Annotated in this window: 74 protein-coding genes; 62 read left to right on the top strand and 12 right to left on the bottom strand. The window is 69.2% G+C overall.

From position 1 onward, the window contains the following. Positions 1-64 precede the first annotated feature (64 nt). The 23 genes from VF536_RS02910 to VF536_RS02800 all read left to right on the top strand — a co-directional run bounded on the left by VF536_RS02910 (position 65) and on the right by VF536_RS02800 (position 18,261). Complete coding sequence (locus VF536_RS02910; protein ID WP_331613289.1) at positions 65-490, top strand: hypothetical protein; 426 nt, start codon at positions 65-67, stop codon at positions 488-490. Further along, the gene (locus VF536_RS02905) at positions 468-2,288 is read left to right on the top strand and encodes a hypothetical protein (RefSeq protein ID WP_331613288.1); all 1,821 of its coding nucleotides are present in this window, start codon (positions 468-470) and stop codon (positions 2,286-2,288) included. The genes VF536_RS02910 and VF536_RS02905 overlap by 23 nt, the downstream gene beginning before the upstream one ends. Before the next feature lie 15 nt (positions 2,289-2,303). Continuing rightward, positions 2,304-3,695: a phage portal protein gene (locus VF536_RS02900; protein WP_331613287.1), complete on the top strand. Its 1,392-nt coding sequence runs from the start codon at positions 2,304-2,306 to the stop codon at positions 3,693-3,695. Beyond that, on the top strand, positions 3,643-5,013 hold the full coding sequence (locus VF536_RS02895; protein WP_331613286.1) for an ADP-ribosyltransferase: 1,371 nt from the start codon (positions 3,643-3,645) through the stop codon (positions 5,011-5,013). The genes VF536_RS02900 and VF536_RS02895 overlap by 53 nt, the downstream gene beginning before the upstream one ends. Positions 5,014-5,189: 176 nt before the next feature. After that, positions 5,190-5,690, top strand: a complete 501-nt coding sequence (locus VF536_RS02890; RefSeq protein ID WP_331613285.1) for a capsid assembly scaffolding protein Gp46 family protein — start codon at positions 5,190-5,192, stop codon at positions 5,688-5,690. 57 nt (positions 5,691-5,747) lie between these two features. Further along, positions 5,748-6,713 carry a phage major capsid protein gene (locus VF536_RS02885; RefSeq protein ID WP_331613284.1) on the top strand — a complete coding sequence of 322 codons (966 nt, stop codon included), beginning with the start codon at positions 5,748-5,750 and terminating at the stop codon, positions 6,711-6,713. Positions 6,714-6,727: 14 nt separating this feature from the next. After that, on the top strand, positions 6,728-7,243 hold the full coding sequence (locus tag VF536_RS02880; RefSeq protein ID WP_331613283.1) for a hypothetical protein: 516 nt from the start codon (positions 6,728-6,730) through the stop codon (positions 7,241-7,243). A gap of 2 nt (positions 7,244-7,245) precedes the next feature. Beyond that, positions 7,246-8,268, top strand: coding sequence for a glycosyltransferase family 4 protein (locus VF536_RS02875; protein WP_331613282.1), 1,023 nt, complete (start codon positions 7,246-7,248; stop codon positions 8,266-8,268). Then, positions 8,265-8,804 carry a methyltransferase domain-containing protein gene (locus VF536_RS02870; RefSeq protein WP_331613281.1) on the top strand — a complete coding sequence of 180 codons (540 nt, stop codon included), beginning with the start codon at positions 8,265-8,267 and terminating at the stop codon, positions 8,802-8,804. The genes VF536_RS02875 and VF536_RS02870 overlap by 4 nt, the downstream gene beginning before the upstream one ends. 4 nt (positions 8,805-8,808) lie before the next feature. Then, on the top strand, positions 8,809-9,450 hold the full coding sequence (locus VF536_RS02865) for a hypothetical protein (protein ID WP_331613280.1): 642 nt from the start codon (positions 8,809-8,811) through the stop codon (positions 9,448-9,450). Continuing rightward, positions 9,450-9,794, top strand: coding sequence for a hypothetical protein (locus tag VF536_RS02860; protein ID WP_331613279.1), 345 nt, complete (start codon positions 9,450-9,452; stop codon positions 9,792-9,794). The genes VF536_RS02865 and VF536_RS02860 overlap by 1 nt, the downstream gene beginning before the upstream one ends. Further along, positions 9,791-10,084 carry a hypothetical protein gene (locus VF536_RS02855; RefSeq protein WP_331613278.1) on the top strand — a complete coding sequence of 98 codons (294 nt, stop codon included), beginning with the start codon at positions 9,791-9,793 and terminating at the stop codon, positions 10,082-10,084. Before VF536_RS02860 ends, VF536_RS02855 begins: the two co-directional genes overlap by 4 nt. Further along, on the top strand, positions 10,081-10,470 hold the full coding sequence (locus tag VF536_RS02850; RefSeq protein WP_331613277.1) for a hypothetical protein: 390 nt from the start codon (positions 10,081-10,083) through the stop codon (positions 10,468-10,470). The genes VF536_RS02855 and VF536_RS02850 overlap by 4 nt, the downstream gene beginning before the upstream one ends. A 65-nt stretch (positions 10,471-10,535) precedes the next feature. Next, positions 10,536-11,093, top strand: coding sequence for a hypothetical protein (locus tag VF536_RS02845; protein WP_331613276.1), 558 nt, complete (start codon positions 10,536-10,538; stop codon positions 11,091-11,093). 85 nt (positions 11,094-11,178) lie between these two features. Then, the gene (locus VF536_RS02840; protein ID WP_331613275.1) at positions 11,179-11,538 is read left to right on the top strand and encodes a hypothetical protein; all 360 of its coding nucleotides are present in this window, start codon (positions 11,179-11,181) and stop codon (positions 11,536-11,538) included. 17 nt (positions 11,539-11,555) lie between these two features. Then, positions 11,556-11,831: a hypothetical protein gene (locus VF536_RS02835; RefSeq protein ID WP_331613274.1), complete on the top strand. Its 276-nt coding sequence runs from the start codon at positions 11,556-11,558 to the stop codon at positions 11,829-11,831. 6 nt (positions 11,832-11,837) lie between these two features. Continuing rightward, entirely contained in the window at positions 11,838-13,547 is a 1,710-nt protein-coding gene (locus VF536_RS02830) for a hypothetical protein (protein WP_331613273.1), read from the top strand. Positions 13,548-13,558: 11 nt separating this feature from the next. Further along, entirely contained in the window at positions 13,559-16,294 is a 2,736-nt protein-coding gene (locus VF536_RS02825; protein ID WP_331613272.1) for a hypothetical protein, read from the top strand. Positions 16,295-16,300: 6 nt separating this feature from the next. Continuing rightward, positions 16,301-16,816 carry a hypothetical protein gene (locus VF536_RS02820; protein ID WP_331613271.1) on the top strand — a complete coding sequence of 172 codons (516 nt, stop codon included), beginning with the start codon at positions 16,301-16,303 and terminating at the stop codon, positions 16,814-16,816. 23 nt (positions 16,817-16,839) lie between these two features. Beyond that, entirely contained in the window at positions 16,840-17,619 is a 780-nt protein-coding gene (locus VF536_RS02815; protein WP_331613270.1) for a hypothetical protein, read from the top strand. 96 nt (positions 17,620-17,715) lie between these two features. Further along, positions 17,716-17,928 (top strand): hypothetical protein, encoded by a 213-nt coding sequence (locus VF536_RS02810; protein WP_331613269.1) that lies wholly within the window; start codon positions 17,716-17,718, stop codon positions 17,926-17,928. After that, positions 17,925-18,062 (top strand): hypothetical protein, encoded by a 138-nt coding sequence (locus VF536_RS02805; RefSeq protein ID WP_331613268.1) that lies wholly within the window; start codon positions 17,925-17,927, stop codon positions 18,060-18,062. Before VF536_RS02810 ends, VF536_RS02805 begins: the two co-directional genes overlap by 4 nt. Before the next feature lie 10 nt (positions 18,063-18,072). Beyond that, positions 18,073-18,261, top strand: coding sequence for a hypothetical protein (locus VF536_RS02800; RefSeq protein WP_331613266.1), 189 nt, complete (start codon positions 18,073-18,075; stop codon positions 18,259-18,261). Here VF536_RS02800 and VF536_RS02795 read toward each other — a convergent pair. The 7 genes from VF536_RS02795 to VF536_RS02765 form a co-directional block, all read right to left on the bottom strand. Next, positions 18,258-18,614, bottom strand: a complete 357-nt coding sequence (locus VF536_RS02795) for a hypothetical protein (RefSeq protein ID WP_331613264.1) — start codon at positions 18,612-18,614, stop codon at positions 18,258-18,260. The two genes, VF536_RS02800 and VF536_RS02795, sit on opposite strands and share 4 nt — an antisense overlap. Before the next feature lie 220 nt (positions 18,615-18,834). Next, positions 18,835-19,218 carry a DUF6221 family protein gene (locus VF536_RS02790; protein WP_331613263.1) on the bottom strand — a complete coding sequence of 128 codons (384 nt, stop codon included), beginning with the start codon at positions 19,216-19,218 and terminating at the stop codon, positions 18,835-18,837. Then, complete coding sequence (locus VF536_RS02785) at positions 19,211-19,357, bottom strand: hypothetical protein (RefSeq protein WP_331613262.1); 147 nt, start codon at positions 19,355-19,357, stop codon at positions 19,211-19,213. Before VF536_RS02785 ends, VF536_RS02790 begins: the two co-directional genes overlap by 8 nt. A gap of 96 nt (positions 19,358-19,453) precedes the next feature. Beyond that, positions 19,454-19,774 (bottom strand): hypothetical protein, encoded by a 321-nt coding sequence (locus VF536_RS02780; RefSeq protein ID WP_331613261.1) that lies wholly within the window; start codon positions 19,772-19,774, stop codon positions 19,454-19,456. Further along, the gene (locus tag VF536_RS02775) at positions 19,771-19,950 is read right to left on the bottom strand and encodes a hypothetical protein (RefSeq protein WP_331613260.1); all 180 of its coding nucleotides are present in this window, start codon (positions 19,948-19,950) and stop codon (positions 19,771-19,773) included. The genes VF536_RS02780 and VF536_RS02775 overlap by 4 nt, the downstream gene beginning before the upstream one ends. A 23-nt stretch (positions 19,951-19,973) precedes the next feature. Further along, positions 19,974-20,336 carry a hypothetical protein gene (locus VF536_RS02770; RefSeq protein ID WP_331613259.1) on the bottom strand — a complete coding sequence of 121 codons (363 nt, stop codon included), beginning with the start codon at positions 20,334-20,336 and terminating at the stop codon, positions 19,974-19,976. A 23-nt stretch (positions 20,337-20,359) separates the two neighbouring features. Further along, positions 20,360-20,806 carry a hypothetical protein gene (locus tag VF536_RS02765; protein ID WP_331613258.1) on the bottom strand — a complete coding sequence of 149 codons (447 nt, stop codon included), beginning with the start codon at positions 20,804-20,806 and terminating at the stop codon, positions 20,360-20,362. Between the two features lie 73 nt (positions 20,807-20,879). Between VF536_RS02765 and VF536_RS02760 the strand changes: the two genes are divergently transcribed. Continuing rightward, positions 20,880-21,083 (top strand): hypothetical protein, encoded by a 204-nt coding sequence (locus tag VF536_RS02760; RefSeq protein WP_331613257.1) that lies wholly within the window; start codon positions 20,880-20,882, stop codon positions 21,081-21,083. On the opposite strand, the gene VF536_RS02755 is transcribed toward VF536_RS02760, so the two are convergent. Beyond that, a complete protein-coding gene (locus VF536_RS02755; RefSeq protein ID WP_331613256.1) occupies positions 21,055-21,264 on the bottom strand; it encodes a hypothetical protein in 210 nt (69 codons plus the stop codon). The two genes, VF536_RS02760 and VF536_RS02755, sit on opposite strands and share 29 nt — an antisense overlap. Then, entirely contained in the window at positions 21,261-21,425 is a 165-nt protein-coding gene (locus VF536_RS02750; RefSeq protein WP_331613255.1) for a hypothetical protein, read from the bottom strand. Before VF536_RS02750 ends, VF536_RS02755 begins: the two co-directional genes overlap by 4 nt. A gap of 240 nt (positions 21,426-21,665) precedes the next feature. Between VF536_RS02750 and VF536_RS02745 the strand changes: the two genes are divergently transcribed. The 3 genes from VF536_RS02745 to VF536_RS02735 all read left to right on the top strand — a co-directional run bounded on the left by VF536_RS02745 (position 21,666) and on the right by VF536_RS02735 (position 24,223). Beyond that, positions 21,666-21,890 carry a winged helix-turn-helix domain-containing protein gene (locus tag VF536_RS02745; RefSeq protein ID WP_331613254.1) on the top strand — a complete coding sequence of 75 codons (225 nt, stop codon included), beginning with the start codon at positions 21,666-21,668 and terminating at the stop codon, positions 21,888-21,890. A 245-nt stretch (positions 21,891-22,135) separates the two neighbouring features. Continuing rightward, positions 22,136-22,678 (top strand): hypothetical protein, encoded by a 543-nt coding sequence (locus VF536_RS02740; RefSeq protein ID WP_331613253.1) that lies wholly within the window; start codon positions 22,136-22,138, stop codon positions 22,676-22,678. Positions 22,679-22,804: 126 nt separating this feature from the next. Beyond that, positions 22,805-24,223, top strand: coding sequence for a recombinase family protein (locus VF536_RS02735; RefSeq protein ID WP_331613252.1), 1,419 nt, complete (start codon positions 22,805-22,807; stop codon positions 24,221-24,223). Here the strand turns inward: VF536_RS02735 and VF536_RS02730 are convergent, their stop codons facing one another. Next, the gene (locus tag VF536_RS02730) at positions 24,224-24,694 is read right to left on the bottom strand and encodes a helix-turn-helix transcriptional regulator (protein WP_331613251.1); all 471 of its coding nucleotides are present in this window, start codon (positions 24,692-24,694) and stop codon (positions 24,224-24,226) included. 255 nt (positions 24,695-24,949) lie between these two features. Here VF536_RS02730 and VF536_RS02725 point away from each other — a divergent pair, with 255 nt between their 5' ends. The 26 genes from VF536_RS02725 to VF536_RS02600 all read left to right on the top strand — a co-directional run bounded on the left by VF536_RS02725 (position 24,950) and on the right by VF536_RS02600 (position 35,573). Further along, positions 24,950-25,153: a helix-turn-helix transcriptional regulator gene (locus tag VF536_RS02725; protein WP_331613291.1), complete on the top strand. Its 204-nt coding sequence runs from the start codon at positions 24,950-24,952 to the stop codon at positions 25,151-25,153. Beyond that, on the top strand, positions 25,150-25,341 hold the full coding sequence (locus VF536_RS02720) for a hypothetical protein (protein WP_331613250.1): 192 nt from the start codon (positions 25,150-25,152) through the stop codon (positions 25,339-25,341). Before VF536_RS02725 ends, VF536_RS02720 begins: the two co-directional genes overlap by 4 nt. Then, entirely contained in the window at positions 25,338-26,099 is a 762-nt protein-coding gene (locus VF536_RS02715) for a hypothetical protein (protein WP_331613249.1), read from the top strand. The genes VF536_RS02720 and VF536_RS02715 overlap by 4 nt, the downstream gene beginning before the upstream one ends. Further along, positions 26,096-26,566, top strand: a complete 471-nt coding sequence (locus VF536_RS02710) for a hypothetical protein (protein ID WP_331613248.1) — start codon at positions 26,096-26,098, stop codon at positions 26,564-26,566. The genes VF536_RS02715 and VF536_RS02710 overlap by 4 nt, the downstream gene beginning before the upstream one ends. Beyond that, positions 26,556-26,768 (top strand): HNH endonuclease, encoded by a 213-nt coding sequence (locus VF536_RS02705; protein ID WP_331613247.1) that lies wholly within the window; start codon positions 26,556-26,558, stop codon positions 26,766-26,768. Before VF536_RS02710 ends, VF536_RS02705 begins: the two co-directional genes overlap by 11 nt. Beyond that, positions 26,765-27,088 (top strand): hypothetical protein, encoded by a 324-nt coding sequence (locus tag VF536_RS02700; protein WP_331613246.1) that lies wholly within the window; start codon positions 26,765-26,767, stop codon positions 27,086-27,088. The genes VF536_RS02705 and VF536_RS02700 overlap by 4 nt, the downstream gene beginning before the upstream one ends. 297 nt (positions 27,089-27,385) lie before the next feature. Then, on the top strand, positions 27,386-27,682 hold the full coding sequence (locus tag VF536_RS02695; protein ID WP_331613245.1) for a hypothetical protein: 297 nt from the start codon (positions 27,386-27,388) through the stop codon (positions 27,680-27,682). Then, the gene (locus VF536_RS02690) at positions 27,679-27,903 is read left to right on the top strand and encodes a hypothetical protein (RefSeq protein ID WP_331613244.1); all 225 of its coding nucleotides are present in this window, start codon (positions 27,679-27,681) and stop codon (positions 27,901-27,903) included. The genes VF536_RS02695 and VF536_RS02690 overlap by 4 nt, the downstream gene beginning before the upstream one ends. Further along, positions 27,900-28,202, top strand: coding sequence for a hypothetical protein (locus tag VF536_RS02685; protein ID WP_331613243.1), 303 nt, complete (start codon positions 27,900-27,902; stop codon positions 28,200-28,202). Before VF536_RS02690 ends, VF536_RS02685 begins: the two co-directional genes overlap by 4 nt. After that, complete coding sequence (locus VF536_RS02680; RefSeq protein WP_331613242.1) at positions 28,199-28,747, top strand: hypothetical protein; 549 nt, start codon at positions 28,199-28,201, stop codon at positions 28,745-28,747. The genes VF536_RS02685 and VF536_RS02680 overlap by 4 nt, the downstream gene beginning before the upstream one ends. Positions 28,748-28,752: 5 nt before the next feature. Beyond that, positions 28,753-29,064: a WhiB family transcriptional regulator gene (locus VF536_RS02675; RefSeq protein ID WP_331613290.1), complete on the top strand. Its 312-nt coding sequence runs from the start codon at positions 28,753-28,755 to the stop codon at positions 29,062-29,064. Beyond that, on the top strand, positions 29,048-29,191 hold the full coding sequence (locus VF536_RS02670; RefSeq protein ID WP_331613241.1) for a hypothetical protein: 144 nt from the start codon (positions 29,048-29,050) through the stop codon (positions 29,189-29,191). The genes VF536_RS02675 and VF536_RS02670 overlap by 17 nt, the downstream gene beginning before the upstream one ends. 94 nt (positions 29,192-29,285) lie before the next feature. Beyond that, positions 29,286-29,549: a hypothetical protein gene (locus VF536_RS02665; protein WP_331613240.1), complete on the top strand. Its 264-nt coding sequence runs from the start codon at positions 29,286-29,288 to the stop codon at positions 29,547-29,549. Beyond that, positions 29,546-30,304: a hypothetical protein gene (locus tag VF536_RS02660; RefSeq protein WP_331613239.1), complete on the top strand. Its 759-nt coding sequence runs from the start codon at positions 29,546-29,548 to the stop codon at positions 30,302-30,304. Before VF536_RS02665 ends, VF536_RS02660 begins: the two co-directional genes overlap by 4 nt. Further along, entirely contained in the window at positions 30,301-30,588 is a 288-nt protein-coding gene (locus VF536_RS02655) for a hypothetical protein (protein WP_331613238.1), read from the top strand. Before VF536_RS02660 ends, VF536_RS02655 begins: the two co-directional genes overlap by 4 nt. 91 nt (positions 30,589-30,679) lie before the next feature. Further along, a complete protein-coding gene (locus tag VF536_RS02650; RefSeq protein WP_331613237.1) occupies positions 30,680-30,844 on the top strand; it encodes a hypothetical protein in 165 nt (54 codons plus the stop codon). Between the two features lie 11 nt (positions 30,845-30,855). After that, positions 30,856-31,695, top strand: coding sequence for a PD-(D/E)XK nuclease-like domain-containing protein (locus VF536_RS02645; RefSeq protein ID WP_331613236.1), 840 nt, complete (start codon positions 30,856-30,858; stop codon positions 31,693-31,695). After that, positions 31,692-32,498 carry a hypothetical protein gene (locus VF536_RS02640; RefSeq protein ID WP_331613235.1) on the top strand — a complete coding sequence of 269 codons (807 nt, stop codon included), beginning with the start codon at positions 31,692-31,694 and terminating at the stop codon, positions 32,496-32,498. The genes VF536_RS02645 and VF536_RS02640 overlap by 4 nt, the downstream gene beginning before the upstream one ends. Next, positions 32,495-32,716: a hypothetical protein gene (locus VF536_RS02635; protein WP_331613234.1), complete on the top strand. Its 222-nt coding sequence runs from the start codon at positions 32,495-32,497 to the stop codon at positions 32,714-32,716. The genes VF536_RS02640 and VF536_RS02635 overlap by 4 nt, the downstream gene beginning before the upstream one ends. Further along, on the top strand, positions 32,713-33,141 hold the full coding sequence (locus tag VF536_RS02630; protein WP_331613233.1) for a hypothetical protein: 429 nt from the start codon (positions 32,713-32,715) through the stop codon (positions 33,139-33,141). The genes VF536_RS02635 and VF536_RS02630 overlap by 4 nt, the downstream gene beginning before the upstream one ends. Continuing rightward, a complete protein-coding gene (dcd, locus tag VF536_RS02625; protein WP_331613232.1) occupies positions 33,138-33,650 on the top strand; it encodes a dCTP deaminase in 513 nt (170 codons plus the stop codon). Before VF536_RS02630 ends, dcd begins: the two co-directional genes overlap by 4 nt. After that, positions 33,640-33,900: a helix-turn-helix transcriptional regulator gene (locus VF536_RS02620; protein WP_331613230.1), complete on the top strand. Its 261-nt coding sequence runs from the start codon at positions 33,640-33,642 to the stop codon at positions 33,898-33,900. The genes dcd and VF536_RS02620 overlap by 11 nt, the downstream gene beginning before the upstream one ends. Before the next feature lie 95 nt (positions 33,901-33,995). After that, on the top strand, positions 33,996-34,211 hold the full coding sequence (locus VF536_RS02615) for a hypothetical protein (protein ID WP_331613229.1): 216 nt from the start codon (positions 33,996-33,998) through the stop codon (positions 34,209-34,211). Continuing rightward, a complete protein-coding gene (locus tag VF536_RS02610; RefSeq protein ID WP_331613228.1) occupies positions 34,208-34,666 on the top strand; it encodes a hypothetical protein in 459 nt (152 codons plus the stop codon). The genes VF536_RS02615 and VF536_RS02610 overlap by 4 nt, the downstream gene beginning before the upstream one ends. Continuing rightward, complete coding sequence (locus tag VF536_RS02605; protein ID WP_331613227.1) at positions 34,663-35,325, top strand: hypothetical protein; 663 nt, start codon at positions 34,663-34,665, stop codon at positions 35,323-35,325. Before VF536_RS02610 ends, VF536_RS02605 begins: the two co-directional genes overlap by 4 nt. Then, entirely contained in the window at positions 35,322-35,573 is a 252-nt protein-coding gene (locus VF536_RS02600; protein WP_331613226.1) for a hypothetical protein, read from the top strand. The genes VF536_RS02605 and VF536_RS02600 overlap by 4 nt, the downstream gene beginning before the upstream one ends. 59 nt (positions 35,574-35,632) lie before the next feature. On the opposite strand, the gene VF536_RS02595 is transcribed toward VF536_RS02600, so the two are convergent. Continuing rightward, a complete protein-coding gene (locus VF536_RS02595; protein ID WP_331613225.1) occupies positions 35,633-35,857 on the bottom strand; it encodes a hypothetical protein in 225 nt (74 codons plus the stop codon). Positions 35,858-35,988: 131 nt separating this feature from the next. Between VF536_RS02595 and VF536_RS02590 the strand changes: the two genes are divergently transcribed. The 9 genes from VF536_RS02590 to VF536_RS02550 all read left to right on the top strand — a co-directional run bounded on the left by VF536_RS02590 (position 35,989) and on the right by VF536_RS02550 (position 39,962). Continuing rightward, positions 35,989-36,465: a hypothetical protein gene (locus VF536_RS02590; protein WP_331613224.1), complete on the top strand. Its 477-nt coding sequence runs from the start codon at positions 35,989-35,991 to the stop codon at positions 36,463-36,465. A gap of 1 nt (position 36,466) precedes the next feature. After that, positions 36,467-37,258 (top strand): hypothetical protein, encoded by a 792-nt coding sequence (locus VF536_RS02585; RefSeq protein ID WP_331613223.1) that lies wholly within the window; start codon positions 36,467-36,469, stop codon positions 37,256-37,258. Further along, positions 37,258-37,848 carry an ATP-binding protein gene (locus VF536_RS02580; RefSeq protein WP_331613222.1) on the top strand — a complete coding sequence of 197 codons (591 nt, stop codon included), beginning with the start codon at positions 37,258-37,260 and terminating at the stop codon, positions 37,846-37,848. The genes VF536_RS02585 and VF536_RS02580 overlap by 1 nt, the downstream gene beginning before the upstream one ends. Then, positions 37,848-38,075 carry a hypothetical protein gene (locus VF536_RS02575; RefSeq protein ID WP_331613221.1) on the top strand — a complete coding sequence of 76 codons (228 nt, stop codon included), beginning with the start codon at positions 37,848-37,850 and terminating at the stop codon, positions 38,073-38,075. The genes VF536_RS02580 and VF536_RS02575 overlap by 1 nt, the downstream gene beginning before the upstream one ends. 118 nt (positions 38,076-38,193) lie before the next feature. Next, complete coding sequence (locus VF536_RS02570; protein ID WP_331613220.1) at positions 38,194-38,391, top strand: hypothetical protein; 198 nt, start codon at positions 38,194-38,196, stop codon at positions 38,389-38,391. A 62-nt stretch (positions 38,392-38,453) separates the two neighbouring features. Next, on the top strand, positions 38,454-38,696 hold the full coding sequence (locus tag VF536_RS02565) for a hypothetical protein (RefSeq protein WP_331613219.1): 243 nt from the start codon (positions 38,454-38,456) through the stop codon (positions 38,694-38,696). Then, complete coding sequence (locus tag VF536_RS02560) at positions 38,693-39,025, top strand: hypothetical protein (RefSeq protein WP_331613218.1); 333 nt, start codon at positions 38,693-38,695, stop codon at positions 39,023-39,025. Before VF536_RS02565 ends, VF536_RS02560 begins: the two co-directional genes overlap by 4 nt. Beyond that, positions 39,022-39,171, top strand: a complete 150-nt coding sequence (locus VF536_RS02555) for a hypothetical protein (protein ID WP_331613217.1) — start codon at positions 39,022-39,024, stop codon at positions 39,169-39,171. The genes VF536_RS02560 and VF536_RS02555 overlap by 4 nt, the downstream gene beginning before the upstream one ends. A 2-nt stretch (positions 39,172-39,173) precedes the next feature. Beyond that, positions 39,174-39,962, top strand: coding sequence for a hypothetical protein (locus VF536_RS02550; RefSeq protein ID WP_331613216.1), 789 nt, complete (start codon positions 39,174-39,176; stop codon positions 39,960-39,962). An 87-nt stretch (positions 39,963-40,049) separates the two neighbouring features. Here the strand turns inward: VF536_RS02550 and VF536_RS02545 are convergent, their stop codons facing one another. After that, positions 40,050-40,202 carry a hypothetical protein gene (locus VF536_RS02545; RefSeq protein ID WP_331613215.1) on the bottom strand — a complete coding sequence of 51 codons (153 nt, stop codon included), beginning with the start codon at positions 40,200-40,202 and terminating at the stop codon, positions 40,050-40,052. Positions 40,203-40,690: the final 488 nt, after the last annotated feature.

Below are 40,690 nucleotides of genomic sequence, written 5' to 3'. Positions count from 1 at the left end.
AGGGCCTGCCATTCAGCCCGGGTTTCCAAGCCCCGAGATCCACTAGCGACTACTGGGGGTGACCATGGGCACGAGAGGTCCTGTCCCGAAGCGCATCGAGGAGCGCCTGGGCCACCTGAGCAGCGCCGACAAGGAGGCCGTCGAGCGCGTGCCGGTCGTCGGCGACGTCGCGGTGCCGGACGCCGACGAGGCGTGGCACCCGATCGCGAAGCGCTGGTTCGCCTCGCTGGCCGACTCGGGCCAGTCGCAGTTCTACGAGCCGTCCGACTGGGCGACCGCCTGCTATCTGGCCGAGGCGATGTCGCGGAATCTGCATGCCGGCCAGCGGTTCTCGGCGCAGCTGTTCGCGGCGGTCATGTCGGGGATGTCGAACCTGCTGGTCACCGAGGGCGACCGGCGGCGGGTCCGGATGGAGCTGGAACGCCAGCCGGCCGACGAGACGCCGCACCTGGCGTCGGTGACACCCATTGACCGCTACGGCGATCTCTGAGCACGACCTCGCCGAGATCCCCGCGGGTTACCGCGTAGACCCGTGGTTCGGCACGACGGCCTGGTGCTCGCTGCCGTGGCCGGATGATCCGGGCGAGAAGGCCCACCTGATCGCGAACTCGCTGGGCCCGCAGATCATCGACTGGGCCGAGTGGCGCACGTTCGACGAATCCAAGGGCAAGGGCGCGCCGGGTCTGCTGCACCACCTGACCGGCGCCCGGTGGAAGTTCACCGATGGGCAGAAGCGCTTCCTGATCCTCTGGTACGCCTACGACCCGGACACGGGCCGGTGGCTGTACCGGTCCGGGGTGAAGCGCGGCGCCAAGGGCACCGGCAAGGACCCGTTCGGCGCGGCGCTGTGCCTGATCGAGCTGCTCGGCCCGTCGCGGCTGGTCCGCAAGAACGGCCGCTGGACCGGCGAGCAGCGGCGCATGGCGCTGGTGCAGATCGCGAGCAACTCCGAGGCGCAGTCCAAGGACGTACTGCGGGTCGCAAACGGGATGCTCGGCGCGCTGACCCGCAAGTTCTTCAAGCTCGACTGCGGCCTGACGCGCACGATCGCGGGCAAGTCCGGCGGCCTGCTGGAGATCCTGACCGCGTCGGAGAAGTCCTCCGAGGGTGACCCGGCCAGCTTCATTCTGCTGAACGAGTCGCACCACATGACCCACAGCAGCGGCGGCCACCTGGTCGCCGCGGTGGCGCGGCGCAACGTCGGCAAGTCGCCGTTCGACGTCCAGGCGCGCGTGGTCGAGATGACCAACGCGCACTCGCCGGGCAACGACTCGGTGGCCGAGCAGTCGTACAACGCCTGGCAGGCGCAGGTGTCCGGGCTGACGAAGCTCGCCGACATCCTGTACGACTCGATCGAGGCGCCGCCGGACACCGACATCTACGACGACGAGTCGCGGGCGGCTGGCCTGCGGGCGGCCTATGCGGACGCGCCGTGGTCGGACCTGGTCCGCCTGTCCGGCGAGATGCTCGACATCCGCACCACGATCGCCGACTCGATCCGCTACTACCTGAACGGCCTGGCGATGGCCGAGGACGCCTGGATCGACCCGCGGGCGTTCGACGCTCTCGCTCGGGCGGACATCGTCGTCGACGACGGCGAGCGGATCACGATGTTCCTCGACTGCAGCAAGAGCTCCGACGCGACCGCCCTGGTCGCGAGCCGGGTTTCGGACGGGCACGTGTTCACCCTCGGGGTGTGGTCGCGCCCGCACGGCGACCGCGGCAAGGGCTGGCTCGCACCGCGCGAGAAGGTCGACGCCGCGGCCCGGGCCGCGGTCGAGCGCTACTCGGTGATGTGGTTCGGCATCGACCCGTCGCCGGCGACCGACGACGAGACCGAGGCGCTGTACTGGCGCGACATGATCGACGGCCTGCACCGGGACCTGCGCGAGCAGCTGCCGATCTGGGCGACGCCCGGCGCGCAGGGCAACAGCGTGCTGTTCGACATGCGGCTGTCCCAGCTCGGCGGCGAGCAGCGCAACAGGCAGTTCACCGAGGCCGCGATGGCGACCCGCCGCGACATCAACGGCGACGACGACCAGCCGGGCACGGGAACCCTCACCCACGACGGTGACCCGCGGCTGCGGCTGCACACCCACCAGGCGCACCGGCGCACGAACAAGTGGGGCACGTCGCTGGGCAAGGCGTCGCGCGACAGCAAGAAGCACTGCGACGCCGCGGTGTGCATGGTCGGCGCCCGGATGGGCCGACGGATCGTCCTGAACAGCGGCGTGCTGACCGCACCGCCGAAGGGTAAGCAGGCAGGCCGCGTGGTCGCCTGGGGATGACCTGGGGGTGATCACGTGGCCCTCAGCGAAGACGACGCGGTCGAGACGGCGCGGGAGCTGCTGGCGGTGCGCCGCACCGAGGCGAAGCGCCTGGACCTGATCCGCGCGTACATGCGCAATCTGGTGTGCCGGATCTACGTGCCGCGCTCGGCGTCGGCGGAGTACAAGGATCTGGTCGACCAGTCGCGGATCAACATCATGCCGCTGGTCGTCACCACGGTGGCGCAGAACCTGTTCTCCGACGGCTACCGGGCGCACCTGGAGTCGGTGAACGCGCCGGCGTGGCAGGTGTGGCAGGACAACCGGATGGACGCCCGCCAGTCGGGGATCTACCGGTCGGCGCTGACCTACGGCGCGTCGTATGCCACTGCGCTGCCGGGCAAGGTCAACGGCCGGGCGTCGGCGGTCATCACGCCGTACTCGCCGCGGGCGCTCACCGCGGTGTACGAGGACCCGATCAACGACGAGTGGCCGGTCTACGCCCTGATCTCCGACACGACGCTGGAGAAGGGCAAGCGGATCCGGCGGCTGCGGCTGCTCGACGAGACGCACTCCTACCAGCTGCGCGGCTCCGAGGACGAGAAGACCGTCACCTTCGTCGACGCGAAGGACCACGGACTGGGCGTGACGCCGGTGGTGCGCTGGCTCAACGAGTACGGCGACATCGACGACGGCTCGCAGGGCGAGGTCGAACCGCTGATGCCACTGCAGGACCAGCTCCAGCAGACCACGTTCGGGCTGCTGATGGCGCAGCACTATGCGGCATTTCGTCAGCGTTGGGCGACTGGTATGGCGATCGCCGAGGACGAGCAGGGCAACGCGGTCGAGCCGTTCAACGCCGCGGTGAACCGGGTGTGGCAGAACACCAGCCCGGACGGCAAGTTCGGCGACTTCGCCGAGACGGACCTGTCGGGTTACCTGAACTCCCGCAAGTCGACGCTGGCGATCACCTCCGCCGTGGCGCAGGTGCCGCCGCACGCGCTGCTGGTCTCGGACGGCATCAGCAACCTGTCCGCCGAGGCGCTGGCCGCGATCGAGGCCGGGCTGCAGCGCAAGGTCGGCGAGCGCAAGACCAGCTTCGGCGAGTCCAACGAGCAGCTGCTGCGCCTGGCCGGCAAGGCCGCCGGCATCAAGGGCGCGTGGGACGAGACCTCCGCGCAGGTCGTGTGGCGCGACACCGAGTCCCGCTCCCTGGCCCAGGTCGCCGACGCCTACGGCAAGATCGCGACGATGCTCGGCATGCCCGTCGAGATCCTGTGGGAGCGGCTGCCCGGCTTCACCCAGCAGGACATCGAACGGGCGCGGGAGCTGCTCCAGGCCAACAACTCGGTTGCTGCGCTGGAGAGGATGCTCAATGCCGAGTCCGGAGGCCAACCGGCTGACGCTGGCGCACCAGCACCAGTGTGAGCTCGTCGCCGACGTCGTGGAGCAGGGCGTGCGCGGGCTGGCCCGCCGCGCCCGCACCGCCGACATCGACGCCTGGTACAACGAGGTCCTGCCGGACCTGCTCGCCCTGGTCTCGGCCGGGTTCATCAACCTGCGCCAGCTGGCCCGGCGCTACCTGACCCGGCACGCCGGCATTGAGGGCCGCACCGTCACCCCGGTGCTGGCACAGTTCAACCTCGAGCAGGCGCACACCTCGCTGCGGGTCACCGGTCCGGTCGCTTTCAAGACCCACATGTCCGCGACCGGGGATGTGGACGCGTCCCGGCAGGCCATGGCGAGCGCGATGGCCGGTGCGGCGCAGCGGCTGGCGATGACCGGCAGCCGCAAGACCATCATGGCGACGGTCGAGCGGGCCGACGAGATCGTCGGCTGGCGGCGCGTGCCCGACGCCGATCCGTGTGCCTGGTGTGCGCTACTGGCCGGTCGCGGTGCGGTCTACAAGTCCGCGGAGACCGCGCTGAGTGTGGTCGGACGCGCCGGCCGTCCGCGCGGTGAGGGCAAGCGGGCGCTTGGCCTGGACTTCCACGACCGCGACCAGTGCACGGCCGAGCCGCTGTACGAGGACGAGGACGAGCCGGAGTACGTCCAGGACCTGCAGGACCAGTGGAACGAGGTCACCGCGGGCAAGTCCGGCAAGCAGGCGATCCGGGCCTGGCGCGAGTACTGGGACAACCGCCCGCAGCAGCAACCGGCGCCGTCGTTCGACGAGCGCGTCGACGCCGCGCTGACCGGGGCCCAGGCCCGGGCCGCCGCGCCGCTGTCGGCGCTGCGCGAGTCGAGCCTGCGCGACCCGAAAGCACTGCGGCCGGCCGAGTCCGACGCGATCGACCAGTACAAGGGCGCGAAGTTCGGCGCGATCAACGACTCGCTGCGCGGCACCGGCGACCAGGCCGACGCCGACGTCGGCGACCTCGTCGACGCGATGGACGCCGCGTTCGCCCGCTCGCCGCTGGCATCCGACGTCGTGGTTCACCGCGGTATCGGCAACCCGGCCGTCGTGTTCGGCGACGCCGCCGGCGTGAACCTGGCCGGCGCGGAGTGGACCGAGCAGGCCTACGTGTCGACGTCGACGGACCGCTCCGTCATCGAGGGCTTCATGTTCGGCCTGCAGAAGATGGCGATGCGGATCCTCGTCCCGCGGGGCGTCGGCGCGATCGAGCTGTCGAACGAGCGGTTCGAGTCCGAGCTGCTGCTGCAGCGCGGCCTGCGGATGCGGGTCGTATCCGACACCGGGCCCGGCACCGACCCGCGCGAGATCGAGGTGGAGGTCGTGCGGTGACCGAGCAGGACCGGGCCCGCGCCCGCGAGCGGCTGACCGCGACCCACCCGGTGCGACTGGACCGGCAACCCGACGCGGCCACCGAGCCGCCCAAGACCACCCGCAAATCTGCGGGGTAAGCGCCACGGCCGCGCTCAAGGCCGGTGCACCAGCCGACGGGCATACGGAGATCTCCGATGACACAACCCACCACGACGCCACCCGCGGCCGCGGATCCGGCGCCGACCACTTTCACGCAGGCCGACCTCGACCGCATCGTCGCCGACCGCTTGTCCCGCGAACGGGGCAAGTACGCCGACTACGACCAGCTCAAGACGAAGGCCAGCGAGTTCGACAAGCTCGCCGACGCGCAGAAGACCGAGGCGCAGAAGGCCGCCGACGCCGTCACCGCGGCGGAGGCCAAGGCGCAGGCTGCGGAACGCCGCGCCCTGCTGCTGGAGGTCGCCTCTGAGAAGGGCATCACCGCCGCGCAGGCCAAGCGCCTGGTCGGCAACACCCGCGACGAGCTGCTCGCCGACGCCGACGAGTTCCTGCAGTCGCTGCCCGGCGCACAGCCGCAGCAGCCCAGCGGCCGCCGCCCAGTCGAGGCCCTGAAGTCCGGCTCCCTGCCGGCAGGGCAGGCGTCGGCACCCGGCGACCCGAACGAGTGGATGCGCAAGCGCTCATCCCGCAACTGACATCACCGCAGATAGGCGCGACGCCTTCTGCTCCCCACCAAGGAAGGAGTCGGCGTCGTGCCTTACGACACCGTTTCAACGTCGAATCCGGACCTGCTGCCCCAGGAGTACTCGGCGCAGGTCATCAAGGAGCTCGCCGAGCAGTCGGTCGTGCTGGGCATGTCCCGGCGGCTGACCATGTCGACCCGCACGCAGTCGCTGCCCGCCGTGTCGGCGCTCGCCCGCGCGTACTGGGTCGGCGGCACCGACAGCACCGGCCTCAAGCAGACCACCAAGAACGAGTGGGCCGGCGTCATGCTGAACGTCGCCGAGCTCGCCTGCCTCGTGCCGATCCCGCACGCGCACATGGACGACATGAACTTCCCGATCTGGGAGGAGACCCGTCCGGCGGTCGTCGAGGCCATGGGCGCCGCGCTGGACGCGGCCGCGCTGTTCGGCGTCGACAAGCCCACCTCGTGGCCGGGCCCGATCTACCAGTCGGCGTTCGCCGCGGGTAACACCGTGCTGTCCGGCCTGGGCGACGACCTCGCGCAGTCCATCGCGTTCGGCGCGCGGGACCTGCGTAAGAACGACGGCTTCAACGTGACCGGGTTCGCCGCCGAGCCGGGCATGAGCTGGGAGCTCGTCGGTCTGCGCTCCGGCGACGGCGTGCCGATCTACCAGACGAACCTCGCCGGTCCGATCACCAAGGGCCTCTACGGGTACCCGATCATGGAGGCGGCCAACGGCGCCTGGGACTCTGACGAGGCCAAGCTGATCTACGGCGACTGGTCGAAGTCGATCGTCGGCGTCCGGCAGGACATCACGTTCACCGAGCACCCGTCCGGCGTCATCAACGACGCCGACGGCCGCGTCGTGTTCAACGCGATGCAGCAGGACTCCACCATCTGGCGGGCCGTGTTCCGGGTGGCGTGGGCGACCGCGAACCCGCAGACCCGCATCGGGCAGGCGGCCGGTCTCACCTCGACGACCCGCTACCCGTTCGGCGTCATCCTCAACCAGCCCACCTACGACTACGCCTGATCGGAGACCGACAGATGACTTCCCCGTCCGACCACGGCCTGCTCGCCTGGGCCTTCGACCCGGCGACCTGCGACGGCCAGGGTGCGCCGGTCGACGCCGAGATCTACCTCATCGGCGTCAACTTCCGGTTCCCGACCCTCGTCACGAACGTGCACTGCTTCGTCGGCGTGGCCGGCGCGACCGTCACCGCGAGCTTCGGCGGCCTCTACACCGCCGCGGGCGTGCGGCTCGGCGTCACCGCGTCGGCGAACACCACGCTGGAGACCACCGGCTACAAGACGCTGGCGCTGACCGCGCCGGTCGCCTGTGACCCCGGCTGGCACTACATCGCGCTGCTGTCCGGCGGCGGCGGCACCGACTGCCAGCTCAACAAGGCGGGCGCGCCGACGGTGTTCGCGGGCAACGCGGGCATCACGGCCGTCAACCACCTGCGGTTCGCGACCCACAACGCGGGCTCGCAGGCGACCCTGCCGACCACCGTCACGCCCGAGGCGGCCGGCGCGATCCCGTTCTGGGCCGCGGTCTCCTGACCGTGCGCGTCCTGGCGCTGGCCCACCAGTACGTCCCGGTGCACTGCGCGGGCGCGGAGACCATGCTCCACAGCATGCTCCGCGCCCTCGCGGCCCGGGGCCACGAGGTCCACGTGACCCTCTCCGCGCAGCCCGGCCGGCCGTACGAACTCGACGGCGTCCGGGTGTGGCCTCACGTGACCAGCAAGGACGTCTTCGAGCACCTGCCGAAGGCGGACGTGCTGGTGAGCCACCTGATGAACACCCCGCGGGCGACGTTCCTCGGTAACTGGAACGACATCCCGACCGTGCTCATCCACCACAACACCTTCGACGTGACCAAGGCCGCGCTCGTCACCCCGCAGGCGCGCGTCGACCTGGCCGTCGTCAACAGCCAGTGGATGGCCGACGACCTCGCCGAGTGGTTCGCCGAACGCGGCGCCACGCCGCCGGCGACGGCGATCGTCCGGCCGCTCGTCGACCTGGCCGACTACGCCACGACCCCGGGCGACCGGGTGACGCTGGTCAACATGCGGCCGATGGACGTCGACAGCCGCGGCAACCGCATGGGCAAGGGCGCAGAGACGTTCTGGGCCGCCGCCGAGCGGATGCCGAAGACACGCTTTCTGGGCGTGCGCGGGGCGTACGGCACGCAGATGGTTCGGGACCTGCCCAACGTCGAAGTCCTCGACCACGTCCCGAACCACGAGATGCGCGAGAAGGTGTTCGCCCGCACGCGGGTGCTGCTGATGCCCAGCTCGTACGAGTCGTGGGGCCGGGTCGGCACAGAGGCGCTGTGCTCCGGCATCCCGGTGATCGCGCATCCGACGCCGGGCCTGCGCGAGTCGCTGGGCGACGCCGGGATCTTCGTCGACCGCGACGACGTCGACGCCTGGGTCCGCGCCCTGCGGACCCTCGCGCTGCCGCAGTCCTACGGGGCCGCGTCCGCCCGCGCTCGCGCCCGCGCCGAGCAGCTGGCCGCGCTCGACGACCTGGACCGCTGGTGCAACGCCGTCGAGGCGGTTGCCGGCAGAAGGGCCCGGTGACCGTGCCGTACTCCGACGGGCAGGGCAAGAACGCCGCCCTGGACTGGTACCGGCAGATCGCACCCGCCACCGTCGTGGACATCGGCGCCGGCAGCGGCACCTACGCCAAGCTCATGCGCCCGCCTGGTCGGACTTGGCCGCACGACTCGGCCTTCTGGATCGCCTACGAGGCGTGGGAACCCTACGTCGGCGAATATGGCCTGGAAGACCTCTACGACGACGTGCGCGTCGGTGACGCCCGCGTGTACGCCCACTACACGGCTTTCAGCGCCGACCTCGTCATTGCAGGCGACGTCCTGGAGCACATGCCCCGAGCGGACGCCCAGCGGCTGATCGCCGACTTCAAGCGGGCCGCAGCCAACCTGATCGTCAGCATCCCGGTCCTGCACCTCGACCAGGGCGCGGTCTACGGCAACCCGTACGAGACGCACGTCGACCACTGGACCGCTGACGCCATGCGAGCCGAACTCGGCGACGGCGTCGTGGCCGAGTGGGTCGGCGACGTCCTCGCCTACTTCTGGTGGCGGAAGGAGTGACCCCGTGGCATCGCTGGCAACCGTCGCAGACCTCGAGGCCCGCATCGGCCGAACCCTGACCACCACCGAAGCCGCCCGCGCGGAGGCGCTGCTCGCCGACGCGTCCGGGCTGATCCGCGGCTACACCCGGCAGCACTTCGAGCAGGTCGAAGACGACGTGGTCCAGCTGACGGCCGCAGGTTCGTTCATCCGGCTGCCGCAGCGGCCCGTCACCGCGGTGTCGTCGGTCGTCGCGATCAGCTACGCGCCCGTGCCGGACCTCACGCTTCCCGAGGGGACGTGGGGCTGGGACGGCATCGACCTGATCGAGGTCTACCCTGCGGCGTCCGACGTGTGGGTGAGCCTGCCCGAGTCGCTGTACGACGCGGCCGGGCCGGGCACGTTCCGGATCACCTACGACCACGGCTACGCGGACATCCCCGCCGACGTCGTCGCGGTCTGCTGCCGGATGGTGCTGTCGGTGCTGCTCGCCCCGACCATGGCCGAGGGCCTGGTCCAGGAGCGCGTCGGGCAGTACGCCTACCAGTACGGCCAGGCCGCCGGCCAGGCCTCGCCCGGCGCGACCGTCCGACTCAGCGATGCCGACCGGGACGACCTGGCCCGCTACAAGCGCACGTCGGGCACGATCGCGGTACGGGTGCGCTGATGGGCATCCCCGACACGATGCTGCCGCACGAGGTGACCGTCGTCCGGCCCGCCACCACCACCGACACCTACGGCAGCCAGGTGCGCGACTACGGCGGCGCCGCGACCCGCACCGCCGGGGTCCGGGCGTGGCTGCAGCAGGACCGGCGGGCCGAGCCACGCGAGGACGGCCGCGACCCGCTGGAGCAGGCGTGGCTGATGCTCACCAACCACGCCGACGTCCAGGGCCTCGACCGCATCGAGTGGACCGGGCCGACGTTCGAGGTCGAGGGCCCGCCCGAACCGGCATACACCCCTGCCGGCTTCCACCACACCGAGGCGACGTTGAGGGTGGTGACCGGGTGAGGCTCGAGAAGTACACGCCGAACCGGCGCGGCATCAAGCAGCAGCTCGGCTCCGAAGGCGTCCGTGCCGAACTGGTGCGCCGCGCCCACGCGATCGCCGACGTCGCCCGCGCCGAGTACGAGGCCAACCCGCCGCACACCGGCACCGTCGAGGTCTTCGTCGACAGCCAGGCCGGCGGCCGCCGGATCCGGGCCCGGGCCGCGGTCATCGCGAAGCACCCGGCCGTCCTCGCGATCGAGGGCGACCGGCGCACGCTCGGCGCCGCGATGGATGCGGGCAGGCTGCCGTGACCACATACCCCGACATCGTGGCGCTGCTCGTCGCCTACCTCGACCCGCTCACCACCGTGCAGGTCGCGTCCGACGTGCCGAACCCGCGGCCGCCCGAACTGATCCAGGTCCGCCGCGTCGGCGGCACGCAGCTGCGGCCGGTCCGGGACAAGCCCCGCGTCGACTTCACCTGCTGGGCGGCCACGTCGCCGCGGGCGCACGAGATCGCCGACCTGGTCCGCAACGCCGTACACCAACTCGCCGGGACCACGACGCTTGGCCCGGTCGTGTACCGCGTCGAGGAAGTCCTCGGCCCGCGGCAGCTCGACGACCCTCTGACCCGCACGCCCCGGGTCCTGCAGACCCAGTCGATCGAAGTGCGCGCAGACGCCGCGATCGCCCGCTGATCTTTCCGCACCGGCTCCGCGCGCCGGATGCGCCCCAATCCGCATCCACCGCCTGGAGGTTCCCCATGACGCTGCTCGCGTCGAATGTCCGTGTCGGCATCACCGGGGAGCTGTCCGTTGCTCCCGTCGGGACCGCCGCCCCCACCACATCCATCTCCGCGCTCAACGCCGCGTTCGTGGGTCTGGGCTACGTGTCCGAGGACGGCGTCACCGAGACGCCGAACGACACGATCGAGAACATCGTGGCGTGGCAGCGCGCCACCGTCGTCCGGGCGCTGACCACCGAGTCGTTCTTCACCTTCACCCTGACCCTGATCGAGACGAAGGGCGAGGTCGTCGAGCTGTACTACAAGGGCTCGACCATCGCCGTTGTTTCGGCCGGCCAGTGGAAGGTCGAGGTCGGCGCGGCCCAGTCCGACCCGCGCGCGTTCGTGCTCGACGTCGTCGACGGGTCGAAGCACTACCGCACCCACATCGGCAACGGCGAGGTCACCGAGCGCGGCGAGATCGTCTACGCGTCCGGCGAGCCCATCGGCTACGAGATCACGATCACCGCCTACGCGGACGCCAACGGGGTGCTGTTCACCAAGTACGCGGACGACGCGAACTGGGGCTACAGCTGATCGTCACGAACCCCGACCGGCGTGTTCTGCGCGGGCCACGCCGGTCGGTCAACCCAGCCTGCGCACGCACGAAGGAGTCCCGCGCATGTTCGACCTCGCACAGACCACCGCCGACCTGGTCCTGCCGCCGTTCCCGTTCAGGGGTATGGATGGCGAGACCTACGAGCTGCCCAACATCAAGACCCTGTCGCTCGACCTGAACGACCGGATCCTCAACGGCGAGCTGCTCGACGTCCTCGTCGACATCGGCACCGACCCGGCGACCATGGCCCAGATCAAGGCCGCGTGCCTCGGCGCGCTGGAGCCGTTCGTCAAGGCATGGCTCGCCCACGCCGAGGCCGCGCCGGGGGAATCGCAGGCCTCGTCGCGATCCACCGCGCCCACGGCGGGGCCGTCGAAGCCGACCTCGCGCGGTTCTTCCACGTCGAGGACCCGCAAGCGCTGACCCTGCGCCGGTACGGCGTGCTCGTCGGCGCCCTGCAGAAGACGCCCGAGTCCCTGCTGCACCGCGCCTTGGCCGGTGACGAGTGGAGCCTGAACGACCACCTGCTCGCCCTCGTGCACGACCAGCTGGCGCTCGCGAACTGGCAGCGGTCCGGCAAGCAGCGCGGCCCGAAGCCGAAGCCGATATCGCCACTGGCCCGCAAGGGCTCCCGTACTGGGGGCGGCCACGGCCGCAGCAACGACGAGGTCAAGGCGCTGCTGGCGCGCTACCGCAACGGGCAGGTGCCCGGCTGATCGGAGGTGATTCCGATGGCCGAGGAGCTTGGCGCAGGGTATATCTCGCTGCTGCCGTCGATGCGGAACTTCAGCAAGCTGGTCAAGGCGGAGTTGGCCAAGTCGCTGAAGGGCGTCAAGGGCCAGGGCGTCGAGATCCCGGTGACACCGGTGTTCGACCAGAAGGCGCTCAACGCTTCGCTGGCCGCGCAGAAGAAGCCGCTGCGCGTGCCGGTGGAGCTGGAGCCGCTCCGCGGCGGCCCGGGCGGCAAACTCAAGCCGGTCCGCGTGCCCGTCGAGGTGGACCGCGACGCGTTCCGCCAGTCTCTGACCGGGCTCGGCAGCGACAGCCGCAGCACCATCCACCAGAAGGTGAACGTCGACGTCGACCGGGACTTCGTTCGCGGGCAGCTCGCCGACACCTTCAAGGAGGGCGGCTCTGCTGCGGCCGGCCTCTTCTCCAACGGCTTCGGGGTGTCGCTGCCCGGACTCATCATCGGCGCAGTCGCAGCGGTCTTCGCCGGCCCGCTCATCGCGGCCGCGACTGGCGCGGTGATCCTGGCTGGTGCGTCGCTCGGCGCTGTGTTCTTGGGCGCGTTCCTGCTGCGGGGCGACGCCGACCTACAGAAGGGCGTCAAGACGCTCTTCGACGACGTCTCCAAGACGTTGACCGATGCCGCGAAGCCGCTCAAGGGGCCGTTCCTCGAGGCGCTCGGGATCATCGGCAAGGCGTTCAAGGACATCGCGCCGGACGTGAAGACGTTCTTCGCGGACATCGCGAAGTCGGGCGGCATCCAGGATCTGGCCCGCGGCGTCAGCGGCCTGATCAAGTCGTTCAGCGAGACCGGCGCGCTGAAGAAACTCGGCGAGGCGATCGGCCCGGTCCTGACGCAGATCGGCGGCGCGCTGCCCGACATTGGCAACGCGGTGAGCCAGTTCATCATCTCGATCACCAAACCCGAGGTGATCGAGTTCGTCGGCAAGCTGCTCCGTGGGGTAGCGGACCTGATCCGTTTCATCGGTGATGCGATCGGCTGGCTGGCGCGCTTCGCGAACCGGGTGATTGCGATCGCCAAGGGCATTGGCGACGGGCTCGACTACGTCATGACCGGCCTCAAGGTGATCTGGAACGCGATCGTCGGCGCGATCACCGCGAACATGTCGAAGGTCAAGCCGCTGTTCGACATCCTCAAGCGGGCGTTCGAGGACCTCACCGGGAAGATCGGTCAGCTTCCGGGCAAGGTGTCCGGCTTGATCAAGCCGGTTGGCGAGATCCCCGACAAGATCAAGGCGGCGCTGGGCAACACCGGCACGATGCTGCTGGCCGCGGGGAAGTCCGTGGTCCAGGGCCTGATCGACGGCATCAAGGCGAAGTTCGGCGCGCTCGGCAACATCATGAGCAACGTCGGCGGGATCATCTACAACCACCTGCAGCACAGCCCCGCCAAGTACGGACCGCTGGCCGGCAAGGGCAACACCTTCTACTCCGGCCAGGCCATCGCATCGGGCCTGGTGTCCGGCGTCGAGTCGAAGCTGCCCACGGTGACCAGCGCGGCCAGCCAGCTCGCCGGGTCGTTCGCCTTCGGTGGCACATCCTCGCGGGCGGCTGCTCCGGCCGATGCCCCGACCGTGGCCGTGGCTGGCGACCAGGTCATGCAGGCGCTGATAAACGCGATGCGGGAAACGATTCGCGGCCTCAACGGCGGCGATGCGGTACTGGCGCTGAACAGCAAGTGAGGCGGTGAGCTGTGGGTTTCCCCGACGACGAAGACCTGCCGCTCATCCTGGAGGCCGCGTACGGCGCGGACCCGAACGGCGACCCGAGCGCGTACGCGTTTACCGACATCTCCGACCGGCTCGTGCGGAGCTCTGACGTCCATATCCGCACGGGCCGTAGCCCCGGTGCCCAGACTGCTAACGCGGGCAGCGCCTCGTTCGCGATCGACAACGACGACGGCGCCTGGTCGCCGCTCAACCCGGTCTCGACCCTGTTTCCGTATGTCCGCCTCGGCCTGCCGATGCGGTTGCGCTACCGCCTTGCCATGGCCACGTTCTCGACCGCGGTGACCAACGGCTGGGGAAGCACCGACGACGGCTACGTCTGGACGCTGTTCGGCGCGGGCGGGTCGGTCGTGACGTCGAACTGGAACGTTTCCGCTGGTGTCGGCACTCACCTGGTGCCGGTCGCGAATGCCAACCGAACCTCCTACCTCGGCGACGTCGAGGTGCCGGACGTCGAGGTGCTGGTGACCGTGTCGCTGGCGATCACGAACATCACCGGCGGCAACGTCGAGCCCGCGAACATCCTGCTCCGCGGCACGTCGACCTCCAGCTTCTACACGGCTCGGGTCGAGATCACGACCGCTGAGGCTGTGCAGGTCAAGCTGTATGACCCTTCCGGCAACCTGCTCTCGTCCGCGACTGTGGCGGGCCTGACCCACACCTCCTCTCAGGCGCTGCGTGTCCGTGCGCAGATCGTCGGGAACTTCTTCGCGATCAAGGTGTGGGCTGCCGCGGGCAGCGAGCCGGCGGGCTGGCACGCCACCGCTGTCGACGACGCCGCGCCCCGGGCCGGCTGGATCGGCATCAGCTCCGGCCTTGCATCGGGCAACAGCAACGCCCCGGTCACGTTCTCGTACGACGACCTGGTCGTCACCGTAGGCCGGGCCTCCGGCTTCACGGCGTCGCTGCAGCCGGACTTCATCCCGACCACGGACGGCGACCCGCTGTCGGTGACCCGGGTGACGCTCGGCGGCCGACTGCGGTCGCTGTCGCAGAACGCGCAGCCGGCTCGGGCGGCGCTGGAGCGAACGATTCTTGCAGACGGACCGTCCGCGGCCTGGACGTTCGGCGACGGCAGTGGCGCGGAGCTTGGCGGCTCCGCGATCAGCGGCGGCCAGCCCATGCGAGTGGTGGCCGGCACCCCGACGTTTGGCACAAACGACGACCTGCCTGCGGGCGTCGGTGCCTCGGCGATCGACCTAACCAACGCCTCAATGTCCGGCGCGGTCGTTGACGGATCGGCATCTGCGTGGTCAGTGGAATTCGTGGCCACCGCTGCGGATGCAGCAGCCGGGGCACTGGCCTCGATCTTCATCGCGTCGGGGTCCTGGGAACGGCTCGACATCTACGCTCCATTCGCCGGCAGTTCGGGGATGCAGTTCGTGACGCGCGGCGGTGGCGGGGCGTTCACCGGCAGCTGGTCGGTCGACAACAACTGGCACCACTACCTCGTCACTGCGGCGCAGTCGGGCGGCAACGTCAACGTCAGGGTCTACCAGGACGGTGTGCTGGTCGCTTCGCCATATAGCGGTGCGGGAACACTGGGCGCGCTCACTGAGGTCAACATGAACTCGGTGCTGTTCCCGACGTCGACCGCCATGTCGTTCGTGGATGCGGCAGTGCATAACCAGGCGCTTGACGCCACTGCTGCGGCCAACCGCTATCAGGCGGTGCTCGGCTTTGTCGGCGAGCTCCCCACTGATCGGCTCGCACGACTCGGCCTGGAAGATGACGTCGCCATCGACATTGTCGCAGGCGGCTCGACGCAGCCGATGGGGCCGCAGCCAGTCGCAACGTTCCTGGAGTTGCTACAGGACTGTGCCCTGGTTGACGGAGGGTGGCTCGGGGAGCAGATCGACGGGTTCGGCCTGTCGTACGTGCCGCTCGCCGCCCGCGTCAACCGCGACGCCGACATGACGATCAACCTGGCCACGTATCGGGTGACGTCTGGGGACTCGGCTTCGGTGCTCGCACCGACGTACGACGACCAGGGCGTGGTCAACGCGGTGACGGCCAGCAGGCCAGACGGGTCGTCGGCGACACGCTCCGACGCTGCGCACATCGCCGCGCTCGGCCGCTACGAGGCGGACGCAACCGTCAACGTCGAGAGCGATGAGCAGCTGCCCGACCAGGCGAGGTGGCGCGTCAACCTCGGCACTGGCCAGGCGGTGCGCTACCCGAACACGCCCGTCAACCTGCACGCCAACCTGACCAGCCTGCTCATGCCATGGCTCGGGCTGCGGCCGGGCTTGTCTCGGATCGTGCGGACCGGCCTGCCCGCCAAGTCGGGCACGGCCGACGACGACCGGATGCTCGACGGCTACACGGAGACGCTTCGGCCACGCGGCTGGACGGGCGGCTACGACGGCTCCCCGTCTGCTCCGCTACAGATTGCCGTGTACGGCTCACACTCGGCCCAGCGTGGCCGATTCGGCGCGTACAGCACGGTCCTAGCCGAGGACCTGACCGACATCGAGACGGCCGCTGACGTCAACTCTGGCGGCGAAGTCTGGGCCACGACCAGTTCGCACCCGAGCCGGTTTCCGTTCGACGTCACCATCGGCGGCCTGGACTACAGCTGCACAGCCATCACCGGCACCGCGCCGAATTACACCCTCACCCTCGTCCGGCTGGCAACCGACAAGGCGCACCTCACGGGCACGTCAGTGACCGTGACCGACACCGGCCGCTACGGACTTTAGGGGGGAATGGTGGCGTTCAGTGACATCGTGGCCGGCAACACAATCATTGCCGATGAGTTGCGAGACGCGATCCTGGACACGTCGTTCAGGGTCGCGAAGACCTCGGATCAGTCGGTCAGCTCGGCGACGACCGGCTCGACGCTGGTCGACGATACGCAGTTGATCGCACCGCTGTCGGTCGGCAATGCCCGCTACATCATGCAGGCGGGGATCAGGTACTCGTCGAACTCGACGGCGGACATCAAGTTCACGTTCTCCGGTCCTTCTGGAATGACGATGGTATTCGGCGGGCCGACGATCGACCTGACTACGTCGACAGCATCAAATTTCGCGGAGGCCATCGCTCCGAGCGTGCTCACATCGGGCGGCACGGGCGGCACCGTCCTTGTAACGCTGCACGGGTCGCTGTCGACCGGCGCAACGACCGGCAACCTCACGCTCCGGTGGGCGCAAAACACCTCCAACGCGGGCACGACGACCGTGTCGAACTTCTCGTGGCTACAGGTCTGGAGGATCACCTGATGCGCGCACGGAACATGCAGACGTTGACCGACGCGGTCCGCGGCCGCCACCCCGGGGTGGTCATCTACGGCAAGGGCGACGCTGCTCACGCCCTGCGAATCAGCGACCACAACGAGGACGACACCACCGGCGTCCGCGCCGAACAGACCGACGCCGACACCGTCCCCGAGCACCGCGCGATCGACATCATGCTCGGCCCGCACTTCACCCGGGCCGACGCGTACGCACTGATCGACGACCTGCTCGCCGACCCGGCCGCGCTCGCCCGGCTCACCTACCTGATCTTCGATGGCTGGATCTGGTCCGCGTCCCGCGGCTGGACGAAGCGGGAGTTCGACGGCGACGACCACTCCGACCACATCCACGCGTCCGGCCGGGCATCGGCCGACGAGAACACCGCCGGATGGCCGGCGGTCGAGAACGGAGACAGCATGGCATCGACCCCCGCCGACCGGATCGCGTTCTGGACCCACGACCTGAAGGACGGCACCGGCACCGACCCGGCCTACCAGGTGCTCAACCGCGCCGCCGCCGCTGCGACCGACGCCGCTGCGACCGGCAAGGCGCTGCTCGTCGCCGCGGCCGCCGACGAGGCCCGCGACAAGGCCGCGCTCGCCGCAATCCAGGCCCTGTCCGCCGCCGGCGGTGTCGACGCCGCGCCGATCCTCGCGAAGGTCGAGGAAGTCGCCAACGGGCTCGGCCGGCAGCTGGGCGAGGTCCGCGCCGAGCTGGCCGCTGCGCGTACCGAGGCCGAGCAGTTGCGCGACCGGCTCGCCGCGGCGCTGGCCCAGGCCGACAGCTGACCACACGATCAAGCCCCGGCCGGTGGTCCGGCCGGGGCGAGCCACCGGTGGAGGGTGACTCATGCACCAGCGTAAGTGTCCTGAGCGGGTGAGCAGATGACCGCCGCCGCTCCAACCCCGCCACGCTGCCAGGTGTGGCCGATGATCCTGGCGGGCATCGTCCTGCTGGTCTGGGGGGCGTACGTGCTGATGGCCAGAACACAGGGAGAGACCGTCGGCCTGGACGTCCTCGCCGCCGGACCGACCGGGGCAGTCGCCGTCGTGACCGCCCTGATGAACACGAGCAAGCGCCGAGGTGGTGCGTCGTGATCGAGACAGTGCACACCCTCGGCGGCGTCGTCATCCTCGGCCTGCTGCTCCGCCACGCGTTCGGCGTCGAGCTCGAAAAGCCGCGCCTGTCGCTGCGAGACCTCATGCCGCAGCGGTTCCGCACCGATCCGTAGGAGGCAAGTCGTGAACGTCCGCCTCGTCGCCGCGCTGCTGGCCGGCGCGCAGATCCTCAACGCCGGCACCGCGCTGGCCGACATCATCGGCCCGAAGTGGGCCGGGCTCATCGGCCTGGTCGTCGGTGCCGGGCAGGCCGCGCTCGCGGCGTACCGCAGCGGTGAGCCGAAGCCGGCCGCGGTCGACGCGCCGCGCTAGCCTTCCCGGCCGAGCCTCATGCCGCGGGCGCCGGGCGGGTGCATCTCGTCGTAGATCGCGGCTGCCTCGACCAGGTCGACGCCGGCGGCAAGCGCCAGGCGTAGCGGCACCGAGTCGGCTGCCCACTTGGCCGGGTTGCCGAGTCCGTGCGCGAGCAGGTGCCGGTCGCGGGTGATGTCGTGCAGCTCGGCGACTGCTTGCTCGTCGGTGAGTTCGCCGCGGATCACCTTGGCCGCGAGGTTGCTGAGCGCGCCGGAGACTTCGGCGATGCGGATCCGGTCGCGGCTGTCGTGGCGCGGCGTTTGCACCTGACCACCGTAGTCGTCCGGCCCGTGAATGCAGGGGTGTGGCACGGGCCGGATCAAACGTTGAGGGCGTCACCTGGACTTCGGTCCGGGTGACGCCCTCTTTCGTGTTGGTGCAGACTGCTGGGATGAGTTCCGACCCGAAGCCCGAGCCCCGTCCCTGCTGCGGTACTGGCCCTACTGGTGGCGCGCACAAGGCGGGCGAGGGGAGTCAAACGGATGCGTGCAGGTTGTGCCCGGAGTCGGGCCGGTACTGGCGCGACAAGCGCTAGGCCTCGACCTCGTAGAACTCGGCCACGATCTGCACCGTCTCGCACGGGTAGTTGTAGGTGCCCTCGCCGTCGTCGCAGATTGAGCAGGCCCATCCGGTCGGCATGCCGTTCTTGAGCGGCCTGGGCATCAACCCGTGCAGGTCCAGGATCTTCCGGTCTGCCGCGCAACGTCGGATCACCGTCGTCGGATCGTGGCGGGCGATGTGCTCGGCATCAGCGCGGGTCCCCGTGGTGCGGTAGCCCTCCCACTCACCGTCCTGGCCGTGGGTCATGACCGTCTTGTCCTCGGCGTACCACCGCCAGTTCTCCTGCTCGGCGTCCTTGGCGACCTGCTCGGTCTCGCCGATCGCCTCGCGCAGCCGAGCCACCAGGTCAGTCATCGTCGCCGCCCGTCAGCTCCTCGATCCGCGCGTTCAGCCCGTCGATCACCTGTAGCGCCGCCGCCAACCGTTCCTCGACGGGCACGGCGAGGTTGCGTGCCCAGCCCTCCAGCGCGGCCAGCTCCGTCATGCGATCCATGCGTTCATCCTCTCGTACCATCAGCGTGCCCCGTCCAGAGCGTTACCGGCGTTCTGGACGGGGTCTCGTCGTCTCTTGCACCCCGCGCAGTGCGGGTCACACCTCGATCGGTGCACGCTCGGCGTGCGTCTGCACCGTCCGCTTCTTCAACGCGTGCCGATCCGCGATCTCCTGCTGGCTGTCGCCACGTGCGAGCAGGTCACGGGCCGCACCGCCGACCGCAGTCCGGATCATCTCCAGCACCTCGCCGATCTCAGCCTCGTGCTCCAGCCAGCGTTCGTACGCACGGTCCGGGTCGAGTTCGTGGATCGCCTCGTCGCACATCACGTCGAAGCGACGCTCGGCCGCACTGCTGTAGGTGCGGGGTCGCACGGCGGCGGTGCCCTCGATGGGCTCTGCCGTACGGGGAGCCGTCACGACTGCTCCCCGTAGGTAGCGACCACCGCGCCGTCCTCCCAAACCTGGGCCGTGGCGTACGAGCCAGACTGCACGAGCGCGAGGGCGATGTCGCCAGCCCATAGGCGCGCACGGCACTGGGCGATCTCGTGCCACTCGCCTCCGACCTGGACGGCGACAGTGAACGGGTGCTTCATGGTGTCCTCCTCGGGTTGTCGGGTCAGGCGGCGGGCTCGGCGTTGGGGTCGTACGGCGGCCTGCCGTTGCGGGCGAGGTCGCATTTGAAGCTGTGCTTGCCGCCGCGCATGAAGCAGTTGCAGGCGGGTGCCTTCGGCTTGCCGGCGGGCTCGGTGTCGGTTTGGCCACCGGTGAGGTCGGCCTCTTCCCACATGCCAGGCAGGTCAGCGAACAGGTCCGGGGTGTCGTGGCTCTTGGCGATGTCGGCGATCAGGCGGTCGGCGCTCGACGCGGGTGTGATGTCGACGTGGCCCATGAGGTCGCAGCCCGTGCAGGCGAGGTGGATGCGGACGGCGTCGCGGGCTACGTCAAGGACGGTGGTGCTGAACTGCGTGCGGTGCTCCATGGCGGTTCCTTCGTCGGGTCGGGTCAGGCAAAGGTGGCGGCGGCCCAGGTGCGGCCCAGCGACCGGACAGCCAGGCGGCGGTAGGCCAGCTCTAGGCGGCGGCTCGCGGTGCGGGACCGGGCGAACTGGCGGCGCATGTACGGGGTGGCGTACCAGTCGTCGATCGCCGCGTCTTTCCACGGGCTGATCTGGCCCAGTGCCCGCCGCCCGCAGCAGGTGCAGTACGCCTTCTCGTCGCGCTCGGTCTCGCCGCGCCACTCGAAGCGGTCCCAGTCGCCGCCGTGCCGACCGCCGCACTCGGTGCGGGTGGTCGCCGGGGTGTGGGTCATGACGGCGCGGTGGGTGGCCCACTGCTGCTGGATGTAGGCGTCCATCGCGGGCTGGATGACGGTGTCGTGGTCGGCGTCGCGGCGAAAGTCGAGGTCAGCGTCGAGGATCCGGTCGGCGGGGGCGGTCATCGTCTGCGTCATGCTCTCAGTGTAGGGGGTACCCCCTAGGACGTCAAGGGGGTACCCTATAGAAGTGACCCAGGAGTTCCCCGACATGGACCTCGCCGAGGCAGACCGCCACGCACGCGAGCAAATCGAACACCACCGCGCCGAGATGGGCAGGTGGCGACTCATCCGCGCCCAACGACTGCTCGCCGAACGCGAGGCAGGCAAGCGCGCCGAGGACATCGCCGCCGAGATCGACGTCTCCGTGCCGACCGTCTACGAGGTCATGCGAGCGGCGAAGAAGGCAGGCTGAGCCACACCACGGCAGGACGACCGCCGACCGTGCCGTTCACCCACCGGCCGTCATGCTGCGCCGGCTGAAGAGCGGACACGACCAGCTGGACTTCGCCGCCGTCGTGCTGGCAGGTGAGCTCGGTGCCCGGCGCCAACACGGGCTCGCGGTCGAGGCGCTGGGACCTCAGCAGCAGCGTCATGCCGCACGCTCCGTCACGGCCGGCGTCGAGTCGTCGAGCAGCTCGCCCAAGAACAGCAGCTCGGCTTTCGCACTCGCGCAGTCGTGGCAGGTGTGGGGCTTGGGCTGGTCGGCGTGCTTGGCCAGCTCTCGGCGTAGCCAGTCGCGGTAGTCCTGGTCCATGTGCCACTCCTCCCGAAAGGTGTGGAGGGCGGCGGCCCTTCGGGGGGCCGCCGCCGGGCAACTGGCCCCGCCGTCAAGCGGACACCGAGGTCAGCGCGCAAGAGGCAGGTGTCGACCCTGGCCCCTGCTCGGAGGTTATTCGAATAACTCGAACAAGTCGACCTGTGCGCGCAACTCACTCACCGAGTCGTGTTCAATGTGGCATGTCGACTCTGGAGCTCCACAACCATGCCCCCACAGATGAGCGCTGCTCAGATCGTTGATGATCTGACGGCACGGATCGCGGCCGGCGAATACGGTCCGCCGCACACGCAGCTGCCTACGTACCACGCACTGGCGCGGTTGTACTCGGTAGGTTTCGGCACCATTGCCCGAGTGATCCTGGTCCTGCGGGAGCGCGGCGTGGTGTACGGGGTGCAGGGCAGGGGCACGTTTGTGGCCACGCCTGCGGGTCCGCGACAGTGACCATCGGGTAAAAGACCTGGTCAGGGTCGCCCGGTTAGTTATTTCTGGTGAACATAAACCGATCCAGTGATCGTCCACATGGTGGAATCGCCGCTGCTTGCAGCTGCTCGCACGTGCGAGTTACATCCCTCGATGCGGTTTACCTGGGCGAACGGGTCTAGAAATCGATCACTCTTCGGGTGCACGCTGTGACCTCGCGTGAGTGACCAAGGCGGAGTTGCTCACTCAACGGAGAGGCGCGGGGCATGAGTCATTCCGACTACGAGAAACTACCGAACTACTCGGGCATGCTGATCGGCGGCTGGTCCGCCACGGCTGCCGGCGGCCTTGGGCTGCCAACGCTTCTCACGGTCGGATTCATGTCCCAGGCAACTTTGCCCACGGGGCTCGCCGGGATGGTGATCGGCGCTACCACCATCGGCGCGATTCTGCTGGCGTGCCGGATGGTGATGCGGCAGGGTAACGAGCACCGCCTTGACGTTATCCAGTCGACGACTGCGATCTTCGACGAGATGCGGGTGATGCGCGACGAGATGGCGGAGGACCGGGCCGACCGCAAGCGGGTCATCGATCTACTGGAGAAGCTGCTGAGCCAGGAGGCCGACACGGCTCACCGTCCGGCGGCCAACGGCAACAGCCGCCCGGTGAGCCGCAAGGCTCCGCGGCAGCGCAAGCGCCGACGCGAGGGGGCCGACGCCACCGGCGACAATGTGGTGCCGATGCGATCGCGTCGCGCCGCAGATGCGTTGCGTCGACTGACCGAGAGGCTGGATCCGCCGAAGGAGTAAGACCGGGACCGGAAGAGGTCACATCGCATCGGGCGTGCGGTGTGACCTCTTCTTTTGCATGTACGCCTTGCGTACGTTTGGACAAGCAGGTGTACGTAAGAGTGCATCCGGGGTTAGGCTGCCGCCATGATTTCCGACTTCTACGGACGCAAGTCCACCGAGGATGGCGGGCGCAGCGTCACCTCGCAGGAGGACGTCTGGCGCGCCGACTGCGCAACGAACGGCTTCACCGAGGGCCGCCTCTTCGCCGACCCGGGACTGTCGGCCAGCAGGTTCGCGACGAAGGCACGCGCCGACTACGACGCCCTCGTCTTGCACATCCAGTCGGGCCAGTGCCAGATGCTCACCCTGTGGGCAACCGCGCGCGGCTCCCGCAACCTGGCCGGGTGGGCCGGCCTGCTCGATCTGTGCCGGTCCAAGGGCACCCTGATCAGGGTCATCTCCCACGACCGTACCTACGACATCAGCAATCGGCGCGACTGGCGCACCCTCGCAGACGAGGGCGTTGACGCGGCCGACGAGTCGGAGCGGATCAGCGAGAACATCACCCGCGGCAAGCGGACGGCGGCGACACGCGGTCGCCCGGCGGGACGGCTGACGTACGGCTACGCCCGCGAGTACGACAAGACCGGCCAGTACGAGCGGCAGGTCATCGACCCGGCGCAGGCTGCCGTGGTACGGGAGATCGTTCAGACCGTCCGGGATCGCGGCTCCCTGTACGGGCTGGCGCGCAGCCTCAACGACCGTGGTTTCACCGCGCCTGAAGGCGGGCTGTGGCAGTCGGCGCACATGGGCCGGATCGCCTCCAACCCCGCGTACGCCGCGCTGCGCGTTCACTGCGGCGAGGTGATCGGCAAGGCCGAGTGGCCGCCGATCATCGACGAGTCCGAGCACTATGCCGTGGTGGCCACGTTGCGGGAGCCGGGCCGGCGCATCTCTCGCGGTACTGCCCTTCGGTGGCCGCTGTCCGCCGTGGCGCTGTGCGGCAAGTGCAAGTCGGGCAAGCTCCGCGTGCACCGCGGCGGCCCGACCCGGACGTACAACTGCCCCGAGTGCCAGCGCACCTCCATCAACGGCGACGCCCTGGACCGGTTCGTCCGCGGCAGGGTGCTCGAGCGGCTGAGCAAACCGGATGCACTGGAGGCGTTCCTGCCCGCTGGCGACGATGCCCAGCTGGTTGCGGCGCAGAAGGAGAAGAAGGCGCTCGAGGACCAGATGGAGGGCTACTACGACGCAGGGCTGTCGCCTGCCGGGCTGGTTGCGATGGAGGCGCGGCTGCTGCCCGCGATTGAGGAGGCCAAGGCGAAGGTGCGCCGACTGTCCATGCCTGCTCCGCTCCGGGAGCTGGAGGGCGTGGACGTGGTGGGCACGTGGGACGACCTGGATGTTGCGCTGCGGCGCCGGGTTATCGAGGCGGTGTGTTCGCTGCGGGTGGACGCGGCTGTGCCCGGCAGGCCGCGGTTCGACATGTGGCGGCTGGCCGGGACGCGGTGGACGGGCGACACGATGACGTGGGGCGAGAGGTGGACTGAGGAGGGGCTCTGACTAGGCCACCTTCTTGCGCGCCTCCCGCGCCTCAAGCCTGGCCATCAGCAGTTCCAGGGTCGCTTCGATAACAACCAGGTCCTCAGCCGGCGTACTGGGGTCCCGCAGCGCGCGGTCGATCAGTGCGAGGTCCTGCCTGATTGACGGCGCGCTGGCCTTGTGTACGTCGCTCGCGGTCATCAGGCCCGCCTTGGCCCACGCCTCCTGGGCCGACTTGTTGAGCACGCGGGCAACGTCGGACAGGCTCTTGGCCGTTGGCCGCTGCCTGCCGCTGCGCCATCCGCTGATGGAGGTGTGGGACATGCCCGCAGCCTTGGCAACATCCGAGTCGTAGGTGAAGCCGGCGTCGTCCTTGGCCCGGTCGAACCAGGCAAAGAACTCGCCTCTGATCCCCATCCACTCATCACGTGTGCCCACACGCACAATGTTAGAGCGTGCGCCCTTGCGCGTCACTCCGGTGATATCACGCACGGATGCGGATCGTGGCAGGTCAAGCACTGGTGGGCAGTTCATCTTCTATCCCGATGTGTCGATGTGTCGTTGTGCCTGTAGGCACACACTATGCCCACACCGCATGTGTGCGCGCAAGCCTCACTCATGTCGGGGTTGTGCCCGATGCAACTTGCAGGCTTGTGTTTTCGCAGACATGGACCTATGGTCATGTGCGTGATACCACATGCATCGCCTAGCGAGTCCGAGGTCACCGAGCCTCGGACCGTCGTGGTCATGCGCTTCGAGGTGTTCGACGCCCTCTGCAATGCGAGGGGTCTCGACCAGGACCTCAAGCGCGCACGAGCGCTCGGCATCTCCCACACGACCCTCAGCCGCATCCGCTCCGGCCACCGCAGTGCTGGGGGCAAAGTCATCCGCCGTGCGATCGAACTGCTCGGCGTTCCATACGCAGCACTGTTCGAGGAGCGCGCCGCATGACCACTGCACTGAAGGAGCGGCAGCCCAACTGCCCCGCACCTAAGCCTCCGCCGCCGCCGAAGCCGCCGAAGTTCGACGAGCGGACCGAGCGCGCCATGAAGGCCGGCTGCGACAGCCCGCCGTTCTCGCCCGAGGTGATCGAGACTCTGCGCGGCCTGCTCGCCCCGCACGCGCGGAGGAAGCCGTGACCGTCGTCGCCGTGCTGACCGCTGTCGAAGCCAAGGCCCTCGAGGAGAAGTTCCTCCTGGGCATCGGCGACGCGCAGTCCGCGTACGAGCAGATCGTCGAGCAGCAGGCCTGGACTCCGCTGGGGTTCGACTCTCTCGGCGACTGGTGGGACGCGCGGGTCCGCCCGGTGATGACCGCGCTGTCGATGAAGCCGACCCGCGAGATCGCGGCAGCAGTCATCGAGCAGGTGCGCACCGAGGAAGCCGCGCTTCCTGCTACATGGCGCCGGACCCAGGCTCAGCTCGCCGAGATGGTGGGTGGCGGCCGTGACATGCAGGTTATCCGGCAGAGATCAACATCGGGGGTAAATACCCACGGGGACGATCTTGTCGACCCGGCAGCCGATGAGGTCGGCATCACCGACGCCATCGACGACGTCCCGCTGCCGTTCGACCAGCCCGAGCCAGAGGGTACTCACGAAACGAGTACCCCTGCCATGCCCGAGCTGACCACGGAGCAGAAGCGGGCGAACGCCGAGTTCGTCGCCGCTGTCCGGGAGAGCGCCGAGCGCCAGCAGCAAGAGGTGCTGGAAATGCTCGCCAAGCAGGAGGCCTCGAACGCTTTTGGCCGTGCTTGTGACGGCCTTCTCGCCGCCGTGTCCTACGCCGCGGCGTTCCGTCCGCCGGCGGAGATCCCGGCCGAGCGCATCGACCAGTTCATTACCCGCACGGAGCGGCTTCTTGAGGCCGCCCGCACCTGGAAAGAGCAGACCGCATGAGCAGCGACCGCAGCCTTCAGCTCCGCGCACAGGAGATCATGCAGGCCAACCCTGGTGAGATTGCCGCCGCCGACGCCCTCAAGTTGGCGCTGAACGAGCGGTTCGAGGGTGACACCGCAGCCGCCTACGACTTCGCCTGCCAGGTCATCTCCAAGTCGATGAAGGCGCTGCGCACTGCGGCGTACGAGCTGGACGACAGCCAGGGAATCCTGTTCTCCCTGCCGACGACGATCGTCGTCGACACCGACCGGGGCCCGCTGTACGTCGGCCTGGAGAAGGCGACGCTTGGCCAGGTCAAGCAGTACGCGAAGGCGGGCAAGCAGTATCACGCCGGCCAGGACCTGAAGTTCGGTCGGCTGATCGAGCGCCTGGAGCACCTGAAGGACGCCCCCGCCGACCTGCCGTGGACCGATGCCCGCTCGATGCTGCCCGCCGAGGCGGACGAGGCGGTGCCCGGTGAGGAGTGAGCGGATCAACCTGCCGCTGCGCGAGCTGGTGCGTATCGCCAGCCGCGACGGGTGGAAGTGCCACGTGTGCTCGTTGGGCTTCGAGGTTGGCAACCCGTGGGAGATCGACCACGACATCCCGCGTGCTCGTGGCGGCACGAATCACCTGGTGAACCTGCGACTGGCTCACCGCTCTTGCAACCGCGAGAAGGCTGCCGCATGAGCGAGCCGCTGAAGGTCCTGGTCACCCGGTACCGGTGCCCGCATTGCCCGAAGACGTACGCGCACAAGGCGACGACGGCAAATCACATCGGCAAGTGCTGGTACAGCGCCGACGCCCGCGGGTGCAAGACGTGCGTGCACTTCACGCCGTACTACCGGGACGACCCGGACGACTGCGCGGAGGGTGTGGACCTGCGCGGCACCGAGGTCATCGAGACCGAGGCGGGCCGTAGTCCGGTTGCTGCGCCGCAGTGGGTCAACCCGGGCCCCATCACCGGCTGTGCCAAGTGGCAGGCCAAGACCGATCCGTACGAGGAGTGACCGTGATCGTCGTCAACCACGAGGAGGCCGCGCTGGCGATGCGTCGCCGCGGCAACCCGCACCCCCAGCCGACCAACCCTGAGGCTCCGCCGCCGCCGCGGTAGCCCCACTGACCGGGGCGGGCGGCTTGCCATCCGGGCATCCATTTGTTCCGCCGCCCGCCCTGCAAGACCGGGGGCCACTCGTGGCGACCGCCTCGCTGCACGGCGAGTGGCCCCCACCCCAGACCAGGAAAGCAGCGAGCCCCAGGCGCTAAGGACGCCCAGGGCTCTGACGGACGACGAAGGAGTGACCAACGTGTCCACCGAAAGCAACGCTACCAGCGCCGCCGAGTTGCGCGCCCTGGGCCGCCTCATGCGCTACGCCCGCAGCCAGGGCTACATCTACCACCGTACGACCTCGTTCGGCCGCACGGACTGGACGTGGAGCAAGGCCGGCGAGTGTGTCGTGTCGGCGGAGTCGCTGTTCGAGGGCTGGCTGGTGCTGGTCCGTGACGGGCGGGCGCAGCTGTTCCCGGACTCGGTGCAGCAGTTGGCCGACGTCCTGGTGGCGCTGGGCGTGCTGCCGGTCGTGTTCCGGTCGGGTGCGCGATGACCGCGGCGGCGAACGACCGGTTCCGGATCACGCACCCGGACGGTTCGACGACAGCCCTGAACGATGCCGGCCATGTCGTCGGCTGGACGGAGCGCGGTCTGGCCGGCTGGTCGGCGTTCTGGCACAGCCGTGGCGGCGATCAGCGCCGTTGGGCGGATTCCCCTGAGGCGGCGGCTGAGCTGCTGTTCGCCGGTATCGCCGAGGAGGCGCAGCAGTCATGAGCAACCACACCTCGCACGAACTCGTCGACACCGAGCATTCCGTGCCCGGCCACACGTTCACCGTCGTCTACGTCCACCAGACCCGCAGCATGGGCCTGCACTGCGAGGAAGACGGCTGGTTCGGCGGCAGCTTCCGCCCCGACCGGTGGCGCGACAAGCACATGACCGAGGCGTGGCAGAAGCACCTCGACCACGCCGCGACCGGAGCCGTCATCGAGCACGGCCGCGCCGAGAACGTCACCGAGAAGATCTGCGTCTGCGTGACCTGCTCCATCGCATGGCGGCAGGTGAACCGATGACCGAGACCACCACTGCTCAGACCATGGCCGTTCTCGCCGAGCTGGTGCTCATGGCGACGCGCCACAACCTGCCGATGCCGCTGTACCTGACCGCGAGCGAGAAGAACTCCCAGCTCAACCTGACCCTCAACAACCGGGCCGACCTCGACGCGTGGCACGCGGTGTTCGGTGGCGGCCGGTTGTGGGAGTGCGAGCCGACCGAGGCGATGCCGTCGGTGCTGGTGACGAACATGCACGGCGGTTCGCTGCTGGGCTGGTCGGTGAATCTGCAGGCGAGCATTCAGCCGCCGATCTCGCCGGAGGTGCTGGCTGCGCTGGGTGAGGCTGCCCGTTCTGATGCCGCGACGCTGGTCGCTGAGGCCGTTGCCGTACTGGACGAGCCGAAGGCGCGCCGGTGGCGTGACCGCGACGGCCAGTTCTGGAGCGTCGGCGACGACGAGCTGATCTCGCTGGAAACCGAGCGCGGTCCGTCGCGGCTGTTCGTGTTGGCCACGGTCGAGGAGCTGGCCGAACTGTACGGCCCGCTGGTCGAGGTGACCCCGTGACCATCATGACCCGTCGTGCCGCTGCGCCGACGATCGCGTCCGACAAGCCCGAGACGTGGCAGGAGCAGTCGGTCTGCCGTGAGGTCGATGCCGAGCTGTTCTACCCGCTGGGCGGGGAGGGCGAGCACCGCCGTACTGGCTTCAACCTGGTTCAGGAGCTGGAGGCGAAGAAGGTCTGCGCCCGCTGCCCGGTGTCGCGTGAGTGCCTGGAGTACGCGCTGGGTGCCGGTGACCCGTGGGGGATCTGGGGCGGCCTGAACGAGGCCGAGCGCCGGGACCTGCTGAAGCGGAGGTCGCGCGATGCCCGAGCTGCGTGACGTCCTGTTCGCCCTGTGTGTCGCCGTGGCCGCCGGCTGCACGTACGTCCTGTACATGTACGCGCGCGACTTCCTGATCTGGCACCTGGGCCGTCTGGTGGCTGTCCTGCGGGAGGCGCTGCGGTGAGCCCCGTCTGGTCCCAGATTGCCCTGTTCGGCCTGGTGGCGTTGGCCGTCACCGTCCTGTTGATCGCACTCAAGCGCAGCCCAAGGAGGACCCGATGACGAAGTTCGAGTACGGCGAGCCCACCACCTACGAGATCACGTGGGTCAACGGCCACACCGAGAAGATCCAGGCGCACCAGGTCACCTGGCCGAACAGCATGGCCCTGGCGTTCGGTGGCCGCGACGACCGCAAGCAGCGCATCCAGTTCCACGCCGACATCAACGGGCAGTGGACGCTGCAGCTGTCCGCGTGGGAGGACGACATCCGCACGGTCCGCAACTGCGCGACCGAGGACGTGCACCTGGGCGGTGGGCTGTGAGCCAGATCCTGACCGTCTCCCCGACGCTGGTCCATGACCTGTGGATCGCCGGGGTCACCGCGACCGTCACCGCCGCTGTCTGCTGGTACGTGCAGCGGTTCAAGCGGTTCGCCGTCGATGAGGACAAGGCGATCATCAAGGCCGTTGTCGGCGGCGAGCAGGCGTGGCACGCGGCGCACCGTGAGCGGTTCGAGCGGGCGTACGCATCGCTGGGCGAGCAGCCGAAGACCGCCGAGCCCGCACCGCTGGCCCTGTCGGATCGGTCGCACGCCGACGAGCAGGCCGACCACACCGACACCGACCGCGCCGGCATGTGGCGGGTCCTGGCCGGTCTGGCGCGGGACACGTTCGATGCCGCTGCCCGTGGTGTCGGTGCCGCTGTGGTGTGGCCGGTGAACGCTGTCCGTCGTGCTGCTGCGTCGTGGCGTCGTCGGCGTGACGAGCGGTACCTGATCGGCTCGGGTGAGCAGGCGGTCGACCCGTCCCAGCCGCTGCGTGAGGTGCTGGCCGCGTCGGGCTACGAGCTGGACGAGGAGCCGTCGGAGGCCGAGGAGCGGGAGCTGCTCGACACCGCGTGGGCTGACGCGAACCCGCCGACCAACCCGGCGTACAAGTCCCACCGCTGCCCGTACGGCACGGTCGCCAAGCGCGACTCGGACTACCTGTCGCGGCACACGCACCCGGACTTCAAGACGGGCGCGTACGAGGTCATCAACCCGAACATCCCGGCGCAGCGGACGGGAGGCGAGGCATGAGCGTCAAGCCGACCACCGTGTACGTCATCGCCTGCGACGGGCGCGGCTGCATCTACGAGTTCCAGGACCTGGAGTTCGGCCACACCGTCTCGTGGATGACGGAGAGCGAGGCCATCGACCAGGACGTCAGCTACCAGGAGTGGACGCGGGTTGCTGGCCTGCACTTCTGCGACCAGCCCGGGTGCCAGGAGGAAGCGGCAGCGGAGAAGCAGGCGCTGGCCGCACGTCAGCAGATCCCGCCGCTGCCCGGTCAGCTCGACCTGCTGGCGGAGGTGTCCGCATGAAGGGCGTCTCCGCTCTCGCCGTCGCGTTCGTCGGCGGACTCGTCATCGGCGGGCTCTGCTCGCTGCTCACCCTCCTGGGAGTGATCGCGTCATGGTGAAGCGCAACCTGCGGGACCGGCTCGTCGACTGGACGATCGACCGCATCGCCAGCCTCGACCGGGACGGCGACCTGCCCGCGTGGGTGGACGAGCTCGGCGACTACATCGAGCGCGACGCCATGCACAAGCGGCTGTCGGACGGCGAGGGCGACCAGTGACCGCGACGAAGTTGCACGGCATCGTCGACATGCCGGCCGACGAGTACCACCGGCACGAGGCGCTGTCGTCGTCCGGCGCCCGCAAGCTCCTGCCGCCGTCATGCCCGGCCAAGTACCGATACGAGCGCGACCATGGCCAGCCGCCCAAGGCCGACTTCGACTTCGGCAAAGCCGCACACAAGCGCGTGCTAGGCGTCGGTGAAGACGTCGTCGTGGTTGACGCCGGGGACTACAAGACCAAGGCCGCACAAGAGGCCCGCGACCAGGCGTACGCCGAAGGCAAGGTTCCGATCCTGCCGAAGGAAGACGCCGTCATCGACGAGATGGTCAAGGCGCTGCGTGGTCACCCGATCGCGTCGGTGCTGCTCGACCCGGCCCGTGGTGGCAAGCCGGAGCAGTCCGCTTTCTGGACCGACGCCGAGTCGGGCGTCGACTGCCGGGCCCGGTTCGACTGGCTGCCCGCTCTCGACCGCGGCAGCCGGCTGATCGTGCCCGACTACAAAACCGCGCGCGGCGCCGACTTGGCGTCGATCGGCCGGAGCCTCGACGACTACGGCTACGCACGTCAGGCCGCCTGGTACCTCGACGCTGTCGCAGCGCTGGGATTGGCCGAGTCGGCGGCGTTCGTGTTCGTCGTCCAGGAGAAGACGGCCCCGTACCTGGTGACCGTCGTCGACATCGACGCGACGTCCATGGCTGCGGGCCGCTTCTACAACCAGCAGGCCCGGCGCGTGTTCGCCGAATGCCTGGCCACCGACACCTGGCCCGGCTACGTGCCGGACGGCGAGGTCGGTACCGCTTCCCTGCCCGGATGGGCGCTCAACCGCTACTTCGAGGAGTCCGGCCAGTGACCACATCTGCCCTTGACAAGATCGAAACCCGTGCGCTGGCAGTGCCCGGCGACATCAGTCAGGCCACCGCCGTCGAGCAGGCCCGCGCCATCGCCGAGGTTCAGGCCGCCGTCGTCGTTGCCCAGCAGTGCCCCCGCGACATGCGCCGCGCCGAAGCCGAGATGCGCGACGTGTGCGCGCGGCTGTCCATGGCCGGCCGCGCCTTCTACAAGGTGCCCAACCGCGGCACCGGCCCGTCGGTGCACCTAATGCGGGAGCTCGCCCGCATCTGGGGCAACATCGAATACACGGTCCGGGAGCTGCGACGCGACGACACCGAGGGCGTGTCCGAGGTGCTGGCGTTCGCGTGGGACGTGCAGACCAACACCCGGTCGTCGCGGTCGTTCATCGTTCCGCATGCCAAGATGGTCGGCCGCAACCGGCAGCCGCTGATCGACCTGAACGACATCTACCTGAGCAACCAGAACGTAGGCGCCCGGGCGGTGCGTGAGTGCATCGCGTCGGTGCTGCCGACGTGGTTTACCGAGGCTGCGCAGGAGCTCTGCCGGAACACGATTGAGCACGGTGAGGGCAAGCCGCTCGCCGACCGAATCGCCGACATGGTCGCCGCATACGCGAAGATCGGCGTGACGGTCGACCGGCTGGAGTCGAAGCTCGGCACGAAGCGCGGCCAGTGGACCGGTGCGGATGTCGCCGACATGGCGATCGCGTACACGTCGATCACCCGTGAGGGCCAGGACGCCGAAGAGATGTTCCCGGCCGCGCGCGTGACTGCGGCTGAGATCACGGGCGGTGCCAAGTGACCGACCTCAAGGGCACCGTGTGGTCCGCGACCCGCGACGGCCGCACCACCTACGTCCGCGTCACCGACAACGGCCCGACGCACGCCCACGTCATGGAGTGCGACAACCTCGGCCGGGCCATCTACACCCTCGGCAAGGGCTGGACGACCCGGCAGGTGCAGCTGTCGCACGAGGGCACGCGGGTCAAGGGCCGCAAGCGCGTCGAGGTGCAGGCATGACGCCCCGAACCTGGACGATCACGATCAGCGCGCCCTGCGCCTGGCTCACCGCGAACTCGCGGATGCACCGCATGGCCGAGGCGAAACTCATCAAGCAGTGGCGTCTAGCCTCCTGCCTCGCCGCGCGGTGGGCCAAGCTGCCGACCGGCCTGGACCGGGTCCGTATCGACGCCGTCGCGCACTTCCGTGGCCGGGCTCCGGTCCGGGACTCCGACAACCTGCGGCCGACGTTGAAGGCGGTCATCGACGGGCTCGGCCCGCAGCGGCTGACCAAGCGCGGTGTCGTGCCCGGCCATGGGCTGATCGACGACGACGACGATGCGCACCTTGACGGCCCGTACCTGGTGATCGGGGACAAGCTGCCGCCGTTGACGTACGGCCGTCCGGGCGAGCTCGTGCTGACCATCACGGAGGTGGCGGCATGATCCTGTCCGACGTCAGCCTCCGTGCCGAGCTTGCCGCCGGCACTCTCGTCATCGACCCGCCGCCTGCCGACGAGGCGATCCAGCCCGCGAGCATCGACCTGCACCTCGGCAAGCAGTTGCGCTGGACCTTTGGCGACACCATGGAGCTGAACAAGCGTGAGGTCTGGCTCTCGCCGGGCGTGTTCATCCTCGCCCACACGGCCGAGCACGTGACGATCCCGCGGCACCTCGTCGCACAGCTCAACGGCAAGTCGAGCCTCGGCCGGCTGGGTCTCGCCATCCACATCACCGCGGGGTTCATCGACCCCGGCTTCAGCGGGCAGATCACGCTTGAGCTGCACAACTACTCGCAAGATGCCGTGCGGCTCGACCGCGGGATGCCGATCGGGCAGTTGGTGCTGATGCGGCTGACCGCACCCGCCGAACGCCCCTACGGCAGCGCCGGTCTCGGCTCGCACTACCAGGGACAGACCGGTGCCACACCCTCGGCGGTGACCCGTGCCGCGTAAACAGCACCCGCCATCGGCGCTGATCGCCGACCTCCGCCAGGCCCGTATCGACCAGGGCCTGACGCAGACCGACGTGGCGGACGCCCTGCACGTGGGCCGCAAGCAGGTGTCCGACTGGGAGACCGGCTGGGCTGTGCCACTGGTGACGAGCGCGCAGGAGTGGGCGTCGGTGCTGGGCCGGCGCCTGACGTGGGAGCCGATCGGCGTGGACGTGTCGGCGCTCCTCGGCGAGCTGGACGACGAGCTGTAGATGTCCGAGGTCGAGCGGGCGGAGCTGCTGGCGGCACTACTCGCCGAGCGCTACGGCAGCCCGGCCGAGCTGGAACGAGAGAGAGCGAGAAGACCATGAGCACCAACAAGTCATCGAACAACAGCGCCCCCGGCGGCATCGGCCTGCCCGGAGTCGTCTTCGTCGTCTTCCTGATCCTCAAGCTGGTCGGGGTCATCGACTGGTCGTGGTGGTGGGTGACCGCCCCGCTTTGGGCCAGTGCCCTCATCTGGCTGGCAGTCGTGGTCGGTATCGCACTCGTCGCCCTGGTCGCTGCGGCGGTGAAACGATGAGCACCGACATCCCCGACCTGGACGCGCTGGCCGCACTAGGTCAGGCCGCGACACCCCCGCCGTGGACCGTGGAGCACGAGGGCGGATGCATCATCTTCGGTCCGAACAGCTCGGTTGCCGAGGCGGACCCTGCTGACGCCGTGCTGATCGCGGCGATGCGCAACAACTGGACCGCGCTGCTGTCCGCCCTCACCGCCGCCCGCGCCGAGCTGGACGCGTTCATGCACCCGCGTATCCAGGGCGACGACATGGCAGCCCGCGTCACCTGGCTGGGCGACGAACTGACGAGGGTCGAGGCGGAGCGCGACTTCTGGAAGCGCAAGCGCCACTCCAGTGCCACCACGCCGCAGGCAGACGGCGACGAGCCGTTCGACTGCGCCCCCGAATGCCGGTGCGGAACGAGGGAGCCCGGCACCGCGGCCGAACTGGAACGAGAGAGGAAGCGACCGAGATGACCAGGCCACGACTGCTCGACCTGTTCTGCTGCGAGGGTGGCGCCGCGGTCGGCTACCACCGCGCCGGCTTCGACGTCGTCGGCGTCGACATCGAGCACCAGACGCGCTACCCCTACGAGTTCCACCAGGGCGACGCGATGACCTGGCCGCTCGACGGATTCGACGCCGTCCACGCCAGCCCGCCATGCCAGGACCACTCCGCCCTGTCGACGCTGCACGCAAAGCACGGCACCGCGTGGATGCTCCACGCCACCATCGAACGCCTCACCGCCTGGGGCGGCCCGTGGGTCGTCGAGAACGTCGAGGGTGCCGACATGCCCGGCTCGCTGACCCTGTGCGGCAGCGAGTTCGGCCTGACCGCCCGCACCCAGGACGGCAAGGTGCGGCTGCTCAAGCGGCATCGCCGATTCGTGTCCAACGTCCTGCTCATGGGTGCGGGCGGCTGCCACTGCAGTGCGAGCCGCGGCCGGATCGTCGGCGTCTACGGAGACGGCGGCGGCGGCGCCATGACGCGCGGCTACAAGGGCGATCTGGCCGAATCCCGCGAGGTGATGGGGATGCCGTGGGCGTCGCGTCACGGCGTCTCGCAGGCGATCCCGCCCGCCTACACCCAGTTCATCGGCGAGCAGGTTCTGGCGCACCTGGCGGTGCCGGCATGAGCGTCACCATCGTCCGCTGCATCAACTGCGATCGGTGCGCCACCTGGATCGATGGTGGCGACCCGACCGCTACCGCCTCCAAGATCCGCCGTGTGGCCAAGCGCCGCGGGTGGAGGGTGGCGCTGCCTGGCGGCGAGGACGTCTGCCCCGACTGCATCGCGATGGAGACGTGCACCTGCGGGCCGCACCGTGTCATCGGCGGCGCGATGTGGCACTCGCCTGAGTGCCCGTCGCAGGTGACGCCGTGACCTCCGCTGCCTGTCCGCTATTCGGCGGCAGTACGGCTCGGGCGCTTGGGCGGCTCGCGTCAGGCGGCGTCGGCTCGCCGCTGCTCTTCGGCGCGGATCAGACGGCGCACGTGCTCGCGGTCGTACTCGCTGTCCGCGACCAGGTCGGTGGGGCGTACGCCCTCGTCGTGCGCGGCGATGAGCGCGGTCAGGGTCGCTTCGCGGGCGCGCTCAAGCGCCGCCTCAGCGCGGCGTCGGGCGGCAGCAGCGCGGCGGAGGTTGGCGCGGGCTTCGTCCTTCGTCATGACACCAGAGTATGCCGCACGATCCGGCAACGCGCACCCGCCGGGTTGACCGGCCGCATGAGTCTGCCGCATGATGTGGCATAATTAGCACGTTGACCGATCAGGCACAGCCGATAGGCCGGAGGGCCGACATGGCACGTCAGTCACTGGGCAAGGCGAAGTCGGTCTTCGCCTCGATGCCGTTCTTCCAGACCGATGACGCGCAGCTCAACATGGACCGCGCCGTCCAGGCCGCCGGATACATCGACACCGCCAAGACCGCCGCCAAGCGCTACCGCGAAGCCGTCCTGGCACACCCCGACCTGACGTCCCGGCTCAAGGCGACCTGGGGCTACGAGCACCCCGAGCAGTGGAACGGCTACGTGCCGAGCTACCTCGACTGCGAGGACAACGTCACGACCAGCCCGCACCGGGCCGTGCTCGTCGAGCTGGTGACCGAGGCCCTCAAGCGCAACGACGACTGGCAGGACGGCGACGACGACCGCCTCGCCCATGTCTCGGAGCGGTACATCCGTGCCCCGTGGAAGGAGAGCCAGTACGGCCCCAGCCCGGCCGCCGTAGCGGCGCGCATCGATCGAGTTCTGACCGAAGACGAGGACGACAACTGAAATGACCTGGTTCAAGGTAGACGACTCGCTTCACTCCCACCCGAAAGCCATGGCCGCCGGCCTGGCTCCGATGGGTCTGTGGCTGATCGCCGGATCGTGGTCCAACGCGAACCTCACTGACGGGTTCGTTCCGGACTACATGCTTCCGCGGTTCGCTGAGGGCGCTTCGGAGCACGCCGAGAAGCTCGTGGCCGTAGGGCTGTGGAGGCGGGCGAAGGGCGGCTACCGGTTCCACGACTGGCATGAGTACCAGCCGACGCGCGAATCCCGGATTGCGGAGCGCGAAAAGTGGCGGGACAAGAAGGCCAAGCAGCGGGCCGGATATAACGAGAAGCAGAGTTCAGCCAGTTCAGATGTGGTTGTGTCCCCCGGGGACAACGAGGGGGACTCCCTCGGAGACTCCCCGGGGGATTCCTCGGGGGAGTCCCGCCTATCCCGTTCCCAGTCCCGTTCCCGTAAGAACAACCAACAACCTTCGGTTGTTGGAGGCGCGAAACGCGCCACACGAATCGCAGACGACTGGACACCCAGCCCCGCCCTCGTGGCATGGGCGCAGGAGAAGTGCCCCAACGTCGACGGCCGCTACGAGACGCAGCAGTTCGTCGACTACTGGCGGGCCAAGTCCGGCAAGGACGCCACCAAGCTCGACTGGGACCTCACGTTCCAGACCTGGTTCCGCCGCGCCCAGAAAGACGCCGGCAGCAAGCCGCAGCGCGCAGGAAACCGCCTTGCCGGAGCCGACACCCGCAGCGGAGCAACCGACTGGAACGACCCCAAGAACCTGGAGTTCTGATGGACCTCGGCATCAGCCCCACCGACACCAACTGGCGCATCGCCCGCAACGCCTACGTCACCGACCTACGCATCGCCCGCATCGCCGAGATGTACGCCCTCGCCGAAACCGAACTCGCCGACGTCAAGGCGTGGGCCAAGGCATGGCGGGCCGACCCGAGCCGCTGCCCGTGGCTGCTGCTCGTCGGCCCCGTCGGCACCGGCAAGACCCACGCCGCCATCGCCGCCCTCCGCCGCGCCGTGCTCGTTCCCCGCACCGTCCGGTGGGAGTTCGCGACCTGCGCCCAGATGCTCGACGACCTCCGACCCGGCGGACCCGACGACGCAGACGAGCGCTACATGCGCTGCGACCTGCTGCTCATCGACGACATCGCCATGGTCAAGGCCAACACCGAATGGGCCATCGAGCAGATCTACCGCGTCATCGACACCCGACGCCGCAACAACCGGACCACCGTCATCACCTCCAACGACGTGCCGGCCCGGCTCAAGGAACTACTCAACGAGCAGATCGTGTCCCGCATCGCCCAGAACTGCACCCTCGTCGCGCTCGTCGGAGACGACCGCCGCCGCGCCCCGAAGGAGGCGTGATGATCGCTCACGGCACCACCAGCAGCTACGTCAACCACAAATGTCGCTGCGACCCATGCAAGCGGGCCCAAAGCGAGTACATGCGCACCTGGTCCAAGCGCGCCCGCCAGCGCACCGCAGACCAGATCCCCCATGGCCTTGGCGGCTACAAGAACTACCGCTGCCGCTGCGAGGTCTGCCGAGCGGCATCCACCGAGTACGAGGCCATTCGGCGCGCAAGCCGGTGATGGTCTGCGAGACCTGGCTCGCCCGCGACTTCTTGCGCCGCGCCGGCCGCCCACTCGACATCCCGCCGTGCGGCCACCCGCACGACCGATGCCCACCGATACGCGAAGGAGACCACCAATGGCCACCGCAGTCCTCTCCGATGACGAGCCCGCGTTCCGGCTCGGCCCCGGCCTGTACTACGTCAGCCGAGGCGACGCACCCCAGATGCTCTACCGCCTCGACGCCAGCCACCTGCCCAACGTGCCCCGGCCCGACCGCGACGTCCTGAAAGCGCTCCTGCGCTACGCGTCCGACGGCCTCGACGAGCAGAGCTGACCTCCGTTGGGCGCGGCACGACCAGGCCGCGCCCACCCACCGCCGACCGAGAGGGACCCGCCATGACCGACCTGCCCCTGTGGGCCATCAAGCTCATCGCCGGACTCGCCAAGTACGACGACGAACACCCCAAGCTGTTCGCCCAGTACGCGGGCAGCGCCGACTACCAAGCCGCCGACTGCCCCTGCCGCCTGCTCTGCGCCGTCCCCAACGACGTCATCGCCTACGCCCGAGGCTTCGCCGCAGGACAAGACCACGCGAGCAGTGTCGGCGGGACCGGGACCAGCAGCGAGGAGCAGGCATGAGCGACGCCATCGACGCAGCAGCACTCGCCATGTACGGCACACCCCGCCTCGCCGAACGCAACCGCGACATGGCCGAACGCGCCATCAGCGCGGCCGAGGCGATCATCCGGGCAGACGAGCGCGCCAAGGTCGGCGAGGACATCGCGAAGGCCATCGAGGACGCGCACATCGACTGGGCACTCGACTGCCTGTGCGGAACCAGGTGCGCGGCCATCGCGCGCCAGCATGCCGCAAACCGGCCTGAGAGCCACGGAGACGCCACAGAAGCCCCTCGCGAAGGGAGCGCCAACCACCAAGGGCACAACGGGGCGCAGGAGGCCGTGGGATGAGACGCCTCGACCACCTGCGGGTCACCGTCCGATGGCACCTCAAACAACGCCGGCCACGACCCGCCCACGTCGACACCATCGACCACCTCGTCAGCGCAGCCCACAACATCCTCGCCATCGCCCTGCTCATCGCCATCGGAGGCTGAACGTGACCGACCAGCTCGCCCAGGCCGAACACCTCTGCGCCGTCTGCAAACGGCGCCAGTACGAGCGCGCCCAGGTGTGCAACCCCTGCCGACGCTGGCTCGCCGCAGACCTCGGCCAGATCGCCGGACTCTCCCTCCTCCTGCCCGCAGCCGTCGCGCCGGCCAACGGCATTGAGGGCGGGATGCCGATCCGGATCACCGCCGTCGACCTCACCCTCACCAACGCCAGCACCGAACCCATCCACGACGACCGCGGCGACCAGATCGGCGAAGTCCCCATTCGCGGCCGGCTCGGCAGCTGGGTCCGCGAGTGGATCGAAACCCGTGGCATCGGCGAACGTGAACCCGTGCCCACCATCCCGGTCCTCGTTTCGTGGCTACTCGTGCGCCTGCCCGACGAATGCGACCACCACCCCGCCATCGGCGACTTCGCCCGCGAGATCCGCGAACTCCTCGCCACCATCCGCCGCGTCCTCGCCATGGAGAAGCCGCAAACCGTCCGCTACGGTGCCCCATGTCCACGCTGCGGCACGAAGACGCTCAAGAGGGCAGTCGGGGCCGAGTGGATCGAATGCGGCGACTGTGGACGCCTCTGGGGCGAGGAAGACTACGCCGATCTCGTCCGCGATACCGTGCCAGCCGACAAGCTCCTCACCGCGGCTCAGGCGGCCACGATGCTCGGCGCCACACGCGACGCGATCTACAAGCGTGTGCGCCGCGGCATCCTCCGCCCCGACATCGGCCCATGGGGCGGAATGCACTTCTGGAAAGCCGACATCGTGTTGAGTTGAAACGTGCGTCGATCTTTGTCTACACTGGTCCGCAGTAGGTGAACTATGCCCGAAGCCCCGCTCCCGGATCACCGGTCGAGCGGGGCTTCAGTATTGGAACGTGAACCCGGTGTCGAAGCCGAAGGCGATGCCGTAGAACGCGCATCCAAGGCAGCAGATGATGATCGGCGACAGGACCAGCAACACCAGGACCCACACTGCCGTGTTCGACTGCTTGACCACGATCGGACGCTGAGACATCCGCCCAGCATGCGCCACCAGCGCAATCACCCACATCCGCTGGGAGGGCGCGCATCATGGCCGGAACGTGGAAGCGAGACCCCACCAGCTGGCGCACCACCCCGCGGCCCAAAGGCTGGAAGAACCTCCGCACCCAGGTCATCGCCAGGGATGGGGGTAGGTGCACGTGGGTCGATGGAATTTTTGACGGGGGTACCTGGCGCAACGGAGCCCATCCGAAAAGGTGCCCCACCCCCGGCACGGACGTCGACCACATCGGCGACCCCACCGACCACAGCCCGCCCAACCTCCGCCTCCTCTGCGGACACCACCACCGAGGACGCACCGCACGCCAAGGCGTGGCCGCACGACAAGCGAAGGCCGCCACCACCACCTCGGAGCGAACACGCAGGCATCCAGGACTGCGGCCGTGAACCACGAACAGCGAAGCGATGGCCGTCACCCTGCGTAGGGGTGGGGGGTGCCCCCGACCGGATCCCAAAGGCCCC

This window comes from Roseateles sp. (assembly GCF_036486225.1).
Classification (GTDB): Bacteria; Pseudomonadota; Gammaproteobacteria; order Burkholderiales; family Burkholderiaceae_C; genus Roseateles.
Note: the sequence above shows the minus strand (reverse complement) of the source record. Positions and strands in the feature narration are given on the sequence as shown.

Excerpts from the sequence above, each read along its gene's own strand:
- VF536_RS02910 (WP_331613289.1), top strand. The coding sequence starts at position 65 with ATGGGCACGAGAGGTCCTGTCCCGAAGCGCATCGAGGAGCGCCTGGGC.
- VF536_RS02895 (WP_331613286.1), top strand. The coding sequence starts at position 3,643 with ATGCCGAGTCCGGAGGCCAACCGGCTGACGCTGGCGCACCAGCACCAG.
- VF536_RS02890 (WP_331613285.1), top strand. The coding sequence starts at position 5,190 with ATGACACAACCCACCACGACGCCACCCGCGGCCGCGGATCCGGCGCCG.
- VF536_RS02880 (WP_331613283.1), top strand. The coding sequence starts at position 6,728 with ATGACTTCCCCGTCCGACCACGGCCTGCTCGCCTGGGCCTTCGACCCG.
- VF536_RS02860 (WP_331613279.1), top strand. The coding sequence starts at position 9,450 with ATGGGCATCCCCGACACGATGCTGCCGCACGAGGTGACCGTCGTCCGG.
- VF536_RS02845 (WP_331613276.1), top strand. The coding sequence starts at position 10,536 with ATGACGCTGCTCGCGTCGAATGTCCGTGTCGGCATCACCGGGGAGCTG.
- VF536_RS02840 (WP_331613275.1), top strand. The coding sequence starts at position 11,179 with ATGTTCGACCTCGCACAGACCACCGCCGACCTGGTCCTGCCGCCGTTC.
- VF536_RS02820 (WP_331613271.1), top strand. The coding sequence starts at position 16,301 with ATGGTGGCGTTCAGTGACATCGTGGCCGGCAACACAATCATTGCCGAT.
- VF536_RS02810 (WP_331613269.1), top strand. The coding sequence starts at position 17,716 with ATGACCGCCGCCGCTCCAACCCCGCCACGCTGCCAGGTGTGGCCGATG.
- VF536_RS02790 (WP_331613263.1), bottom strand. The coding sequence starts at position 19,218 with ATGACTGACCTGGTGGCTCGGCTGCGCGAGGCGATCGGCGAGACCGAG.
- VF536_RS02785 (WP_331613262.1), bottom strand. The coding sequence starts at position 19,357 with ATGGATCGCATGACGGAGCTGGCCGCGCTGGAGGGCTGGGCACGCAAC.
- VF536_RS02775 (WP_331613260.1), bottom strand. The coding sequence starts at position 19,950 with ATGAAGCACCCGTTCACTGTCGCCGTCCAGGTCGGAGGCGAGTGGCAC.
- VF536_RS02770 (WP_331613259.1), bottom strand. The coding sequence starts at position 20,336 with ATGGAGCACCGCACGCAGTTCAGCACCACCGTCCTTGACGTAGCCCGC.
- VF536_RS02765 (WP_331613258.1), bottom strand. The coding sequence starts at position 20,806 with ATGACGCAGACGATGACCGCCCCCGCCGACCGGATCCTCGACGCTGAC.
- VF536_RS02760 (WP_331613257.1), top strand. The coding sequence starts at position 20,880 with ATGGACCTCGCCGAGGCAGACCGCCACGCACGCGAGCAAATCGAACAC.
- VF536_RS02755 (WP_331613256.1), bottom strand. The coding sequence starts at position 21,264 with ATGACGCTGCTGCTGAGGTCCCAGCGCCTCGACCGCGAGCCCGTGTTG.
- VF536_RS02750 (WP_331613255.1), bottom strand. The coding sequence starts at position 21,425 with ATGGACCAGGACTACCGCGACTGGCTACGCCGAGAGCTGGCCAAGCAC.
- VF536_RS02745 (WP_331613254.1), top strand. The coding sequence starts at position 21,666 with ATGAGCGCTGCTCAGATCGTTGATGATCTGACGGCACGGATCGCGGCC.
- VF536_RS02740 (WP_331613253.1), top strand. The coding sequence starts at position 22,136 with ATGAGTCATTCCGACTACGAGAAACTACCGAACTACTCGGGCATGCTG.
- VF536_RS02735 (WP_331613252.1), top strand. The coding sequence starts at position 22,805 with ATGATTTCCGACTTCTACGGACGCAAGTCCACCGAGGATGGCGGGCGC.
- VF536_RS02725 (WP_331613291.1), top strand. The coding sequence starts at position 24,950 with ATGCGCTTCGAGGTGTTCGACGCCCTCTGCAATGCGAGGGGTCTCGAC.
- VF536_RS02720 (WP_331613250.1), top strand. The coding sequence starts at position 25,150 with ATGACCACTGCACTGAAGGAGCGGCAGCCCAACTGCCCCGCACCTAAG.
- VF536_RS02710 (WP_331613248.1), top strand. The coding sequence starts at position 26,096 with ATGAGCAGCGACCGCAGCCTTCAGCTCCGCGCACAGGAGATCATGCAG.
- VF536_RS02700 (WP_331613246.1), top strand. The coding sequence starts at position 26,765 with ATGAGCGAGCCGCTGAAGGTCCTGGTCACCCGGTACCGGTGCCCGCAT.
- VF536_RS02690 (WP_331613244.1), top strand. The coding sequence starts at position 27,679 with ATGACCGCGGCGGCGAACGACCGGTTCCGGATCACGCACCCGGACGGT.
- VF536_RS02685 (WP_331613243.1), top strand. The coding sequence starts at position 27,900 with ATGAGCAACCACACCTCGCACGAACTCGTCGACACCGAGCATTCCGTG.
- VF536_RS02680 (WP_331613242.1), top strand. The coding sequence starts at position 28,199 with ATGACCGAGACCACCACTGCTCAGACCATGGCCGTTCTCGCCGAGCTG.
- VF536_RS02675 (WP_331613290.1), top strand. The coding sequence starts at position 28,753 with ATGACCCGTCGTGCCGCTGCGCCGACGATCGCGTCCGACAAGCCCGAG.
- VF536_RS02670 (WP_331613241.1), top strand. The coding sequence starts at position 29,048 with ATGCCCGAGCTGCGTGACGTCCTGTTCGCCCTGTGTGTCGCCGTGGCC.
- VF536_RS02665 (WP_331613240.1), top strand. The coding sequence starts at position 29,286 with ATGACGAAGTTCGAGTACGGCGAGCCCACCACCTACGAGATCACGTGG.
- VF536_RS02655 (WP_331613238.1), top strand. The coding sequence starts at position 30,301 with ATGAGCGTCAAGCCGACCACCGTGTACGTCATCGCCTGCGACGGGCGC.
- VF536_RS02650 (WP_331613237.1), top strand. The coding sequence starts at position 30,680 with ATGGTGAAGCGCAACCTGCGGGACCGGCTCGTCGACTGGACGATCGAC.
- VF536_RS02630 (WP_331613233.1), top strand. The coding sequence starts at position 32,713 with ATGACGCCCCGAACCTGGACGATCACGATCAGCGCGCCCTGCGCCTGG.
- dcd (WP_331613232.1), top strand. The coding sequence starts at position 33,138 with ATGATCCTGTCCGACGTCAGCCTCCGTGCCGAGCTTGCCGCCGGCACT.
- VF536_RS02615 (WP_331613229.1), top strand. The coding sequence starts at position 33,996 with ATGAGCACCAACAAGTCATCGAACAACAGCGCCCCCGGCGGCATCGGC.
- VF536_RS02610 (WP_331613228.1), top strand. The coding sequence starts at position 34,208 with ATGAGCACCGACATCCCCGACCTGGACGCGCTGGCCGCACTAGGTCAG.
- VF536_RS02605 (WP_331613227.1), top strand. The coding sequence starts at position 34,663 with ATGACCAGGCCACGACTGCTCGACCTGTTCTGCTGCGAGGGTGGCGCC.
- VF536_RS02600 (WP_331613226.1), top strand. The coding sequence starts at position 35,322 with ATGAGCGTCACCATCGTCCGCTGCATCAACTGCGATCGGTGCGCCACC.
- VF536_RS02595 (WP_331613225.1), bottom strand. The coding sequence starts at position 35,857 with ATGACGAAGGACGAAGCCCGCGCCAACCTCCGCCGCGCTGCTGCCGCC.
- VF536_RS02590 (WP_331613224.1), top strand. The coding sequence starts at position 35,989 with ATGGCACGTCAGTCACTGGGCAAGGCGAAGTCGGTCTTCGCCTCGATG.
- VF536_RS02585 (WP_331613223.1), top strand. The coding sequence starts at position 36,467 with ATGACCTGGTTCAAGGTAGACGACTCGCTTCACTCCCACCCGAAAGCC.
- VF536_RS02580 (WP_331613222.1), top strand. The coding sequence starts at position 37,258 with ATGGACCTCGGCATCAGCCCCACCGACACCAACTGGCGCATCGCCCGC.
- VF536_RS02575 (WP_331613221.1), top strand. The coding sequence starts at position 37,848 with ATGATCGCTCACGGCACCACCAGCAGCTACGTCAACCACAAATGTCGC.
- VF536_RS02570 (WP_331613220.1), top strand. The coding sequence starts at position 38,194 with ATGGCCACCGCAGTCCTCTCCGATGACGAGCCCGCGTTCCGGCTCGGC.
- VF536_RS02565 (WP_331613219.1), top strand. The coding sequence starts at position 38,454 with ATGACCGACCTGCCCCTGTGGGCCATCAAGCTCATCGCCGGACTCGCC.
- VF536_RS02560 (WP_331613218.1), top strand. The coding sequence starts at position 38,693 with ATGAGCGACGCCATCGACGCAGCAGCACTCGCCATGTACGGCACACCC.
- VF536_RS02555 (WP_331613217.1), top strand. The coding sequence starts at position 39,022 with ATGAGACGCCTCGACCACCTGCGGGTCACCGTCCGATGGCACCTCAAA.
- VF536_RS02545 (WP_331613215.1), bottom strand. The coding sequence starts at position 40,202 with ATGTCTCAGCGTCCGATCGTGGTCAAGCAGTCGAACACGGCAGTGTGG.